The sequence below is a fragment of the Rathayibacter sp. AY1D1 genome (assembly GCF_002932635.1).
Taxonomy (GTDB): Bacteria; Actinomycetota; Actinomycetes; order Actinomycetales; family Microbacteriaceae; genus Rathayibacter.
On sequence record NZ_PSVY01000004.1, the window covers coordinates 1 to 56,549 of the forward strand.

Genomic DNA, 56,549 nt, shown 5'->3' on the forward strand with positions numbered 1-56,549 from the left:
GGCGTCGTCGACAGCGTTCAACGCCTACCTCGCCGCGACCCCGAGCCTCTCGGAGCAGATCGCCCGCGTCGACCGGCTCGCCGTCCGCGACTGGCCCGTCGGCTTCCTCTGGGGATCCGCGACCGCCGCCGCCCAGATCGAGGGCGCCGGCCACGAGGGCGGCAAGGAGGACAGCATCTGGGACGCGTTCTCCCGCGTCCCCGGAGCGGTCGCGAAGGGCGACACCCCCGAGGTCGCGGTGGACCACTACCACCGGATGCCCGCGGACGTGCGGCTGATGAAGGAGCTGGGGCTCGGCTCTTACCGCTTCTCGGTCAGCTGGGCGCGCGTGAAGCCGGGCGACCGCGCGGTGAACCCCGAGGGCCTCGACTTCTACTCCCGCCTGGTCGACGAGCTGCTCGGCGCCGGCGTGCTGCCGTGGCTCACCCTCTACCACTGGGACCTCCCGCAGGCCGTCGAGGAGACCGGCGGCTGGGCGAACCGCGACACCGCCGAGCGCTTCCGGGACTACGCCGAGGCCGTCTACGAGAGCCTCGGCGACCGGGTGCAGCACTGGACGACGTTCAACGAGCCGTTCTGCTCGACCCTGCTCTCCTACGGCGCGGGCGTGCACGCCCCCGGCGTGATCTCGCAGCAGAAGGCCCTCGCCGCCGTGCACCACACGCACCTCGCCCACGGGCTGGCCGTCTCGACGCTCCGGCAGCTCGGAGCGCAGAACCTGGGCATCACGCTCAACCTCTCGAACGCCGTCCCCGACGACCCCGAGGACGAGGCCGACCTCGACGCCGCACGCCGCTTCGACGCGCTCCAGAACCGGATCTTCCTCGACCCGCTGCTGCGCGGCGAGTACCCCGAGGACCTGCTCGAGGACGTCGAAGGGCTCGGGCTCGACGAGCTGCTCGTCGACGGCGACCTCGATCTCATCTCGCTCCCGCTCGACTTCCTCGGCGTGAACCACTACCACGACGACAACGTCTCGGCGCATCCGCTGCCGGCCGGAGCCGACGACTTCGCCCAGGCGACCGACCGCGAGGTCGGCTCCCCCTGGGTCGGCTCCGAGTTCATCACCTTCCCGTCGCGCGGTCTGCCGCGCACCGCGATGGACTGGGAGGTGAACCCCGACGGGCTGCGCTACCTGCTGACCCGCCTGGGCCTGGAGTACGAGAACCTCCCTCCGCTCTACGTGACCGAGAACGGCGCCGCCTACGACGACGTCGTCGAGGACGGCCGCGTGCACGACGCGGACCGCACGCAGTACGTGCTCGACCACGTCGAGAAGGTCGCCGACGCGATCGACCAGGGCGCCGACGTCCGCGGCTACTTCGTCTGGTCCCTCCTCGACAACTACGAGTGGGCCTGGGGCTACGAGAAGCGCTTCGGCATCGTGCGCGTCGACTACGACACGCAGGAGCGGATCGTGAAGGACTCGGGCCTGGTCTACTCCCGACTGCTCGGCGGCAGCGCCGCGGCGATCCTGGACTGACCCGTGAGCGAGCCGACGGGCGTCCGCGGCGGGGGCCGCTCCCCCACCCTCGAGATGGTCGCGGCGCGGGCCGGAGTCTCGCGCGCGACGGTCTCGCGGGTGGTCAACGGAGCCCCGCAGGTGGCGGCCGAGATCGTGGCCGCCGTCGAGAAGGCGATCGGCGAGCTCGACTACGTGCCCAATCACGCGGCGCGGATGCTCGCCTCGCGGCGCACGCAGTCGATCGCGCTGATCGTGCCGGAGTCGACCGCGCGCGTCTTCGCGGACCCGTTCTTCGCCTCGATCGTGCAGGGCGCCGCGATGCGCCTGGCCGACACGGACTACACGCTCTCGATGCTGATCGCGTCCGAGACGGACGGCGAGAAGACGCGGCGGTACCTGCTCGGCGGCAACGTCGACGGCGCGCTCGTGGTCTCGCACCACTCGGGCGACCACTCCTACGCGGCGCTCTCGGGCACGCTGCCGATCGTCTTCGGCGGCCGACCGCTCTCGCCCGACGAGCGCGGCTCCTACTTCGTCGACGTGGACAACACGGAAGGGGCGGCCGTCGCCACCGCGCACCTGATCGAGCGCGGCCGGCGCCGGATCGCCACCATCGCGGGCCCCGCCGACATGCCGCCGGGCGTCGACCGCCTGATCGGCTGGCGCGGCGCACTCACCGACGCCGGCCTCGCCGACGACCTCGTCGAGTGGGGAGACTTCTCGCCGGCGAGCGGCACCGAGGCGATGCGCCGCCTCCTCGCCCGCGACCCCGACCTGGACGGCGTCTTCGCCGCGAACGACCAGATGGCGGTCGGCGCCTACGCCGCCCTCCGCGAGGCCGGCCGCCGGATCCCCGAGGACGTGTCCGTCGTGGGCTTCGACGACGATCTCTTCGCGCGGAACGCCGTCCCCGCGCTGACCACCGTTCGCCAGCTCCCCGACGAGCTCGGCGCCCGCATGGTGGAGCTGCTGACCGCCCGCATCGAGGGGCTCCCCGTGGAGCACCGCACGCTGATGCCGACGTCGCTGGTCGTCCGCGCCAGCAGCTGACGCCGGCCCGCGACTGTCCAGGAGTCGTCGCAGTCGACGCCGAGTGCGACCACTCCTGCGTAGTCGGAGGGCTCCGCGTGCTCGATCGGATGCGGACCGGCGGGCGGATCCGGACGGTGGGGCGGACGCGGGCGGCGGGGCGGGGATGGACGAGCGGGTCGATCCGTCGACGGGGTGCGTCACGGTCGCCAGCCGTGGGCCACGAGAGCGGCACGGAGCTCGGCGATCGTGCGCGCCCTGCCCCGGGTCAGACCCTCCGCGCGGACGACCACGACGATCCAGCCCGCGAGGTGCAGGGCCAGGAGCCGTTCACGATCGCGTGAGAACTGCGCGTCGTCCGTCCGGTGCTGGCCGCCGTCGTACTCCGCCACCACCTTCCACCGTTCGAAGACCAGATCGCCGACCGCGAGCAGTCGGCCGCCGATCCTGATCTCGGCGTTCACGTCGGGCGCGGGCAGTCCCGCCTCCTCGACGAGAGCGCGGAGCCAGGTCTCCCTCCGCGAGGCGGCTCCGGTCGATGCCAGCCGCAGAGCCTCAGCCAGGCCGCGTCGGCCCCGGCCCCGATGGGAGGCCAGGCGGTCCTGCAGCTCGTGAAGCCGGACATGGGGACGCGGATCGTCCCGGCGCGGGTAGCGCGGCTCGAACAGGAGGTGGTCCGTCGCCGCGAGGAGATCGCGGGCGGACAGCAGTGGCGCGAGCGCGATCCACGTCGACACCGCTCCCGTCACCGGCAGGCCGTGCCGCTCGACCCTGTCCGTCTCCGTGAGGGTGTGGCCGATCACACCCCGGGTCCTGGGGGGCCGGTGCGGCGTCGTCGCCGCCACGTGGATCGGATCGTCCTCGCCGGGTCGCGCCGGGAGCGGCACTCCCCAGGCTTCGGCCGCGGTCAGGTGGGAGAAGAGCTGCCAGGGCCGCAGCCGCGGCAGGTAGGCGGCGGCTCGTTCCAGGTGCGTCACGGGCGCCACCCGGGTGCGCACTCCGTGGAAGGGGCTGGCCAGGGCGGGAGTGCGCAGTCGGGCGTCCGTCACCCCTGCGCGGAGTGCCGCTCGCCGGGTGAAGGCTCCGAGGTCGGTGCTGGACATGCCGCGATTCTGGCGGTCCGTGATCCTCGTCCGACTCCCGCGATCCGCATTCTGTGGACGAACCCCTGATCCCGCACCTGGGGAGGCGCGCCTCCCACCACGACTGTCCAGGAGTTGTCGCAGTCGGCGTCGAGTGCGACAACTCCTGGACAGTCGGAGCGATCGATGTCGAGTGCGACACCTTCTGGACAGTGGGAGCCGGCTGGTGCGCAGGAGTCGCGGGGGTGGCGAGCGAGGACGGCGACGTCTGAGGAGTCGAGAGGGCCCGCGTCAGAGGAAGAGCGGCGCCGGGTCGAGGGCGGCGAAGCGGCGGCGCATGACGGCGACCGCGTCGGCGTGCTCGTCGACAAGGACGAAGCGGCGGCCGAGAGCGTGCGCGACGGCGCCGGTCGTGCCGGAGCCGGCGAAGAAGTCGAGGACGGCGTCGCCCTCGCGGCTGGACGCCTGCACGATGCGGCGGAGGATCCCCTCCGGCTTCTGCGTCGGGTACCCAGTCTTCTCGCGGCCTGTCGGCGAGACGATCGTGTGCCACCACACGTCGGTCGGCCGCTTGCCGCGCTCGGCCTTCTCGGGGGTCACCAGGCCCGGGGCCATGTACGGCTCGCGGTCTACAGCGGCGGAGTCGAAATGGTAGCCGCGCGGGTCCTTCACGTAGACGAGGATCGTGTCGTGCTTGGTCGGCCAGCGGCGCGTGGCCTTCGCTCCGTAGTCGTAGGCCCAGATGATCTCGTTGAGGAAGCACTCGCGGCCGAAGAGCGCGTCGAGCAGCACCTTCGCGTAGTGCGCCTCGCGGTAGTCGAGGTGGAGGTAGAGGGTGCCGTCGTCGGCGAGCAGCCGCCACGCCTCGGCCAGACGCGGCTCGAGGAACGACCAGTAGTCGTCGAAGCGGTCGTCGTAGCGGAGCAGGTCGCCGCGGATCCGCTCGTAGCTGCGCCCCTTGAAGCCGGCGATCGTGCCGGTGGTGGAGCGCACCGATGTGGTCGAGGTGCGCACCTGCGCCCGGCCCGTGTTGAACGGCGGGTCGAGGTAGACGACGGTGAAGGCCCCGTCGGCCAGTTGCGGCAGGACCTCGAGGTTGTCGGCGTGGAACACCGCGCTCCGCGACTCCGGGACGCCGTCCGCGATCTGGATCGTCCTGGGCACCCGGCAATTGTGCCAGTGCGCGCGAGCCCGGCGACACGCTCCGCGCCTCGCGCCCGCGCTCGACGGGTGCCGGGGAGGCTCCGGCGTAGAGTGGCGCGATGATCTCCGAGGTGCGCCACGACGAGGACTCGTCCCGCTACACGCTCTGGCTCGACGGCGAGACCGTCGGAGTCGCGGACTACGCCGTCCGCGGCCGCGACGTGGTCTTCCTCCACACCGAGATCGCGCCCGAGCACCGCCACGAGGGCCTCGGCGAGACCCTCGTCGAGGCGGCCCTCGACGACGCGCACGAGCGCTTCGGCGGGCGCATCGTCCCGGCCTGCCCGTTCGTCGCCGAGTTCATCGCCGAGCACCCGGACTACCAGGAGCTCCTCGCGAGCTGAGGGGCGCCCGCCGGACCGGCCCGCCGCGTTCCGCTCCGGGTCCACGCGCCGGCGACCGCCGCCCCGGACCCGCCGGTCAGGGGACGCGCCGCAGCCACTCCGGAGTCGAGTACTTCGTCCGCACCAGCTCCTCCGCCGCCGCGTACTCCTCCTCGGTCAGCGTCCCCGCCTCGCCGCCGTGCAGCTGCACGAAGGTCGCCTTCATCCGCTCGATGATCTCGGCTCGGCTGAGCCCGGTCTGGCTGCGCAGCGGGTCGACGCGCTTCACGGCGGAGGCGATGCCCTTGTCCGAGAGCTTCTCGCGGCCGATCCGCAGCACCTGCACCATCTTCTCGGCGTCGATGTCGTAGCTCATGGTCACGTGATGGAGGACGGCGCCGGAGCCCAGGCGCTTCTGCGCGGCGCCGCCGATCTTGCCCGAGGGCGAGGTGATGTCGTTGAGCGGCTGGTAGACCGCGTCGATCCCGAGCGACTGCAGCGCGCTGACGGCCCACTCGTCGAGGAAGGCGTAGGAGTCGGCGAAGGTCAGCCCCTGGACGAGGTCGCCGGGGACGTAGAGCGAGTACGTGACGACGCTGCCCGCCTCCATGAACATCGCGCCGCCGCCCGAGATGCGGCGGACCACGTCGACGCCGTACTTCGCCGCGTTGTCGAGGTCGACCTCGTTGCGGAGCGACTGGAAGCTGCCGATGACGACGGCGGGCTGGTCCCACTCCCAGATCCGCAGCGTCGGCTCCCGGCGGCCCTCGCCGACCGCGGCGGTCAGCACCTCGTCGAGCGCCAGGTGGGTCGCGGGAGGGACGGCCCGGTCGTGCACGATGCGCCAGTCGTAGTCGCGCCAGCTGGTCGCCTTCTGCAGCGAGCGGCGGATCGCGACCGCGACGGCCTCGGGCGTGAAGCCGAGCAGGACCGCGTCGGCCGGGAGCGCCTGCCGGATGGCGGCGGCGATGGACTTCGCGTCCGTCTCGGCCGGGAGGCCCACGACCGCGCGATCGATGTCGTCGAGGGCCGTGTCGGGCTCGAGGAAGAAGTCGCCCGCCAGGCGGAACCCGGCGAACCTCCCGTCGACCACGTCGAGGTCGACGACCACGAGCTTTCCGCCGGGGACCTTGTACTCGCCATGCATGACGCCAGCCTAGGCGCGAGCCGGGGCGGGGAAGCGCTCGCCCAGCCACTCCACGAGATCGGCCGTGACCTCGGCCCGGTTGAGCTCCTGGAACAGCTCGTGCCGCGCCTCCGGGTACACCCGCACCGAGACGTCCGTGTACCCGGCCCGCCGCCGGTAGGCCTGGGCGAGCGCGCGCACCGACCGCTCGCCGCCGAGGGTGTCGTCGGCGCCCACGACCAGCAGCAGGGGCAGCGGATGCTCGGGCCCGCGCTTCGGGCGGCCGACCAGCCGCAGGGTCTCGACCAGCCCGATCCGCTTCGCGAGCGGCGTGGTGAAGGTGAGGGGGTCGTCGTGGAAACGCTGCCAGACCTCCGGGTCGCGGGAGAGCCACTCGAGGCCGAGACCGCCGGCGACGCGGTGCCGCTTCGCCAGGTCGCCCGCGTTCATGTGCCCCGGGAGGCGGTAGGCCGTGCCGCTCAGCACGAGCGCGGCGTAGGCGCCGGAGTGGTGGTCGACGATCCGCTGCGCCATGAGCGACCCCCAGGAGTGGCCGAGCAGCACGATCGGCACTCCTGGGCTCTCCTCCGCGAGCAGCTCCGTCAGCCGGAGGATCGCCGCCTCGGTCGCGCGCAGGCCGCCCGGCCCCAGCAGTCCGAGCCGGGAGGAGTCGCCGCCGTGCTGCTCGAGGCCGGTCCGGCCGTGCCCGCGGTGGTCGTCCGCCGCGACCGCGTACCCGGCGGCGACCAGCGCCTCCGCCAGCTCGACGTAGCGCCCCGAGTGCTCGCCGACCCCGTGGGCCAGCTGCACGATCGCGCGGGGCGAGGGGTGCGGCCACCAGCGGTAGTGGATGACGACGCCGGAGGCGTCCTGGAAGGTCCTGTCGACAGCGGCGCCGGTCATGGTGACCAGTGTGGCGCTCCGGCCGCTGGGCGCGAGGGACCCGCGGAGAACTGAGAAGATACTCACGATCCATCGGCGGGCACCCTGCTCGTCACGGTGCCTCGCTACCTTTTCCCTTGACGAGCGACCCCCGCGACCGTCCCCCGACCCCCCCTTCACGAGCGAGGCCAGCCCCTTCATGACCGTATCGCCCCTGATCTGGACCCTGACGATCGTCTTCATCGTCCTGCTCCTGCTCTTCGACTTCTTCTTCCACGTCCGGAAGGCCCACGAGCCCACGCTGAAGGAGTCGTCGATCTGGTCGGCGCTCTACGTCGGCATCGCCGTGCTCTTCGGGCTCGGCGTCCTCGTCTTCGGCGGAGCGACGCCCGGATCGGAGTACTTCGCGGGGTACATCACCGAGAAGGCCCTCTCGGTCGACAACCTGTTCGTCTTCCTCATCATCATGGCGAGCTTCAAGGTGCCCCGCGCCGACCAGCAGAAGGTGCTCCTCTTCGGCATCGTCTTCGCGCTGATCGCCCGCACCGGCTTCATCTTCCTCGGCGCCGCACTGATCAACTCGTTCGCCTGGGTCTTCTACATCTTCGGCCTGATCCTGCTGCTGACCGCGTTCAACCTGGTCAAGCCGGGCGACGACCACTCCAGCGACAACGTGATGGTGCGCCTGGCCAAGCGGATCTTCAAGACGAGCGACCAGTACGACGGCGACAAGTTCTACACGCACATCGACGGCAAGAAGGTCCTCACGCCGATGATCCTCGTCATGGCGGCGATCGGCGGAACCGACATCCTGTTCGCCCTCGACAGCGTGCCGGCGATCTTCGGCCTCACCAGCGACGTGTACCTCGTCTTCACGGCGACCGCGTTCTCGCTGCTGGGCCTGCGCCAGCTGTACTTCCTCATCGACGGCCTGCTCGACCGCCTCGTCTACCTCAGCATCGGCCTCGCCGCGATCCTCGCCTTCATCGGCGTGAAGCTGATCCTGCACGCGCTCCACGAGAACAACCTGCCGTTCATCAACAACGGCGAGCACGTGGAGGTCTTCGAGATCGGCACCGGACTGTCGCTCTCGGTCATCATCGGCGTCCTCGTGATCACGGTGATCGCCTCCCTCGTCAGCCCCAAGGGCCGCCGCATGGCCGCCGAGGCCGCCGAGCGCCGCCGCGTGGCCGAGGCCGCGGGCGCGGACGTCGACGCGACGCACTGAGTCGTCCTGTGCGCCGCGGAGCGGCGCACCGCGGTCGGCTCCCCTAGGCGGTCGGGTCCCGGAGAGCGGGTCCCGACCGCCTAGGACGATCCGCTGACACGCGGATCCCCCGTTCGGCTCGACCGACCGCCGCGAAGCGGCGCACCGCAGTCGGCTCTCCTAGGCGGTCGGTTTCCCGAGAGCGGGTCCCGACCGCCTAGAACGATCCGCTGACACGCGGATCGCTCGTTCGACGGGCCGTCTCGTGCGCCGCAGGGCGGCGCACCGCAGTCGGCTCCCACGGGCGGTCGGGTTCCCGAGAGCGGGTCCCGACCGCCTAGGAGGATCCGCTGACACGCGGATCCCCCGTTCGGCTCGACCGAGCACCGCACGCCGGTGCTCCGCAGTCAGCTCCCCTAGGCGCTCAGGTCCCCGAGAGCGGGTCCCGACCGCCGAGAACGTCCCGCCGGCTCGATCGCGGACTCCGCTCGCGGAGGGTCAGCGGGCGCGGTAGCGGTGCTCCGGGCGGCCGGTGGTGCCGTAGCTGAGGGTCATCTCGACGAGGCCGCGGCCCGCGAGACCCGAGAGGTAGCGCTGGGCGGTGGCACGCGAGATGCCGGCGCGCTCGGCCACCTCGAGGGCCGACAGCTCGGCGCCCGACTCGGCCAGACGCGCCAGGACGAGCTGCTCGGTCGCCGAGCGCGAGGGCTGCGCGGCGGTCGCGTCGCCCGAGTGCAGGATGCGCAGCGCCCGCTCCACCGCCTCCTGATCGGCCGCGCGGTCCTCCCGCAGCACGTTCCGGAACCGCACGTACGCGTCGAGGCGCTCGCCGAGCAGGCGCGCCTCGAACGGCTTGATGAGGTACCCGAGCGCCCCCGCGTGCAGGGCGCGCCGCACCGTCGCCCCGTCGGAGGCGGCGCTCACGATGAACGCGTCGGTGTCGAGCTCGCGGAGCAGCGCGATCCCGCTCTGATCCGGCAGGTGCACGTCGAGCAGCAGCAGATCGGGCGCGTGCTCGGCGACGGCCGCCCGCGCCGCGCGCGCCGTGTGCACCGGAGGAAGGGCCGTCAGCCCCTGCCGCGCCTCGACCAGGTCCGCGTGCAGCTGCGCGACCCGGAAGTCGTCGTCCACCACCAGCACCGTGCGCTCCCGCGCCGTGTCCGCGCTCATGACCCGTCCCCGTCCTGCTCCGGCGGCAGCACCGCTCCGGGGAGGCGCGCGCACAGCACGGCCCCCGACTCCGCTCCGCCGGCGTCCGCCAGCCAGACCTCGCCGCCGCGGCGGGCGGCCACCTCACGGCACAGCGGCAGGCCGAAGCCCCGACCGTGCACGCGTCCGTCGTCCTCGACGGGGTCGCCCGCGCCGGCCCGGTCGAACAGCGAGTCCGGATCGAGCACTCCGTCGCCGGAGTCGGCGACCGTCACGAAGAGCGCGTCGCCGTCGTCGAGCAGCTCGACCTCGACGAAGCGCACGTCGCGCCGCCCCTCGACCGCCGCGCGCACCGCGTTGTCGACCAGGTTCCCGACCACCGTGGCGACGTCCTCCGGCTCGACGACGGTGCCGCGCACCAGCGTCTCCTCACCGAGCGTCAGCAGCACGCCGCGCTCGGCCGCCTCGATCCCCTTCGCGCCGACGAGCGCCTGGAGGTACGGCTCCTGCAGCCGGTCGGCGTGCTGCACCGGGTACTTGAGCGGGCCGCGGGTCAGCACCTCGTCGAGGTAGTCGCGCGCCGACGCGGTCCGCCCCGCATCCAGCAGGCCCGCGACCACGTGCAGGCGGTTGGCGAACTCGTGCCGCTGCACCCGGAGCGCGTTGGTCATCGCGCCGACCGCGTCGAGGCGCCGGCTCAGCGCGGCGAGGTCGGTGCGGTCGCGCAGCACCACCACCACGCCCAGGTCGCGGTCGCCGCGGGTCACCCGGCGGATGTCGACGTAGACGATGCGGGAGCGGACGACGAAGCCCTCCTCGCCTCCGGGGCGGGGCGGCTCGACGGAGTGCAGCGCGGCGCCGATCGCGTCGGCCAGCGGAATGGGCAGGTCGAGCTCCGCGAGCGGCCGCCCGTGCAGCGCCCGGCCGGTCGGGTCGTCGGAGCCGAGGATCGCGGCGGCCCGCGCATTGCAGACGCCGACGCGCCCGTCGCGGTCGAGCGCGAGCACGCCCTCGTCGACCCCGTCGAGCACGGCGGCCTGGTCCTGCACGAGCGAGGTGAGCTCCTCCGGAGCGAGGCCGAGCGTCAGGCGCAGCAGGCGGCGGCGGATGAAGACGGAGGCGACGGCGGCGAGCACCAGCCCGGCGAGCGCCGCGGCGAGGACGCCGAGCAGCGCGGTCGGCAGGTCGGTGAAGACGCTGGAGCGCGCGAAGCCGATGCTGACCTCGCCGACGACCCGCTGCTCCCCCTCGGCGAAGACCGGGACCTTCGCCCGTGCCGACTCGCCGAGCGTGCCGGTGCCCCACGAGACGCTCTCGCGCCCGGCGAGCGCCTCGTCGGGGCTGGTCGAGACCCGCTCGCCGAGGCGGTCCTCGTCGGGGTGGGCGAGGCGGATGCCCTGATCGTCGGTGATCACGACGAAGAGCGCGCCGGTGCGCTGCTCGACGGCGGCGGCGAGGTCCTCGAGCGGTCCGCCGCGCAGCTCCGAGGCGGCGGGCGCGCCGGGCACCGCGGAGGACGCGGCGACCGCGTCGCGCACATCGGGGTCCTCGGCGACGGTGCGGGCGATGGCGAGCGCCGTCCCCTCCGCCTCGCCGCGCAGCTGCTGGACGCTGAGCGCGGTGACGAGCCCGGCGCAGACCAGCACGGCGGCCGACACCGTGGCGAGCTGCAGGACCAGGACGTGGGTCGCGAAGCGCATCGGGGCCTCCTCGCCGTCGTCGTGCGCAGAATGCGCAGAAGCCACACTATGCGCAGATGTCGCCGTAATGAGCGATACCCCGGCGCCGGACGCGGAGCTGCCTAGGGTTTCCACCATCTCCCGGCCGGCTCTCCCGCCGAGCGCGGGCGGAGGCACTGGACGAAGGAGTCAGCTGTGTTGGTAGTACTCGGTTTCACCATGATCCTGGCCTTCATGGCCCTGATCATGACCAAGCGGCTGACGCCGATGGTCGCCCTGATCGTCGTGCCGACGATCTTCGGCCTCTTCGCGGGCGCCGGCCTCGGCATCGGCGACATGGTCCTCGAGGCGATCGGCAGCCTCGCGCCCACGGCCGCGCTGCTGATGTTCGCGATCATGTACTTCGGGATCATGATCGACGTCGGGCTCTTCGACCCGCTGATCCGCTTCATCGTCCGCGCGCTCGGCGACGACCCGGCGAAGGTCGTGCTCGGCACGGCGCTGCTCGCGGGTGCGGTCTCGCTCGACGGCGACGGCTCGACCACCTTCATCGTCACCACCGCCGCGATGCTCCCGATCTACCTGCGCCTGGGGATGAACCCGGTCGTGCTGACCTGCGTCGCGGGCCTGGCCAACGGCACGCTCAACATCGTCCCCTGGGGTGGACCGACGGTGCGCGCCGCCGCGGCCCTCCAGGTCTCGCCGAGCGAGATCTTCGTGCCGATGCTCCCGTCGCTCGCGGTGGGCCTGGCCGTCACTCTCGTCTTCGCCTGGTTCCTCGGGCTCGGCGAGCGCCGCCGCCTCGGCTCGCTCGCGCTGGCCGAGCCGATGCTCGAGCAGGAGCTCGTCGGCGCCGGCCGCGGCTCCTCCTCCCGCTCGGGCGGCGCCCGCACCGGCGGCCTCGCGGCCCTGACCGGGGGCATCCGCACCGTCGCCCGGGAGCGCTTCTCCTTCCTCCGCGGTCCCCAGGCCCTGCGCGGAGCCCAGGTGGCGGTCGCCGCCCGCGTGCAGGCCGACGACGCCGACACCGCGATGGCCGACACGATGCTCGACCCCGAGCGCGAGACGCTGCGCCCGAAGCTGATCTGGGTGAACCTGGTCCTGACCCTCGCGGTGATGACGCTGCTGGTCGCCGACATCCTGCCGCTGCCCTACGTGTTCATGGTCGGCTCCGCGGTCGCCCTGCTGATCAACTTCCCGAAGATGAAGGACCAGGCGGCCGAGATCGTCAAGCACGCGCCGAGCATCGTGGGCGTCGTGTCGATGGTGCTGGCGGCCGGCGTGCTGATCGGCGTCCTCAACGGCACCGGCATGGTCGACGCCATGGCGGAGTGGGTCGTCGCGGTGATCCCGCCGGCGCTCGGCCCGTTCCTCGCCGTGATCACCGGCGTGCTCAGCATCCCGATGACCTTCTTCATGTCGAACGACGCGTTCTACTACGGCATCCTCCCCGTGCTCTCCGAGAGCGCGGCGAACTACGGCATCTCGCCGGTCGAGATGGCGCGCGCCTCCATCACCGGGCAGCCGGTGCACCTCCAGAGCCCGCTGGTCCCGGCGATCCTCCTGCTCGTCTCCCTCGCCGCGGTGAACCTCGGCGACCACCACCGCAAGGTGCTGTGGCGAGCGGTCGTCGTCTCGCTGGTCATGCTCGCCGTCGGCGTACTGGTCGGCTCGATCCCCTTCGGCTGAGGTCGGCGGAGCGGAGCGCCGAGCGATCGGAACGAGGACGGGACCTTCTGCTGCGGCGGGGGTCCCGTCCTCGTTCCGCGGCTCGGTCCCGCAGCCCGCGCTAGCGCAGCAGCGGCGCCAGGTTCTCGGTCCAGACGTCGGAGCCGACCTTGAGGATGAGGGCGCCGACCACGACGAGGAACGCGACCCGGATGAAGCGGCTGCCACGAGCGACGGCCATCCGCGAGCCGAGGTACGCGCCCGCCACGTTGGCGGCGCCCATCAGGAGGCCCAGCAGCCAGATCACGTGCCCGCCCGGCACGAAGTAGAGCAGGGCGCCGAGGTTGGTCGCGACGTTGACGATCTTCGCCTTGGCGCTGGCGAGCAGGAAGTCGTAGCCCAGCGCGGTGATCAGGGCGATGATCAGGAAGGTGCCGGTGCCCGGTCCGATCAGGCCGTCGTAGAAGCCGATCAGGAGTCCCAGCACGGCCGCCGTGACGAGGTGGCGCCGGCCCGCGTGCTTGAGCACCGTGACGCTGCCCAGTGCCGGGCGGGCGATCGTCACGACGGCGACCACGATCAGCGCGACGACGATGATCGGCTTGAACACCGCGGCCGGGAGGAGGCCGGCGAGCGTCGCGCCTCCGTAGCTGCCCGCGAGGGCGACCGCCGCCATCGGCAGCGCGGTTCGCAGATCGGGCTTCGCGCGCCGGTAGTAGGTGATCGCGCTGGTGGTCGTGCCGAAGATCGAGGCCAGCTTGTTCGTGGCGAGCGCCTGCACGGGCGAGATCCCCGGCACGAGGAGCAGGGCCGGGAGCTGGAGGAGGCCGCCGCCGCCCACGACCGCGTCGATCCAGCCGGCCGCGAAGGCGGCGAGGATCATCAGCGCGAGGACGGGGAGTCCGAGATCCTCTGTGAAGGTCAGCATCGGTCGGAAGCGTACGCGAGCACCGCGACCCCCTCGACCTCGGGGGCGGGCCGCCCTAGGGTCGGCGGCATGCGATTCGGACTCTTCATCCCCCAGGGCTGGCGCCACGACCTCGTCGGCGTCCCGGCCGCCGACCAGTGGCGCACCATGAGCGACCTCGCCCGGCACGCCGACGACGGCGCCTGGGAGTCGATCTGGGTCTACGACCACTTCCACACCGTCCCGCAGGTGACGGAGGAGGCGACGCACGAGGCGTGGTCGCTGATGAGCGCGTTCGGCGCCACCACGTCGCGCGTGCGGCTGGGCCAGATGTGCACCTGCATGGGCTACCGGAACCCCGCCTACCTCGCCAAGGTCGCGACGACCGTCGACATCGTCTCGGGCGGGCGGGTCGAGATGGGCATCGGCGGCGGCTGGTACGAGCACGAGTGGCGCGCGTACGGCTACGGCTTCCCGCCGATCGCCGAGCGGCTGGGCCGGCTCGACGAGGGCGTGCAGATCCTGCAGCAGGCCTGGACGACCGGGTCCGCGACCCTCGACGGCCGCTACTACCAGGTGGACGGCGCGCAGAACCGGCCGCTGCCCCTGCAGGAGGGCGGCATCCCGCTGTGGGTCGCCGGCGGCGGCGAGAAGGTCACGCTGCGGATCGCGGCCCAGTACGCGCAGTACACGAACTTCGCCGGGACCCCGGAGGCGTTCGACCACAAGAGCTCGGTCCTCCGCGGGCACTGCGAGCGCCTGGGCACCGACTTCTCGGCAATCACCCGGAGCTCGAACTACAACGTCGTGATCGGCGAGACGGAGGCGGAGGTCGAGGCGGCGCTGCAGCGTCTCGAGGAGCGCGTGGTCCCGTACCTCGGCGCGGAGGGAGCGGCGTCCTTCGTCGCCGAGTACCGCAGCCCCGACGCGCTCGCGGTCGGCACTCCCTCGCAGATCGTCGACCGGCTCGCCGGCATGCAGTCGCGCGGGATGGACTACGGCATCCTCTACTTCCCGGACGCCGCCTACGACCGGTCCGGCATCGAGCTGTTCGAGCGCGAGGTGCTGCCGGCGCTCTCCTGAGCGCGGAGCGGCGGGGCTCCTACGCCTCCCGCCCCCCGCCCGCAAGTCCTTGGGGCGCCCCGGCCCCGCGCCTACGGTCGGAGCATGGACGCACAGGACATCCGCTGGAACGACGAAGCCCGCGACAAGATCCTCGAGGACTCGGACAGGGTCCTCCGCGAGGCGGTGCTCGACCTCGCGACGAGCAAGAAGGGCGAGCCCTGGGAGGACGTGTTCGCGGAGCTGAACGCGCGCCTCAAGGACCGCTTCATCGACTTCGAGCCCGGCCCGGACCTCCGCAAGTACGCCGAGGCCGTCTCCGCCGGGGAGATCGAGACCGGCTCGTGAGCGAGCACGACCGCGACGCCGCGCTCGAGGACGAGATCACCTCGATCCACGCCCTCGGCGAGGGCCGCGTCGGCGAGACGGCCGGCCCGGAGGACGAGGACCACGAGCTCTCGCCCGAGCAGGACGCCCGCATCGAGTCCGAGCTGAAGAGCCGGGGCAGCGAGAGCTGATCCCCCCGGTACGCGGAAGGCCCGCTCCCCCTCGAGGGAGCGGGCCTTCAGCGTGCGTCGCGACTACGCCGAGAGGGGCTCGTAGTCGGTGTAGCCCTCGGCTCCTCCGCCGTAGACCGTCTCCTGGACGACCTCGTTCTCGGGGTGCCCGCCCTGCCAGCGCTCGACCAGGTCGGGGTTGGCGATCGCCGGGCGGCCGACGGCCACGGCGTCGGCGTGGCCCTCGCTGATCAGCTCGGTCGCCTCCTCGCGGCTGGTCGGCGAGCCGAAGCCGCTGTTGGCGATGAAGACGCCGTCGAAGCGCGAGCGGAGGTCCTGGACCAGCTCGCCGGCGGGCTCGGCGTGCAGGACGCTGAGGTAGGCCAGGCCGAGCGGGGCGAGCCCGTCGACGACGGCCTCGTAGGTGGCACACACGTCGTCGGCGTCGGTCTCGACGACGTCCTGGATGTTGTGGGCCGGCGAGAGGCGGATGCCGACGCGGCCCGCTCCGACCTCGTCGACGATCGCGCGGGTGACCTCGAGCGGGAACGCGGCGCGCTCGGCCGGGGTCCCGCCGTACTGGTCGGTGCGCACGTTGGAGACGGGCGAGAGGAACTCGTGCAGCAGGTAGCCGTTGGCGCCGTGCACCTCGACTCCGTCGAAGCCGGCGTCGATCGCGCGGCGGGCGGCGGCGACGAACTCGTCGCGGACGGTCGCCAGCTCCTCGGTGGTCAGCGCGTGCGGCACCGGGAAGGGCTTCTTGCCGGAGGGGGTGTGCACCTCTCCGTCGATGGCGACGGCGCTCGGGGCGACGATGCGGTCGGTGCCGGTGATCTCGGTGTGTGAGACGCGGCCCGCGTTCATCAGCTGCATGACGATGCGCCCGCCCGCGGCGTGCACGGCGTCGGCGACGGCGCGCCAGCCCGCGGCCTGCGCGTCGGTCTCGATGCCGGGCTGCCCGGCGTAGCCCTTGGACTCGGCGCTGGGGAAGACGCCCTCGCTGATCAGCAGGCCCATGCTCGCGCGCTGGGCGTAGTACTCGGCGACGATCGCGCCGGGCACGCCCTGCTCGTCGGAGCGCAGTCGCGTCATCGGTGCCAGGACGATGCGGTTGGGGAGGTCGAGGTCGCCGGCGGTGAGGGGGGAGAACGGATCCACGGGATCGCCTTTCTACGGAGCTGTCTCAGGGGGCTGCCCTGAGGGGGGGAGGCACGTGCACCTGCGGCGCACTCCGGGCGGCAACCGCGAGCGGAGCACGGTCATTCCTCCTCCCGGCGTTCTCCCATCCCCCGCGCCCCGGGCACGCGGTCGACGGCCTGCCGCCTCCCGACTCCTGCTCGGACACCCGGGCTGTCTACACTCGGGAGGCGACGACGAAGGAGTGTGCGCGATGCCGGCGAGACCCCACCACCCCGTGAGCTCCCGGCGGCTGCCGGCGCTCGCGGCCCTCCTGATCGCCGCGGTCCTCGCGCTGGTCCCCGCGACCGCGGCGCTGGCCGAATCGCCCGTCTCCTTCTCCTCCTCCACCGTCCTCGACTCGGTCGGAGTGCTGAGCTCCGGAGAGACCACCGAGATCGAGCAGGCCTCGCGGGCCCTCTACGACCAGCACCGCGTGCAGCTGTTCGTCGCCTTCGTCGACTCCTTCACCGATCCGTCCGACCGCGTAGCGTGGGCGGACGAGACCGCGACCCGCAACGGACTGGGCACCGACGACGTCCTCCTGGCCGTCGCGGTCGACGCCCGTCAGTACCAGGTGTCGGTCGCGCAGGGCTTCGCCCTCGACGACGCGCAGGTCTCCTCGCTCCAGTCCGACGACATCGAGCCGAGGCTCGCCGACGGCGACTGGGCCGGAGCCGCGGTGGCCGCCGCCGACGGGATCGGGCAGCGCCTCGACGCGCCCAGCGCCGGCGAGTCCCTCGGCTCGGGGCTGCTGATCGCGCTCGGCGTGCTCGCGGCCCTCGTCGTGGTCGGCCTCGTGGTGCTGCTGCTCGTCCGCCGCGCGCGGAAGCGCCGCGCCCAGGAGGCGGTGGAGGCCTCGATCGACGAGCTCGCCACCCGTGCCGGATCGGCCCTCGTCCACGCCGACGACGCCGTCCGCACCAGCGAGCAGGAGGTCGGCTTCGCGGAGGCGCAGTTCGGCGCCGACGCGACCGGCGCGTTCCGCGAGGCGCTCGTCACCGCGAAGCGCCTGCTCGGCGAGGCCTTCACCCTGCAGCAGCGCCTCGACGACGCCGAGCCGGAGACCGATCAGGAGCGCCGCGACGGCTACCAGCGCATCCTCCAGCTCTGCGCCGACGCCGAGCAGACGCTCGACGAGCGCGCGAGTGCGTTCGAGGAGCTGCGCGACCTCGAGAAGAACGCGCCGCAGGTCGCCGCCGCGCTCTCGGCTCGCGCCGCCGAGGTCGGCGACCGCCTCCCGTCGGCCCGCGCCCGCCTCGCCGAGCTCGCCTCCCGCTACGCGCCGACCGCGATCGACGACGTGGGCGACGACGCCGACCAGGCCGAGGACCGACTCCGCTTCACCCGCGACCAGCTCGCCGGCGCCCAGCAGGCGCTGCAGGCCGGCGACTCCGGCCGCGCCGCCGTGCTGCTGCGCGCCGGGCAGCAGGCCGCCGAGCAGGCCTCCGGGCTCGTCGACGCGGTGGCGACGCGCGGCGACGAGCTGCAGAAGGCGGAGGCGTCGCTCGCCGGCCGCATCGCCGAGATCCGCGCCGACGTGGCGCAGGGGCGAGCGCTCGCCGCCTCCCAGGACGCGGAGTCCGCCGCTCAGGCGCAGAACGTCGCCGCAGCGGTCGCCTCGACCGAGGCCGCCCTCGACGACGTCGAGCGCGCCGCCTCCGTGCGGCCGAACGACCCGCTCGCCCTGCTCGAGGCGCTCACCGCCGCCGACGCCACGATCGACGCCGCCGTCGGCGGGTTCCGCGACGCGCAGGCCCAGCGCGAGCGCGAGCGGGCCGCCCTCGGCGCCGAGCTCACCTCCGCCCGCAGCCGCGTCTCGGCCGCCGAGGACTTCATCGCGGCCCGCCGCGGCGCGGTCGGCTCGGAGGCGCGCACCCGCGTCGCCGAGGCCGCCCGCTCGGCCGAGTACGCCGAGCGCATCGCCGCCACCGACCCCCGCGAGGCTCTCGCCTCCGCCCAGCGCGCTTCGCAGCTCGCCCAGCAGGCGCTCGAGCGGGCGCGGGCCGACGCCGGCGCCTACTCCGCCCCGAACGCCGTCGGCAGCCCCTACGGAGGCGACACGACCGGCGCGTTCCTCGGCGGGATCCTGGTCGAGTCGCTCCTGGGAGGCGGACGCCGCAGCGGCTACCGCTCGGGCGGCTTCGGCGGAGGCGGGTTCAGCGGCGGCTTCGGCGGCGGCGGCTCGTCCCGGCGCTCCGGCGGCGGCGGCTTCGGCGGCGGGCGCAGCAGCGGCGGAGGCGGACGCCGCGGCGGCGGCGGGCGCTTCTGAGCGCCCCCGGGCATCCGCGCAGGACCGACGACCACCACCTCCCCCACGACTCCGGCACCACCTCCGACATCCGGCACCACCCACGACGCAAGGAGAGACACCCATGGCTCAGAGACAGTCGATCTTCGGCCGCATCGCGCAGCTCGCGAAGGCCAACATCAACGCGCTCCTCGACCAGGCCGAGGACCCGCAGAAGATGCTCGACCAGATGGTCCGCGACTACACCGACAGCATCCGCGACGCCGAGGCGGCGATCGCCACCACGATCGGCAACCTGCGCCTGCTCGAGGACGACTACCGCGAGGACGTGCAGAACGCCCAGGAGTGGGGCGGCAAGGCCCTCGCCGCGAGCCGCAAGGCCGACGAGCTGCGCACCGGCGGGAGCGCCGGCGACGCCGACAAGTTCGACGCGCTGGCCAAGGTCGCTCTGCAGCGCCAGATCCAGTCCGAGAAGGAGGCGAAGGACGCCGAGCCGACCATCGCCTCGCAGACCGAGGTCGTCGACAAGCTCAAGTCGGGCCTGAACCAGATGCGCGAGAAGCTGCAGCAGCTCTCGAGCAAGCGCGACGAGCTGATCGCGCGCTCGAAGACCGTCGAGGCGCAGAGCCAGGTCCAGGACGCCGTGAAGAGCATCGACCTGATGGACCCGACGAGCGAGGTGAGCCGCTTCGAGCAGAAGATCCGCCGCGAGGAGGCGCGCGTCCGCGGCGCGGAGGAGCTCGCCTCCTCGAGCCTGGACGCGCAGTTCGAGTCGCTCGAGGACCTCGGCGAGATGACCGAGGTGGAGGCGCGCCTCGCCGCGCTCAAGTCCGGCCGCCCGCAGGACTCGATCGGCTCCTGAGCCCGTGCGCCTCCGGCGGTCCCGCCGGAGGCGCACTCCCCTTCCCGACACGCGCGGAGCGAAGGCTGGCAATCGCCATGGTGCGGTGCCGCCGCCGTCCCCGTAGTGTTCACACCAGGTTGCCCTTGACCCCGGTCGCCCTGATGCCGCGTCCGGCCCCTACCGACGCGGTGAACCATGAGCGGACCGCCCCCGTCGGGATCGCTCACCGAGAGACCGTCGACGCCGACGGTCACCACGAAGAGCGAGGCGCCGATGAGCACCCCCACCACCACGTCCGTCACCGGAGGCGCCCCCCGCGTCGTCCGCACCCGCCCCCGCGCCGACGGCCGCGTCAACCCGACGACCGAGTACTCCGGTCTCCTCAGCACGGTCCGCGACGCGGGGCTCCTCCGCCGCCGCACCGGCTTCTACTACACGATGTTCGGCGCGCTGGTCCTCGCGCTCGGCGGCATCGTCACCGGCTTCGTCCTGCTGGGCGACTCCTGGTTCCAGCTCCTGCTCGCCGCCGCCCTCGGCATCGTGCTGACCCAGTTCGCCTTCCTCGCCCACGAGGCCTCGCACCGCCAGGTGTTCGAGTCCGGCAGGGCCAACGACGTCGCCGGCCGCACCCTCGCGAACCTCTTCGTCGGCATCAGCTACTCCTGGTGGATGACCAAGCACAGCCGCCACCACGCGAACCCGAACGTGCTGGGCAAGGACCCGGACATCGAGCGCGACGTCGTCTCCTTCACCGCCGAGGACGCGGCCCGCTCGCGCGGCCTCTACGCCTGGCTCACCCGCCGCCAGGGCTACGCGTTCTTCCCGCTCCTGCTGCTCGAGGGCCTCAACCTGCACCTGCACGGCTTCCGCACCGTGTTCGGCAAGGGCAAGGTCGACAAGCGCTGGGTCGAGATCACCATGCTCGTCACCCGCGTCGGCCTCTACCTCGCCGTCGTCTTCTGGGCCCTCCCCCTCGGCATGGCGTTCGCCTTCGTCGGCGTGCAGCTGGGCGTCTTCGGCCTCTACATGGGCGCCTCGTTCGCGCCGAACCACAAGGGCATGCCGCTGCTGCCGAAGGAGGCGCGCGTCGACTTCCTCCGCCGCCAGGTCCTCACCTCGCGCAGCATCCGCAGCACCTGGTTCACCGACCTCTACATGGGCGGCCTCAACTACCAGGTGGAGCACCACCTCTTCCCGAACATGCCCCGCCCGGCGCTGCGCCGTGCGCAGGTCATCGCCAAGGAGTACTGCACCACCCACCAGATCCCCTACACCGAGACCTCGTTGATGGAGTCGTACGCGATCGTCGTCCGCTACCTCAACAAGGTCGGCCTGTCGGCCGGCGGCGACCCGTTCGACTGCCCCGCCGCCTCCGCCTACGGACGCTGAGCACTCCCCCTTCGGAGGCCCCTCGCACCTTCCCGGTGCGGGGGGCCTCCGTCGTTCGCGGGAGCGCAAGGGGGTGCCCCCGCGGGCGGCGGAGTCGTAGCTTCTGTACATGAGCAGCTCCGACTACGACATCGAGCCCACCCCCACCGACACGACCGACGGCGCCCGCACGACCGACGGCGCGCGCACGCCCGACCCCGCCACCGAGACCGGCACCTCCGCGGGCCTCGACGAGGTCGGCGGCGCGGCCTCACCCCTGGCCGACGGCGTCGGCGCCGACGGCGAGGAGCAGAACCCCCCGCTGCCCGACTGGGGCCCCACCGACGGCGTCCACGGCACCGACGCCGAGACCGACGCCTCGGGCACCGAGCAGCACTGACACGGCTCCGCGAGGGACCTCCCCGGCCGGTCGGCGAACGTTCCGACCGCGTTCCGAGGAGGTCCCTCCGTGTTCGCCGGAGGGTCGGCCGGCGCTCGGGCGGCGCGCCCTACACTGGCGAAATGCAGCCGACCGAACGCGCCCTCCGCGTGATCTCCTACAACCTCCGGGAGCACCGAGCGCACGCCGAGATCGCCCCCCTCGCCGCCCGCCACGACATCGACGTGCTGTGCCTGCAGGAGTGCGACACCACGAAGCTGCCGCAGGAGGTGGGCTCGCTCCGGCTCGCGTCCGTCACGGCCCGCAACCGCCTGGGCCTGGCCGTCTACTACTCGCAGGACCGCTTCGAGCTCTCCGGAAGCGCCGCGTTCGAGCTCAGCAAGTCCATGCACGACCGCGTGATGTCCCCCGCCCACGAGCGCCTGCTGGCCGTCCGCCTCGATGACCGCGACGGCGGATCGATCGCCGTCTCGTCCTTCCACGCCGCTCCGCTCTCGGCCGGCAACGCCCTGCGCCGCAAGCAGATCGACGAGGCGCTCAACCGGCTGCGCGAGTACGCGCCGGACACCCCCTCCCTGATGGTCGGCGACTACAACTACCCGTGGTTCTTCCGCGGACTCGACCGCCGGATGACCCGGAACGGCTACCTGGTCTCGCGGAGCGACTCCCCCACCTACGCGCGCTACCGCTACTTCAGCGGCCACTTCGACTTCGCGATCAGCGACTCCGTGCGGATCGAGCGGGTCTCCACGCTGCCCCAGGGCGTCTCGGACCACCTCCCGGTGATGGTCGACGCGCACTACGGCGTCCCCGCCGCCTGAGCGCGGGGCCCGCGGGCCCGCGCGGTCGGTAGGCTCAGGGGGTGACGACCCTGATCCTCGCCCGACACGGAGAGACTGTCTGGCACTCCGAGAACCGCTTCGCGGGCTCCTCCGACATCGCGCTGACCCCCCGGGGCCAGGACCAGGCGGCGACTCTGGCCGCCTGGGCCGTCGACGCCGACCTCGAGGCGGTGTACTCCTCCACCCTGGTCCGGGCCGTGCGCACCGCCGTGCCCGCCGCGCGGGCGGCCCACCTCGAGCTGCAGCCCGACCCGGCCCTGGTCGAGGTCGACTTCGGCCGCGGCGAGGGGCTGACCACCGACGAGATGGAGAAGCGCTTCCCGGACGAGTACCACGCGTGGGTCGCGGCGCCGGCCATCCAGCCGATGCCCGGCGGCGAGTCCGGCCTCGACGCCGTCGCCCGCGCGAACACCTCGCTCGCCCGCATCCACCGCGAGCACCCGGACGGCCGCGTGCTCGTCGTCGCGCACGGCACGCTCATCCGCCTCCTGCTGTGCGCCTACCTCGGCATCAACCCGGAGACGTACCGGCACACCTTCCCGGTGGTCGACAACGTCTCGCTGACCACGCTGCGCTGGGACGCGACCGGCGTCGGCCTGCTCGGCTACAACGTCCCGCCTGTCCAGACGCAGCGGCGCTCCAGCTGAGCGCAGCGGCCGCTCCGGAGCGGCGCCCGGCGAGCGCGGGCTCGATCGGCCTGGTGCTCGGGTCGGTCGCGAGCGTGCAGCTGGGCGCCTCCTTCGCCGTGCTGCTCTTCCCCGCCGCGGGGCCGATCGGCACCGTCACGCTCCGGCTGGTGTTCTCGGCCGTCGTTCTGCTCCTGGTCTGCCGTCCGCGGCTGCGCGGCCACAGCCGGAGCGACTGGGCCACCGTCGCCGCCTACGGTCTCGCCCTCGGCGGGATGAACGCCTGCTACTACGAGGCCATCGCCCGGATCCCGCAGGGCGCCGCCGTCACCCTCGAGGTGCTCGGGCCGCTGACGCTCTCGGTGATCGCCGGGAGGAGCGTGCTGAGCCTGGTCTGGGCGGTGCTCGCGCTGGCCGGAGTGGTGACCCTGTCGCAGGGCGGGTTCTCGGCGCTGGACCCGGTCGGCGTCGGCTTCGCGCTGGGGGCCGCTGTGCTCTGGGCCGCGTACATCGTCTTCGCCGGCCGCACCGGCGGGCGGTTCCAGGGGATCGACGGGCTCGCGCTGGCGCTGGCGGCCGGCGCGATCGTGTCGCTGCCGTTCGGCATCGCCTCCGCCGGACCCGCCCTGGTGGTGCCGCCGGTGCTGCTCCTCGGGCTCGCCGTCGCGGTGCTCTCCTCCGCGGTGCCCTATGCGCTGGAGCTGCTGGCGCTGCGGCGCCTGCGCTCCTCCACATTCTCGATCCTGATGTCGCTCTCCCCCGGGGCGGCCGCGCTCTCGGGCTTCCTCGTGCTCGGTCAGCGCCTCAGCGCCGTCGAGGCCGTCGGGATCGCGCTCGTGGTCGCCGCGAGCATCGGAGCGGTGCGGACCGCGCGGACCTCCGCCTGAGCGGCAGTTCTTTTGTTAGGCTAACTATGTGCCATCGACCGAGACCCTGCAGACCGATCTCCCGCTGACCTCCCTCGCGGGCGAGGTGCGGGCAGCGGTCGGCCGGCTCGGACGGCGGCTCCGGCAGGAGAAGGCCCAGCACGAGCTCAGCGATCCGCAGTTCAGCGTGCTCGCACTCCTGCACCGCGAGGGCGCCAAGACCCTCGGCGAGCTGGCCGAGGCGGAGCGGGTCCGCCCGCCCTCGATGACCCGCACGGTCGGCTGCCTGGTCGACGAAGGACTCGCGGAGCGCCTCGCCGACCCCGCCGACGGCCGCGTCACCCGCATCCGCCCCACCGGGGCCGGCACCGCACTGGTGCTCGACGTGCGCCGCAGCCGCGACGCGTGGCTCGTGGCGCGCCTCGAGGAGCTCCCTCCCGAGGACCTGCGCCTGCTCCACGACGCGGCGGCGGTCCTGCGCGCGGTGGCCGACCGATGAGCGCGATGTTCCGCTCCCTCGCCGTGCCGAACTACCGCATCTGGTTCGCGGGCGCGATGGTCTCGAACGTCGGCACCTGGATGCAGCGGACGGCCCAGGACTGGATCGTGATCAACGACCTGACCGACCACGACGCGACGGCGCTCGGCGTGACCATGGCACTGCAGTTCGGACCGCAGCTCGTGATGGTCCCCTTCTCCGGCTTCATCGCCGACCGCTTCGACCGGCGGAAGCTCCTGATGGCCACCCAGGGCGCGATGGGCGCGCTCGGGCTCGGCCTGGGACTCATCGTCGTGACCGGGGTCGTCCAGCTCTGGATGGTCTACCTCTTCGCTCTGCTGCTCGGCTTCGCCGCGGCGATCGACGCGCCCGTGCGCCAGACGTTCGTCTCGGCGCTGGTCGAGGAGCGCGACCTCACCAACGCCGTCTCGCTGAACTCGGCCTCCTTCAACTCGGCGCGGATGATCGGACCGGCCCTCGCGGGCGTGCTCATCGCCGCGGTCGGCTCCGGCTGGGTCTTCCTCCTCAACGCCGCGAGCTTCCTCGCCGTCCTGCTCTCGCTGCGCGCACTCCACCGCGACCAGCTCCGCAGCGCCCCGCGCGCCACGCGCGGCCCGGGTGCGCTGCTGGAGGGGTTCCGCTACGTGTCGAAGCGGCCGGACATCCTCGTGGTGCTCGCGATCGTGTTCCTGATCGGCACCTTCGGCCTGAACTTCCCGATCTTCGCCTCGACGATGGCGACCGTCGAGTTCGACATGGGGGCGAGCGAGTTCGGCCTCCTCTCCTCCGCGATCGCCGTCGGCTCGGTGCTGGGGGCGCTCCTCTCGGCACGCCGCGACCGCCCGAGGCTCCGGCTCATCGTCGGCGCCTCCGCCGCGTTCGGCGTCGCGCTCGCGCTGGCCGGCGTCATGCCGACGGTCTGGGCGTTCGCGATCCTGCTCCCCTTCGTCGGCATCGCGGCGCAGACGCTGATGACCTCGGCCAACGGCTACGTGCAGCTCTCGACCGCCCCCGAGATGCGGGGCCGGGTCATGGCGCTGTACATGGCCATCTTCGTCGGCGGCACCCCGATCGGCGCACCGCTGATCGGCTGGGTCGCGAACGCCTACGGCCCGCGCCAGGCGATGCTGGTCGGCGCCGCCTCCGGAATCGCGGCGGCCGCCATCGGACTCGCCTTCCACCTCCGCCTGCGCCGCGCCGCCCGGCTCGCGGCCCCCGAGCCGGAGGCCCTTCCCGCCACCGGCGGTGTCCCCCTGCTGCGCCCCCGCGCCTAGGCTCCGTCAGCCGGTCCGCGCGCCGGAGCGGATCCGTGGACAGCCCGCTCGACGGGGCGGCTCCGCGGACAGCCCGCTCGACGGGCCGCCCCCGACGCCGGGCGCGACCGCCGCCCGCCCTCAGGCCTCGCGGGTGATCTCGACGCGGACGAAGAGCTTCGACGAGCGGGGCCCGGCGAACACCCCGCGCAGCGGCGCGATGTCGTTGTAGTCGCGGCCGCGGCCGACGATGACGTGGCGGTCGCCGATGTCGATCAGGTTCGTCGGGTCGTAGCCGCGCCAGGCTCCTCCGCAGAACCACTCGACCCACGCGTGGGACTCCCCCACCACGGTCTCGCCGATCTCGGCGTGCGGCTTGGGGTGCAGGTAGCCCGAGACGTAGCGCGCCGGGATGCCCACCGAGCGCAGCGCCCCGAGGACGATGTGCGTGATGTCCTGGCAGACGCCCTCGCGCGCGGTCCACGACTCCGTCGCGGTGGAGTGCACGCCGGTGACGCCCTGCCGGTAGGTCATCGCCCGGCCGATCGTCTCGGCGATCGTGAGCGCGGCCTCGCACGGGCCGGCCGCCTCGTCCGCGAGCGAGCGCGCCATCGCCGCGAGGTCCTCCGGCGGCGCGGTGCGGTGGGTCTGCTTCGATTGCTCCACGTACTCGGTGCGCGTCTCGACCTGCTCGGACAGCTGATCCCACCCGGTCGGGTGGTCGGGGTGCTGCTTCGGCCGGATCTCGACGAGCGAGGTCGCCGTTAGCGAGAGCTCGCGGTGGGCGTCGAGCACGTCGAACGATGAGACGCGGGTGCCCCAGTAGTCGGTGTAGGCGTGCACCGAGGTCACCGGCCTGATGTCGAGGTTCGAGAACAGCACCAGCTGCCCGTCCGAGGAGGCGGGGAGCATCCGCGCCTCGTTGTAGGACGCGACCACGTCCCCCGCGTAGGTGAAGCCCGTGGTGTGCCTGATGCGCAGCCTGCTCACAGCGCCTCCCCGATCCAGCTCGGCATGACGTTGGTGGGGAAGTACCGCTGGCGGATCGCCTCGGACGCGGCCGAGGTCGCCTCCTGCACGCTGTCCATGTGCCGCGGCAGGTCCTCGAGGATGTCGGTGATCGGCCGGAACTCCAGCTCGCTGCGGATCCGCCCGAGGACGCGCTGCGCGTCGCCGGAGTGGCCGATGCGGCCGGTGCGCGGCTCGATGTCGCGCATGCACGCCTCCGCCCGCGAGACCGAGAAGAGGATCGAGCGCGGGAACAGCCGGTCCAGGAGGAGGAACTCGGCAGCGTTCCGCGCGCTCGGCACGCCCCGGTAGGTGCGCAGGTACGCCTCGTAGGCGCCGCAGGAGCGGAGGATCGTGGTCCAGGAGGGGCCGCTCGCCTCGGTCAGCGAGCGGGTGGCGAGCAGGCGGGCGGTCATGTCGGCGCGCTCGATCGAGCGGCCGAGGGTGAAGAACTGCCAGGCCTCGTCGCGCGAGGTCGCCGACTCGATGATGCCGACGGCGAGGGCGGAGCGCTCCCTCACCCAGCTGAAGAACTCCGACACCCGCTCGCCCGAGACGCGGCGCGGCATCCGGGTGCGCGTGGTGTTGAGGCACTCCCAGAGCTCGGTCGAGACGATCTCGCGCGCCCGGCGGGCGTTCTCGCGGGCCGCGCCGAGCGAGTAGGCGATCGAGGCGGGGTTCGTGCGGTCGATCGCGAGGATCGCCAGCACGTCGGCGCGGGTGATCTCGCGCATGTCGTCCGGCGGGGTCGAGCCCATCACCGACAGGAGCGAGCGGCAGGCCGTGTCCTCGTCGATCCACGGGTCCTCGAGCAGGAGCTGGAGGTGGACGTCGAGGATGCGGGCGGTGCCGTCGGACCGCTCGATGTAGCGGCCGATCCAGAACAGCGACTCGGCGATCCGGGAGAGCATCAGTCGTCCTCCCCCGCCGCGAGCGTCTGCTGCTGCTGCTGGTCCTGGTCGGTGTTCGGCGCGTCCTGCGGCGAGTGGTCGGGCGTGTGGTTGAGCGGGTAGACGATCGGGATGGAGCTGGTGACAGCGGCCTGCTCGGCGACGAGCGCCTGGATGTCGCGCGCCTCGGGCTCGGCGCTGCGCGCCTCCTCGAGGCCGACCACCCAGGTGTCCTTCGATCCGCCGCCCTGCGACGAGTTGACGACGAGCTGCCCCTCCGGGAGCGCGACGCGGGTCAGGCCGCCGGGCAGCACCCAGACGTCGGTGCCGTCGTTCACGGCGAAGGGCCGCAGGTCGGCGTGCCGGGGGCGCATCCCGTCGTCGACGAGGGTGGGGATGGTGGAGAGCTGCACGACCGGCTGCGCGATCCAGCCGCGCGGGTCGGCCTGGAGGCGGGAGCGCAGCTCCGCGAGCTCCTTCGCCGAGGCGGCCGGCCCGACGACCAGGCCCTTGCCGCCGGAGCCGTCGACCGGCTTCACGACGAGCTCGTCGAGGCGGTCGAGCACCTCCTCGAGCGCTCCCGGATCCTCGAGCCGCCACGTGTCGACGTTCTTGATCACCGGCTCCTCCGAGAGGTAGTAGCGGATGAGGTCGGGCAGGTAGGTGTAGACGAGCTTGTCGTCGGCGACGCCGTTGCCGACCGCGTTGGCGATCGTGACGTTCCCGAGCCGGGCCGCGAGCATCAGCCCGGGCGAGCCGAGCATCGAGTCGGCGCGGAACTGCAGCGGATCGAGGAACTCGTCGTCCACGCGGCGGTAGATCACGTCGACCCGGGTCGGGCCGGAGGTGGTGCGCATGAACACCTTGCCGCCCGTGCAGAACAGGTCGCGGCCCTCGACCAGCTCGACGCCCATGAGGCGGGCGAGGAGGGTGTGCTCGAAGTAGGCGGAGTTGTAGACGCCCGGGGTGAGCACGACCACGGTCGGGTCGTCGACGCCCTCGGGGGCGGAGGCGCGGAGGGCCTGCAGCAGCTTGTTCGGGTAGTCGCCGACCGGGCGCACCCGCATCGAGACGAACAGCTCGGGCAGCGTCTGCGCCATCACCCGGCGGTTCGAGATGACGTAGGAGACGCCGGAGGGCACGCGGACGTTGTCCTCGAGTACCCGCCAGCCGCCCTTCTCATCGCGGATCAGGTCGATCCCGGACACCTGGATCCGCACGCCGTTCGCGGGGACGATGCCCGCGGCCTGCCGGTGGAAGTGGCTCGAGCTCGAGATCAGCCCGGCGGGGATGACGCCGTCGGCCACGGCGTTCTGCGGGCCGTAGACGTCGGCGAGGAACGCCTCGAGAGCACGGACCCGCTGCTTGATGCCGGTCTGCACCTCGTTCCACTCGGCGCGCTCGATCACCCGGGGGACGGCGTCGAGGGGGAACGGCCGCTCCTCCCCCGCGAAGTCGAAGGTGACGCCCTGCGCGAGGTAGGAGGAGGCGAGCGCGTCGGTGCGGCCGCGCAGCTCCTCCTGGGTCATCCGCGCGAGCGAGGAGTAGATGTCGCGGTAGGCGCCGCGGACCCCGTCGGGGCCTCCGGTCGACGCCACGTCGGCGAACATCTCGTCCCAGGGGGTGGCGCCCGTGTCGGGCCGCTCGACCTTCTGGGACCCGTATCCGTCGAAGAGGTCACCCATGGCACGACTCTAGTGCGGGGCGTATTGCGGGGATGTTTCGGGCGGCCGCGGGGCGAGCGGGGCGGGTCGGCGACGTCCGGGCACGGCGCCTCCGCCGTCCTGCGATAGCCCGGCGGAGGCCCGGGGATCCTCGGGAATAGATCCGGCCGCACGTGGTTGAATGGGGATGTACATGCAAACGCATGGACCAGGCCCCACCGGGCCGGAGGACAGAAGGAGCGCCTGATGCAGTTCGGCATCTTCACGGTCAGCGACATCACGACCGACCCCACGACCGGACGGACCCCGTCCGAGTCCGAGAAGATCCAGGCGACCCTCGCGATCGCGCTGAAGGCGGAGGAGATCGGCCTCGACGTCTTCGCCCTGGGCGAGCACCACAACCCGCCGTTCTGGTCCTCCTCCCCCACCACCACGCTCGGCTACCTCGCGGCGAAGACCGAGAGGATCACGCTCTCCACCGCGATGGCCCTCATCACCACGAACGACCCCGTGAAGCTCGCCGAGGACTACGCGATGCTCCAGCACCTCGCCGGCGGCCGCGTCGACCTGATGCTCGGCCGCGGCAACACCGGCCCCGTCTACCCGTGGTTCGGCAAGGACATCCGCCGCGGCATCGAGCTGACGATCGAGAACTACGACCTGCTGCACCGCCTGTGGACCGAGGACTTCGTCGACTGGGAGGGCCAGTTCCGCACTCCCCTCCAGGGCTTCCAGTCGACCCCGCGCCCCCTCGACGGTGTCGCGCCGTTCGTGTGGCACGGATCGATCCGCTCCCCGCAGATCGCCGAGCAGGCCGCCTACTACGGCGACGGCTTCTTCGCGAACCACATCTTCTGGCCCGCCTCGCACACCCAGAAGATGGTGCAGCTCTACCGCCAGCGCTTCGAGCACTACGGCCACGGGACCGCCGACCAGGCGATAGTCGGCCTCGGCGGGCAGATCTTCCTGGCGAAGAACTCGCAGGACGCGGTCTCGCAGTTCCGCCCCTACTTCGACAACGCCCCCGTCTACGGCCACGGTCCCTCGCTCGAGGACTTCACGGAGCAGACCCCGCTCACCGTCGGCTCCCCGCAGCAGATCATCGACCGCACCCTCGGCTTCCGCGAGTACGTCGGCGACTACCAGCGCCAGCTCTTCCTGATGGACCACGCGGGACTCCCGCTGAAGACCGTCCTGGAGCAGATGGACATGCTCGGCGAGATCCTCCCCGCCCTCCGCGCGGGCTTCGCCGAGGGCCGCCCCTCGCACGTGCCCGACGCCCCCACCCACGCCTCCCTCGTGGCCGCGCGCGACGCGCAGCCCGCGGCCGAGCCCGTCACCGTCTAGTCAGGAGCTCTCCATGGACACCCGCAGGATCACCGTCCTCTCGGCCGGCCTCAGCCAGCCGTCCTCGACCCGGCTGCTCGCCGACCGCCTGGCCGACGCCGCCGAGTCCTCCCTCACCGAGCAGGGCTTCGCCGTCGAGCGGAGCGTCGTGGAGCTGCGCGACCTCGCGCACGACGTCACGAACAACCTCCTCACCGGCTTCGCGAGCCCCGCTCTGCAGACCGCGCTCGACGCGGTCGCCGGCGCCGACGGCCTGATCGCCGTGACGCCGATCTTCACCACCAGCTACAGCGGGCTCTTCAAGTCGTTCGTCGACGTGCTCGACACGGAGGCGCTGCGCGGTCTGCCCGTGCTGCTGGCGGCCACGGGCGGGTCCCCACGCCACTCCCTGGCCGTCGACTACGCGATGCGCCCGCTCTTCACCTACCTGCACGCGGCGCCCCTCGCGACCACCGTGTTCGCGGCGACGGACGACTGGGGCGGCGCGACCGAGGACGGACGGGCGCTGCCCTCGCGCATCGAGCGCGCCGGACGCGAGCTGGCCGATCAAGCCGCCCGCTCCTCCCGCTCGGGCTCCGCGCCCGACCCGTGGGCGCTCGACGGCTCGTTCGAGGGGATGCTCGGCCGCCGCGGCTGAACGCCCGCCGCGCGGATCGGCCGCTCCTCTCATGGATCGGCCGATCCGTCCAGCCGCGATACCCGCGGCCCTGCCGGAATAGCCTGCCCCCGGGAGCCTGCCGCTGGCCCCCGGAAGGAGGCCGTCATGGGCCTGACCAGCAAGGGGCTCCCCGCGGGGGCTCTCGACCTCTCGCAGCTCGGACGCGCGGTCCTCGACCGCCGCCGCTTCCTCGGAGCGCTCGGCGTCGCCGCCTCCGTCCCGGTCCTCTCCGGCTGCGGCTTCGCCCCCGCGGGCCCCGCGGCGAGCGCCGGCAGCGACACCCTCACCTTCACCACCTGGGGCACCGACGCCGAGCTGGCCGGCTTCCAGCGCGCGATCGACGCGTTCCAGACGGCGAACGCCGGCGCCACCGTGACCCTCAACGCGGTCCCGTACGAGCAGATGTTCACCAACATCGACGCGCAGCTGCAGGCGGGGAACCCGCCGGACGTCTTCCGGGTCCCGTACTACACGTTCGGCAGCTACGCCGGCCGCGACCAGCTCCTGGACCTGTCGGGCTTCCTCGACTCCGACGTCGCCGAGCGGTTCACCGATCCGGCCTGGGCCGCGGTGCAGAGCGGCGGGAGCCCCTTCGGCGTCCCCCACCACACCGACACCTCGCTGATCCTCTACAACACGCAGGTGCTGGCCGACGCGGGCGTCACCTCCTTCCCCTCCTCGCCCGAGGAGGCGTGGACCTGGGAGGAGTTCACCGAGGTCGGGCGGAAGCTGCGCGCCTCGCTCCCCGCCGAGCGCTACCCCTTCGCCTACAACTGGCAGGGCAACGGCGTCACCCGCTGGCTGAGCCTGCTCTTCCAGGCCGACGGCCGCTTCCTCACCGAGGACCTGTCCGGGCCCGCGATCGACTCCGCCGCCGGCCGCGCCGCGATCGACTTCAGCCGCAGCTTCTTCACCGACGGCCTCGTGCCGCCGAGCAGCTCCGTGCAAGCGACCACCTACGCCAGCGACCTCTGGTACTCGCAGACCACCGCGATGACCTTCGCCGGCGCGTTCCTCATCCCCGACGCCGACTCCACCCTCGACTTCGAGTGGGGCGCCACCTACTCCCCGCGCAACGTGCGCGGAGGCGGCGACTTCGGCGGCAACGCCCTCGTCGCGACCAAGGCCGCGAAGAACCCGGAGCTGGCCGCCTCCTTCCTCGCGTTCGTGACGGAGGAGGAGGCGATGCGCGACTTCTGCGCCGGCGCCTCCCTCCTCCCCACCCGTCGCGACCTCACGGAGTCGGGCATCGAGTTCGCCGTGCGCCCCGAGCTCGCCGAGGTGTTCCTCGGCCAGGCGGGCACCGTCCAGGCGTCCGACTCGGCGCAGGTCGCCTCGCCCGACATGGCCGCGATCATCACGGTGCTCAAGGAGCAGCTGGAGCAGGCCTTCGTCGGCGGGCGCAGCACCGAGGACACCATCGCCGGCCTCACCTCCGGCATCGCGGCCGCGACGCAGTGAGCCGGTCGGTCCTCGCGCCGGAGGCGGTGACCGCCCGCCCCCGGCGCACCTCCCGCGCCCCCGCCCGCGAGACGGCGGCCGCCTACGCGTTCCTCGCGCCGAACCTGCTGATGCTCGGCCTGTTCGTGTTCGTCCCCCTGGGCGGCGCGTTCCTGATCGGCTTCCAGCGCACGAACGGCTTCGGCGACGGCGTCTTCGTCGGACTCGACAACTACGCGCGGCTGCTCGGCGACGGCCTCTTCTGGCGCTCGACGTTGAACACGGCGCTGTTCACCCTGATCGTGACCCCGCTCTCGATGGCGCTGGGCCTCGGCGCGGCGGTGCTGATGAACTCGGTGCTGCCCGCGCGGCCGGTGTTCCGCAGCATCCTCATCCTGCCGATGGCGGTCTCCGGAGTGGCGACGGCGCTGATGGGCGTGCTGATCTTCGACGAGAACAGCGGCGTGCTCGACGGCATGCTCCAGACGATCGGCCTCCCCCGCATCGCCTGGCAGTCCGGCGGAGCGGCGGCCTTCGCCTCCGTGGTGCTCGTCACCCTGTGGTGGCGCACCGGCTTCAACATGCTGATCTACCTGGCGGGGCTGCAGGGGGTGAACCCGGCGCTCTACGAGGCGGCCCGGCTCGACGGAGCGAACGCGTGGCAGCAGTTCCGCCACGTGACGCTGCCGCTGGTCGGCCCGTCGTCGTTCTTCCTGCTCATCCTCAACGTCATCTACTCGTTCCAAGTGTTCGACATCGTCTTCGTGCTCACCGGCGGCGGACCGCAGAACGCGACCTCGGTGCTCGTGACCTACGCCTACGACACCGGGTTCGTCACCCGCGACCAGGGCTACGCCGCGGCCATCGGCATCGTGCTGCTGATCCTGACCATGATCTTCACCGCGGTGCAGTGGCGCACCAACCGCTCGAGGGACCTCGTCGAATGATCCGCACGTCGCGCACCTCGCGCCTGCTCCGCCTCGCCCTCGCCCTCGGTGTCTCGGTGGTCATCGTCTTCCCGCTGTACTGGATGGTCGTCGTCGCGTTCTCCTCGCGGTCCGAGCTGCTCGGCGGCACCCTCCGCCTCTGGCCGCGCGAGCTGACGCTGGTGAACTTCGAGCGGGTGTTCTCGTCGTTCCCCGTGGCGACCTGGTTCGGCAACTCCCTCGCGATCAGCCTGGTCACCGCCCTGATCACCGTGACGATCAACCTGCTCGGCGGCTACGCCTTCGCGCAGCTGCGGTTCCGCGGATCCGGCGTGCTCTTCCTCCTGGCCCTGTCGACGCTCACCCTGCCCGTGCAGGTGATCATGGTGGCGCTGTTCCGGCTCGTCACCGACCTCGGCCTCTACGGGAGCTACTGGGCGGTGATCCTGCCGACGGCGGCGTCGGCGTTCGGGCTGTTCCTGGCGCGGCAGTTCATCCTCGCGATCCCGCGGGACCTGATCGAGGCGGCCCGGATCGACGGCGCCGGGCACTTCCGCGTGTTCACGGCCATCGTCCTCCCCCTCTCGAAGCCGCTCATCGCCGTGCTCTTCTTCATGTCGCTGCTCGGCTCCTGGAACGACTTCGCCTGGCCGCTCATCGCCCTGAAGGAGAACGCGCTGTTCACGCTCCCGATTGGGCTGCTCTTCCTCCAGGGGCAGTTCGGCAGCGACTACGGAGCGACCATGGCGTTCGCCCTGGTGAACGTCGTGCCGATGGTGGTGCTGTTCCTGGTGTTCCAGCGCTACTTCGTGCAGGGCTTCGCGCGCAGCGGCCTCCGCTGACCCCGCGGCGGGGGATGCCGATCGGTGCACTGAGCGGCCATTCGTCCCCCCGTCCGGGGCCGGGAGTGTCAATCCCCCCGTTCCGCCGACCCGGCCGGCGCCGCCCCGCGGTACCGTCGTCGCAGGCGCCCACCTCGTGCGCTCCGGAGCGCACCGTTCGAGCGGAAGGCGGGATCGCCATGAGTACCGTCGCCGCGAACGCCGCCCAGCAGAAGGTGGCCGGCCGCTACTACCTGATCGAGCGCATCGGCTCCGGCGGGATGGGCTCGGTCTACCGGGCCCGCGACGAGACCGTGCAGCGCGAGGTCGCCGTGAAGGTGTTCCGCGCGGAGGCCTCGAACCCCGAGGACGTGGCCCGCCAGGAGCGCGAGGTGCGGATGCTGAGCTCCTTCGCCCACCCCGGCATCGTCAACCTCTTCGACGCGGGGCTGCACAACTTCGGCGGCGAGGTCCGCCGCTACGTCGTGATGGAGCTCGTCGCCGACCCCACGATGGAGGCGCGGCTCGAGTCCGGCCCCCTCCCGGCGGCGGAGGTCGCGGCGATCGGCACACAGCTCGCGGAGGCCCTGGCCTACCTGCACGAGCGCGGCGTCGTGCACCGCGACGTGAAGCCCGCGAACATCCTGGTCAGCGAGGTCGCCTCCAGCGGCTACACCCGCACCGCCAAGCTCACCGACTTCGGCGTGGCCCACTTCATGGACGGCTCCCGCCTCACCAGCGACGGCGTCGTGATCGGCACCGCGAGCTTCGTCAGCCCGGAGCAGGTCGCGGGCGAGCCGATCAGCGGAGCGAGCGACGTCTTCTCCCTCGGCCTGGTCCTCCTCGAGGCGATCACCGGTCACCGGGAGTACTCGGGCACCGTCCTCGAGGCGGCGATCGCCCGCCTCCACCGCAGCCCCTCCGTGCCCGACGCCCTGCCGGCGGAGTGGCGGGCGCTGCTGACCTCGATGACACAGAGGGACCCGGAGAAGCGGCCGACCGCCGACGAGGTCGCGCACCGGCTCCGCGGCGGGATGACGACGGGCTCGGCTTCGGGCGCGCCGACCGCCTCGGACTCGCGCGCGGCACGGATCCGGCGCTCCGTGATCATCGGCTCGAGCGTGGTCGGCGTCGGCGCGATCGCGGCGCTGTCGTGGATGCTCGGAGCGCTCGCCGGTCGCTGACCGACCGGGCGCGGGGCCCTAGGCCTCGCCGGGGAACGCGGGACGGAGCACGATCCGCGTCCAGGCGCCCACGTAGATCCGATCGCCCTCCTCGACCTCGCGGCGCTGACCGGCGGCGATCGGCGACTGCGGGAGCGGAGCCCCGGCCGGGGCGAGGTACGTGCCGTTCGCCGACTGCAGATCCTCGACCCACCAGCGGTAGCCGTCGGTGCTCAGCTGGCAGTGGCGCCGCGAAACACCGGAGTCGGAGCCGCAGTCCACCTGCGGCGAGATGCCGCGGGAGACGGACGGGCGGCCGACGAGCAGGGTGCGCTCGCGGAGGACGACGGTCGCGGGCGGGCCGGGCGAGGGCATCGGGTCGTCAGCGCGCTGCTCGGCGTACCACTCCGGGTCGACCCAGAGCTCGGCGATCCACGGGCGGTCCGGGTCCGCGGAGGCGGAGGCGGGGCGGGCGGAGCCGGTGGCAGGCGCGGACGCGGCCTCCTCCTCCGACGCTGAGGCCCCGGGTGCCGCGTCGGGGGCTGCGGCCTCGGGTGCAGGGGCCTCCGGGATCACCTCGGTCGGCGGAGCTGCGGGCGGCGCGGTCGCGACGGGGGTGTCGAAGCCGGCCTCCTGCTCCGGGACCAGCTCGGTCGGAGCCGCGGGATCGGCCTGCGGCGCGGGCGCCTCGCCCAGGTGCTGGGCCGGGTCCCCCGACGGCGTCGCGGAGCCGCCGACCTCGCCCGGAGCGCGGACGGCGCCGGAGGAGGTGAACGGATCGGCCTCGGGGAGGGAGCCGGTCGTGAAGTCGTAGCCGCAGTTCTCGCAGAACAGGGCGCCGGGCTCGTTGGGGAACGAGCAGTGCGGGCAGACCGAGGGACCGGTCGGGATCGCGGTGGTCGGCGCGGCGGGAGCGGGCGACGGGGCCGCAGCGGCACCGATGGGCGCCCCGCAGACGTCGCAGTAGTCGCCGGACTGCGAGGTGTGCCCCTCGGGGCAGCGGAAGCTCACTTGCGCACCCGCGTGGTCTTGGTCGACGCGGTGTCCAGCGCCATCTCGTCGAGGCGGTCCACGCCGCGCTTGAGCCGCACGGTGCCCTCGTTCGGGTTGTCGATCTCGACGACCTTCCGCAGCTTCGCGGTCGCCTCGTCGTTCCCGGTGACGGAGGCGAGCTGCACCGCCCGCCCGAGCTTGACCGTGGCGGTCGCCTCGTCGCCCCGCGCCTTGGCCGCGAGCCCGTCCTGGATCGCGGAGGCGAGCTCGGTCTGGCCGGTGTAGTGGGCGACGGCGGGGTCGATGCGGGCGGTCAGGGCGGAGTCGTCCGTCCAGCGCGCCTTCACCAGGGCGGAGGCGACCACCTCGTCGCGCACGCTGAGCTGCACCCGCGCGGCGAGCTGCTCCGAGCCGACCGGCTTCGACGCGACCCGGACCGCCACGTGGTACTCCCGCGACTCGTCGCCCCAGGCGCCGGTCGGGTAGGCGCCGGTGAGCGGGTTCACGGCGTTCCGCCGGGAGCTGAGGTCCTCGAGGTTCGGCGCGACCTGGCGGACGAAGAGCAGCTGCGCGCCCTGCGGAGTCCAGACGCGGAGCTCACCGTTGGCGACTCCCCGGCCCATCGACGCCCGCATCAGCGACTCGAAGTCGGCCGCCATGTCGGCCGGGTTCGCGATCAGGCCCACGGTGCCCAGCAGGGCGCTCGCGATGGTGCGCGCCTCCTCGACGATCCAGCGGGAGCCGACGCCGCGCACGTCGCACTGGAAGTCGCCCGACGCCGCGCGGATCGCCGCGTCCAGCTGCATCCGCGACTCGTGCTCGTTCTTGCCGTCGGTGAGGAGGATCGCGTGCCTCTGCGTCGCCTCCGGCACGGTCGCGAACAGCTGGCGGGCGAGGGTCAGCCAGGTACCCATCGCGGTGCCGCCGTCGGCCTGGAGGTAGCCGATCGCCTCCTTCGCCGCGGCTCGCGCCCCCGGCTCCATCCGCACCATCGAGACGGTGGCGTTGGGGTACGGGAAGGCGCGGTCGGCGCGCTCGGACCCGGCCACGACGGCGAAGAAGGTGCCGTCCAGGATCTGGTCGACGGCCACGGCGGCGGCGCGCTTCGCGGCCGTCATGTTCTCGCCGGTCATCGATCCGGAGCAGTCCACGATGATGATCTCGGCCGCGGCCCCGTCGGACCCGGCGACCCCCGTGCCGGACGCGGTCACCGTGACGATGGCGTGCACGTCGGTGGCGCCGTCCGAGAGGAACTCGTTCTGGAAAACACTCGCGCTGAACTCCGCCATTCCGGCAGTTTACGGGGACGCCCGGCCCGAGCGGCCCTCCATCGCCGAGGATCGGCCGGGCATCGCGGCTCGACGCCTGCACGACAGCTGTCGGGGCGGGCGGAGGCGGGTCGAGCGCCGCCGGAGCGCCCCCGTCAAGCCCGCCGCGACCGGACGCCGCCGGTGCCAGGGTGGAGCCGTGCCTCCCTGGACCCTCGCCCTCGCCAGCGGCGCCATCGGCGGCGCCACCCTCCTGATCGGCGCCGCGCTCGCCTGGTTCGTGCGCGTGCCCCCGAAGCTCACCGCCGCGATCTCGGCGTTCGGAGCAGGGGTGCTGATCTCGGCGCTCGCCTACGAGCTCGTGCAGGAAGCGGCGGACGACGGAGGACTGCTCCCGACGATCCTCGGCACGCTCGCGGGAGCCGTCGTCTTCGTCGGCGCGGACGCGCTGCTCACCCGCGCCGGCGCGGGGAACCGCAAGAGCGCGAAGGGGTCGGGCGGAGGAGGAGGCGCGGCCATCGCGGCCGGCGCCCTGATCGACGGGGTCCCCGAATCGATCGTGCTCGGCCTCTCGGTCGCCCAGGGCGGAGCGGGAGCGGCGATCAGCGTGCCCATCGTCGCCGCGGTCGCGATCTCGAACCTCCCCGAGGGCCTGTCCTCGACGGTCGGCATGAAAGCCGACGGCCGCTCCGCCCGCTACGTCGTCACCGTCTGGGGCGGGATCGCCGCGATCTCGGCCGCCGCGGCGCTGGTCGGCTTCCTGGTCTTCGCCACCGCACCGGGCGCGGTCGTGGCCTTCGTGACGACCGTCGCCGCCGGCGCGATCCTCGCCATGATCTCGAACACGATGATCCCCGAGGCGTTCGACCGCGACGACGTGCTCACCGGGCTGTACGCGGTGCTCGGGTTCGTGACGGCGTTCGCCTTGCACAGTGCTGGTTAGGACGCCGCTCCCCGCGCGGCGTCCCGCAGTCGGCTCCAGCGCGGGGCCGGGTCCCGAGGAACGGGACGCGCACGGCGACGCGGATCCGCTGGAACGCGGATCCCCGGATACGCCTCGCGAGGACGCCGCCCCCCGCGCGGCGTCCCGCAGTCGGCTCCAGCGCGCGGCCGGGTCCCGAGGAGCGGGACGCGCACGGCGACGCGGATCCGCTGGAACGCGGATCCCCGGACACGCCTCGCGACGGCGCCGCTGCATTCGCGGCGTCCCGCAGTCGGCCCGGGCGCGGGGCCGGGTCTCGATGAGCGGGATGCGCACGGCGACGGGGATCCGCTGGAACGCGGATCCCCGGACACGCCTCGCGAGGACGCCGCCGCCTGCGGAACGGAGTGCGGTCAGCCGCTGAAGGCGGTGAGGGCGTCGTCGAGGATGCCGAGGCCGCGGGCGACCTCAGCGGGGGTGATGACGGCCGGCGGGACCACGTGGATCCGGTTGTCGGCGGTGAAGGGCAGGAGACCGTGAGACAGCAGGTCGGTCTTGAGGCGGGCGACGGAGGCCGCCGGCAGCGGGGTGCGCGCGGCCCGGTCGGTGACCAGCTCCAGGGCCCAGAACACTCCGGAGCCCCGGACCTCGCCGATCAGGTCGTGCTTCGCCTCGAGCGCCGCCAGGCCGGGGGCCAGGTGCTCCGAGCCGATGGTGCGCGCGTTGTCGACGATCCCCTCCTCCTCCATCGCCTCGAGCGTCGCGACGACGCTGGCCGCGGCGAGCGGGTGGCCCGAGTAGGTGAGACCGCCGGGGAAGACGCGCTCGTCGAAGTGGTGGGCGATCGGATCCGAGATGACGACGCCGCCGATCGGGACGTAGCCGGAGTTGACGCCCTTCGCGAAGGTGATCAGATCGGGGCGCACGTCGAAGGCGTCGAAGGCGAACCACTCCCCCGTGCGGCCGAAGCCCGCCATGACCTCGTCGAGGATCAGCTGGATGCCGTACCGGTCGGCGATCTCGCGGACACCCGCGAGGTAGCCGGGCGGCGGGGTGAGCACGCCGGCGGTGCCGGGGATGGTCTCGAGGAGGAACGCGGCGATCGACTCCGGCCCCTCCGCCTGCACGACGCGCTCGAGGTGGTGGAGGGCGCGCTCGCACTCCTGCTCGAGGCTCTCGGCCCAGAACTCGCTGCGGTACAGGTAGGGCCCGAAGGCGTGCACGTGCCCGCGGGAGTACTCGTTCGGGATGCGGCGCCAGTCGCCGGTCGAGACGATCGCCGCTCCCGTGTTGCCGTGGTACGAGCGGTACAGCGAGACGACCTTGTCGCGGCCGGTGAACAGCCGCGCCATGCGGATCGCGTTCTCGTTCGCGTCCGCGCCGCCGTTGGTGAAGAAGACCTTCTCCATGCCCTCGGGCGCCCGCTCGGTGATCAGGCGGGCCGCCTCGGCGCGGGTCTCGTTCGCGTAGGCGGGGCCGACGGTGGTGAGGACGCCCGCCTGCTCCTGGATGGCGGCGACGACCTTCGGGTGCTGGTAGCCGATGGTGACGTTCACGAGCTGGCTCGAGAAGTCGAGGTAGCGGGTGCCGTCGACGTCCCAGACCTCGGCGCCGAGACCGCCTGCGATCGGCAGCGGGTTCAGCGCGCCCTGCGCCGACCAGGAGTGGAACACGCGGGACCGGTCGGCGGCGGTGACCGAGGCGTTGTCGCGGACGGTGGGGGCGGTCGAGGACGTCATGCTCCCCATCGTGCCGCGCGCACCTCGGAAGTGGGCGTGCGGATCCGTCGATCCGCGGACCCTACAATGGACGGAACGTCGAAGGGAGCCGCGCATGCCCGCGACCGTCCGCGATCTGCTGGCCGAACCGGCCTTCCGCCTCCGCGTGCTCGCCGGCGTCCACGACGAGGCCGACCTCGACGCCCCTCTGGTGTGGGCGCACTCCTCGGACCTCGTCGATCCGACGCCCTGGCTCGAGTCGGGCCAGCTGCTGCTGACCGACGGCGTCCATTTCACCGGGCACGACAGCGCCGAGTTCTCGGAGGAGTACGTCGCCCGGCTGCGCGGCCGCGGCATCCGCGCGCTCGGCTTCGCCACCCGCATCGTGCACGACGAGGTGCCCGCCGCTCTCGTCACGGCGTGCGAGCGCCAGGGCCTGCCGCTGCTGGAGGTGGCGGACCTGACTCCGTTCATGGGGATCATCCGGTTCGTCGCCGACGTGATCTCGCGGGAGCAGCGCGAGCGGCTGGAATGGTCGCTCGAGGCGCAGCGGCGGGTCGCCCGCGCGGCGCTGCGGCCGGACGGGCTCGCGGCGATCCTCACCGAGCTGGAGCGGCAGCTGGACTGCTGGGTCGCCCTCTACGACGCGGCCGGGCAGAGGGTGCACCTGCCCACCCGGCTCGACGTGCCGGCGGAGGAGGCGGTCGCCGCGGCCGCGAGGCACGCCCTGACCCGCGGCAGCCGAGCGGGACTCCGGCTCGACGACGGCGGCGGTGTGACGCTGCAGACGATCGGGCGCCGCGACCACCTGCGCGGGGTGCTCGCCGTGGGCACGGGCACGCCGCTGGACCCGGCGGGCAGCGACCTCGTCGCGAGCGTCATCGCCCTGGCGAGCATCGCGCTGGAGCAGCGGCGCGCGCTGGACTCCTCCCGCCGGCAGCTGCGCTCCGGACTGCTCGAGCTGCTGGCCGCGGGAGCCTTCGACGTCGCCGAGAGCACCGCACGGCGCCTGGGGAGCCCGCTGCCCGCCGAGCCGGTGCGGGTGGTCGTGCTGAGCGCGCCCGTGCACGGCGACTCGCTCCTCGACGAGCTGGAGGTCGTGGCGGAGGAGGACGGCGCGCGCATGTTCTTCGCCGAGAGGGACGGCTCGCTCGTCGCCGTGGCCGCCGCCGACGGACTCGGGCCGCTGACCGCCGTGCTGGAGCGGCACGGCGCGAGCGCCGGCGCCTCCGCCCCGATCGGATGGTCGGACCTGGACCGGGGCCTCGAGGAGGCGCGGCGCGCCGCCGAGCGGACGGGAGACGGGACGGTGGTCCGCTTCGAGGACGTCGCCGCAGAGGGGATGATCGGGCTCCTCGCCGCCGCCGGAGCCGCACCGCTCGCCCGCCGGATGCTCGCACCGCTGCTGACCCCGGAGGGAGCCGTGCTGCTCGAGAGCGCCCGCGTCTGGCTCCGCCGCAACGGCGCCTGGGAGCCCGCCGCCCGCGACCTCGGCGTGCACCGTCACACCCTCCGCAACCGCATCACCGCCGTCGAGCGCGCCCTCGGCCTCGACCTCGACGACGTCTCCGCCCGCACCGAGCTCTGGACGGCGCTGCGGCTGCACTCATAGCCGATCTCCTCCTCCGTCGTCGATCGGCCGCGGTCGGCCGGGGAGGGTGGTCGCGCTGGGAAGAGCGGGTCGCGTACCGCGCACGACGATCCGCTCCCACGCGGATCGACGTGCGCGGAACGCACGACGCCCTCGAGAACGGAACCACCCTCCCCAGCCGACTGCGGGCGATCGACGACGAAGGAGGAGAGACGCTCACCAGCGCCGCGACTGCGGGCGATCGACGACGCCAGGAGGAGAGAGCCTCACGAGCGCCGCGGAGCGCAACCGGCGATCCGCGTCCCAGCGGATCGACGTGCGCGGAACGCACGACGCTCTGCAATACCCGACCACCCTCCCGAGCCGACTGCGGGCGATCGACGACGAAGGAGGAGAGAGCCTAGGAATGCTGCGGGAACCCGAGGTTGATGCCGCCGTGGGAGGGGTCGAGCCAGCGGCTGGTGATGGCCTTCTGCTGGGTGAAGAAGCGGACGCCTTCTGCTCCGTGGGCCTTGGTGTCGCCGAAGAGGGACGCCTTCCAGCCGCCGAAGGAGAACGTGGCGACGGGGACGGGGATGGGGACGTTGATGCCGATCATGCCGACCTCGACCTCGTTCTGGAAGCGGCGGGCCGCTCCTCCGTCGTTGGTGAAGATGGCCGTGCCGTTGCCGAAGGCGCCGTTGTTGATGAGTGCGACGCCCTCCTCGTAGGAGGCGACGCGGACGATGGAGAGCACCGGGCCGAATATCTCCTCCGTGTAGGCGCGGGAGGTGGTGGGGACCTTGTCGAGCAGGGTCGGGCCGAGCCAGAAGCCGTTCGCGTCGCCGTCCACCTCGATCCCGCGCCCGTCGATGACGACCTCCGCGCCGTCCTCCTCCGCGATCGCGATGTAGGAGGCGACCTTGTCGCGGTGCGCCTCGGTGATCAGCGGGCCCATGTCGCAGCCGCGGCGTCCGTCGCCGATGCGCAGGGTCGCGGCCCGCTCCTGGATCCTGGTGATGAGCTCGTCGGCGACGGGCTCCACCGCGACGACGACCGAGATCGCCATGCACCGCTCGCCCGCCGAGCCGAAGCCGGCGTTGATGGCGGAGTCGGCGACGAGGTCGAGGTCCGCGTCGGGGAGCGCCAGCATGTGGTTCTTCGCCCCACCGAGGGCCTGGACGCGCTTGCCGTGGCGGGTGCCCGTCTCGTAGACGTACTGCGCGATCGGGGTCGAGCCGACGAACGAGATCGAGCGGACGTCGGGGTGCTCGAGCAGCCCGTCGACGGCCTGCTTGTCGCCGTTGAGCACCGTGTAGACGCCGTCGGGGAGGCCGGCCTCCTTCCAGAGGGCGCCGAGCCAGATCGCCGGGGACGGGTCCTTCTCGGAGGGCTTCACCACGACGGTGTTGCCGGCGGCGATGGCGATGGGGAAGAACCACATCGGCACCATCGCAGGGAAGTTGAAGGGGGAGATGATCCCGACCACGCCGAGCGGCTGCTTGGTCGAGTAGACGTCGACGCCGGTGGAGACCTGCTCCGAGTATTCGCCCTTGAGGTGGTGCGCGAGCCCCGTCGCGAACTCCACGACCTCCTGCCCGCGGGTGATCTCGCCCAGCGCGTCCGAGACGACCTTGCCGTGCTCCGACGTGATCAGCTCGGCGAGCTCCTGCTTCTTCGCCTCGAGGAGCTCGCGGAAGCGGAAGACGATCTGCTGCCGCTTCGCGAGCGACGTGTCGCGCCAGGCGGGGAAGGCGGCCTTCGCGGAGGCGACGGCGGCGTCCACCTCGGCGGAGTCGGCGAGCGCGACCTCCTTGGTCGCGACTCCCAGCGCCGGGTCGTAGACGGGAGCGGTGCGGCCGGACGAGGAGGCCGAGGGAGCCCCGTCGATCCAGTGGCCGACGACGGACAGGGCGGTGGCGGGCTCGGCGATGCTCATGGCGACGACTGTAGGGGCGTGACCACGGCCGCGGGGGTGCCGATCCGTCCAGCGGTGGAGGGGTGGTCTGGACGGATCGGCGCGCTCAGTCGGTGGGACGGGAGGCGTCGGCGTCGGGCGAAGGGGTGGCCGCGTCGGGGCTCGAGGCGGCGGGGTCGGCCGCGCTCGGGCCCGCAGCGCCGAGGTCGGCGGCGCCGGCGCCGGCAGCGTCCGGCTCCGCGGTGTCCGGCTCCGCACCATCGGGATCGGCACCGGAGTCGGCAGCATCCTGCTCGGCTGTGCCGATCTCCTCACCGTGCACCTCGGCAGCGGACGCTTCAGCCGCTGCCTCCGCCGCACCCGCCGGGTCGAACCGCGCCAGCGCCGCCGTGATGTTGTCGTGCCCGCCGCGCTCGTTCGCCCAGGCGACCAGCGCCTCCGCGAGCGTGACCGGATCCGCGCCCACCCGCTCCTGCGACTCGCGCAGCACGCGCGCCAGGTCCTCGGCGGCGGACGCGTAGTTCCACAGCCCGTCGGAGCAGACCAGAACCCAGCCCGGCTCGGTCAGCTCCTCGGAGGCGACCCGCGGCTCCTCGTCGTGCGCGTCGGCGCCGAGCCAGCGGGTGATGGCGTGAGCGTCGGGCGCCGTCTCGGCCTGCTCCCGCGGCACTCCCGAGGCGATCTGCTCCTGCGCCCACGAATCGTCGACCGTGAGCTGCCGCGGCTCGCCCGCGTCCGGCATCCAGTAGCTGCGGCTGTCGCCCACGTTGCCCGTGACGAGCAGCGCGCCGTCCAGCACCGCCGCGGTGAAGGTGCACGAGGGCGGATTCGACCGCTTCTCGGGAACGGCCGCGTCGATCGCTCCGGAGGCGCGCGCGGTGGCCATCTGCAGCAGAGCGCGCCAGCGGTCCGCTCCCGCGCTCTCGCCGCCGACCTCGGCCTGCAGCGCGCTGAGTGCCGCGCGGGCCGCGGCGAGCGACGCCTTGTCGGAGTCGGGCGTCGAGGAGACCCCGTCGCAGACCACGAGCAGCGCCGTCCTCAGAGAGCCGTCGGCGCCGGTGGTCGCCCCGAGCGCCATCGCGTCCTCGTTGGCCGGGTGCCGGAGCCCGCGGTCGCAGACGCCGCCGACCAGCGGGTGCGGCGCTTCGGCCCAGTGCTCGCGCTCGGTCGGAGCGGGGCGTCCGCACTGCTCGCAGTAGCCGTCCTCGGCGACCGCTCCCCCGCAGTAGACGCAGGCGGCGGATCCTCCGACGGCGACGGGCGGAGCGGAGGGGGCGGCCGCGACGATCAGCGGCGTCCCGCAGGCCTCGCAGAACGCGTCGCCGGTCGTGACCGGCTCGCCGCAGTTCGGACAGGGAGTCGACAGCGCGCCGCTCATGTCAGCGTCCAGCGTCGGACCTCGTTGGCCCGGTCGACGAGGCGCAGGCGCTCGTCGCGCTCGCGAGTGGAGGCGGCGAGCGCGCGGTAGGAGGCCTCGAGGCCGTCGCGGATGGCGGCCTCGTTCGCCTCGACTCCACCGAGGGTCGCTCCCTCGGCCGGGCCGTCGCGCCGCACCAGCTCGAGGGCGGAGGCGAGGACCTGGGTCGTGAGCTCGAGGCGGGTCCGCTGGTCGATCGACACGGAGTCGACGCTCGCGAGGGCGGCCGAGAGCGCGGGCAGCCCGCGGCCCGACTCCGCCAGCAGCTCCGCCCGGCGGCGGCGCGCGTCGGAGTAGGAGGAGCGCGTGGGCGCGACGATGTCGAGCGCGTCGAGCGCCCCGTCGAGGTCGGAGCGCAGCTGCCGCACCCGCGCGAGACCGAAGGCGGCGGGTGCCGTGTAGTTCGCGTCGGCGCGGGCGCAGATCACGTAGAGGGACTCGGCGACCTCGGGCTCACCGCTCGCCTCGCACGCCGCGGCGAGCGCGAGCTTCGGGGCGAGCTCGCCGGGGACCTGCCCGTAGACGGTGTTGAAGGAGGCGCGGGCCCCGATGTCGTCGCCGCGCGCGAGCTGCGCGAGACCGCTCATCCAGACCGCCCGCCACTCCCACGGGTCCTCCGTGAGGATCTCGCCCGTCGCGCGGGCCGCCTCCTCCCAGCGCTGCGCCTCGATCGCCGCCCGGGCGCGGGCGAGCCGCACCTCGACCGTCACGGTGGGCGCGAGCGCGAGAGCGCGCAGGCGCACGATCGGGTCGGCGACGTTCACGCCCGCGAGCCACGACCGGGCGGGATCGGACTCGTCGCGGCGGAGCGCCGGCAGCGCGTCCCACGGCGGGACGCGGTCGACCACGTCGGCCACGGGCGCCTCGAACAGGGCCGACTCCGTCGAGTGCAGCGCGGGGTGTCCGGGACCGCGGTCGGTCGCGACGACCTCGCGCAGCACTCCGAGCAGCTGGCCGCGCATCTCGTCCACCGTGGCGAAGCGGTCCTGCGGGTCGGGAGCGCATGCCTTCGCGATCAGGCGGTAGAAGGAGTCGTAGCGCTGGAACAGCGGCGTCTCCGACACGGGCGGCAGCGAGGCGACGAAGGTCGTCTGGTTGCCGCGGAAGTCGAGCACCAGCGAGGCCAGCGTTCGGCCGATCGTGTAGACGTCGGAGGCGACCGAGGGACCGAGGTCGGCGACCTCCGGAGCCTGGTAGCCGACGGTGCCGTAGATGGCGGAGTCCTCGTCGTCGATCCGGCGCACTCCGCCGAGGTCGATCAGCTTGACCTGGTCGCCCACCTGGATCATGTTGTCCGGCTTGAAGTCGCAGTAGAGCAGGCCGTGGTCGTGCAGGTAGGCGAAGGCGGGCATGACCTCGAGCACGAAGGCGAGCGCCTGGTCCACCGGCAGCGGATCCGCGGCGCCGCCGTTGGCGTCCAGCCGCTCCTTCAGGATCTGCTTGAGGCTCGGCCCGCCGACGTACTCCATCACGATGTAGCCGGCGCCGTCGTGCAGGACGAAGTTGTAGATCTCGACGATCAGCGGGTGCTCGACCTCGGCCAGGAATCGGCGCTCGGTGACGGCCGCCGCGTACGCATCGGGGTCGCCGGAGTTGAGCAGGCCCTTGAGCACCACCCAGCGCCCCGAGACGTTCCGGTCGCGCGCGAGGTAGATCCAGCCGAGGCCGCCGTAGGCCAGGCAGCCGACGACCTCGTACTGGCCGCCGACCACGTCGCCCTTCACCAGCTGCGGTGTGAACGAGAACGGCGTGCGGCAGTTGGGGCAGAACCCCTCGGTGCGGCCGGGCCGACCGTCGCGCCCGCGGCCGACGGCGGTGCCGCAGTGCGAGCAGAAGCGCTTGCGCTCGGGGAGGACCGCCTCGGTCATCAGAGCGGCCATCGGGTCGGCGGCCGGGCGGGACGGGACGGTGGTGAGCCCGGCGCCGAGCCTCGGGCCGCGCAGTCGGGTCGAGGTGGTGCCGACGCGGCGGGTGACCTTCGAGCCGGTCTGCGCCGTGCGGGCGGAGCCGAGGGCGGCGGTGGCGAGGCGGGCGGAGGAGGTGCGCGTGCTGCGCGCGGTGGCCGACTCCTCCGCGGGCCCGGGTGCCGTGGCGCCGGGGGTGCCCTCGACGAAGCCGGTGCCGAAGGCGGCGGAGGCGGTGGCCGGCGGGGAGGCCGGAGCGGCGCGGCGCGCGGTCGGCGTGGAGGCGGCGGCGCCCTCCTCGGGCGGGAGGCCGCAGACGTTGCAGTAGCCGTCCTCGATCGTCCCGGTGCAGCCGGGAGTCGCGGTGCAGGGGGCGCCGTTCATGGGGTGGCCTTCCGGTGGTGCGCGGGGTCGGGGTGCGGGAGGTCGCGGGTGACGACGTCGTACTGCTCGACCAGGTGGCGGGCGAGCGGGACGGAGCACGGCACCGTGTCGAGGGCTGCGCGCACCTCCTCCTCGGCCGCGACGCCGACGGCGGTGGCAGCGCGGCCGTTGCCCTCGGCACGCTCCCGAAGCGCCCGGAGGCGGAAGCCGAGGGCGGCCCGTTCGCGCAGCGGCGAGGTGTAGGCGGCCTCGACCGCGTCGAACGCGCGGCCGACGGCGGTGAGCCGGGCGAGGTGCGCGTCGAGCGCCTCGCGGTCGGACGGAGGATCGCCCAGCCGGGAGACGTCGGGCACGGCCAGCCGCGGCGGGTCGGCGATCTCGCGGCGGCAGCGGGCCACGAGCTCGCGCAGCGGCGCCTCGCGGCGCTCGGCCGCCTCCGCCAGCTCGCGCGCCCGACGGCGGTCGCGCTCGAGTCCGCGCCGCTCGGACGCGGCGATGATCAGGTCGCGCTCGAGCCGGGCGGAGTCGCTCTCGAGCTGGCCGAGCGGCCCCGACACGTCGGCTCCCCGACCCGCCCGCTCGGCGAGCGCGTCGAGGCGGGAGCGCAGCACGGCGACCCGCTCCGCCCGCTCGCGGTCGACCGTGCCGCCGCCGTCACGGGTGAGGTCGCGGCAGCGCTCGATCTCGGCGCGCACCCCCACGATCCGCCCGGCGACGTCGGTGCCGCTGGGGTCGAGCTCGAGCCGGGAGCGCAGCTGGCCGACGACCGCGTCGCAGAGGCGCACCGCCTCCACCAGCGAGACCGCGCCGCTCCCGGAGGCGTCGAGACGGCCCCAGATCAGCTGCGACATCCGCTCGCGCGCCACGACGTCGACGCGGCCGGAGTCCCAGACCGCCTCGAGCTCGGCGAGGCGCCGGGTGACGGACTCGCGGAGCGACTGGGCGAGCACCACGTCGGCCGTGTAGTTCTCGGCCTGCGGCGACGCCAGCGCGGCGGCGTCCAGCCGCGAGAGCTCGCGCGTGGTCCGCTGGAGCCAGCGGGTGAGAGCGGCGAGGTACTCGAAGAGCTCGCGCTGCGGCGCGGCCTCCCCCAGCCGGCCCGGAGCGACGGGGGTCCCCTCCGCGAGACCGGTGCTCATCGGCCGTACACCGGGGCCGGCGGCGAGGCCTCGCCGAGGACCCCGAGCCAGCGCTCGTAGATGCTCTGCCAGCGGCCGTCGCTGCGGATGCTCTCGAGCGAGGCGTTGACGAAGCGCACGAAGTCGGGGTCGTCGGCGGGCAGGCCGAGGCCGTAGGGCTCCGAGCTCAGGGCGTCGCCGACGACCTTCGCGTAAGGGTCCTGCGCCACGAAGCCCGCGAGGATCGTGTCGTCGCCCGCGATGGCGTCGACCTCTCCTGCCTGGAAGAGGGCGAGGCACTGCGAGTGCGTGGCGGCCTCGACGGCCTCGACCTCCGGGTAGTCGTTCTGCAGGCGGCTGAGCGTCGTGGTGCCGCTGGGCGCGCAGACCCTCTCGCCGTCGAGGTCGCCGATGCCCGTGATCGGGACGCCGTCGGGGTCGTCGGAGACGAGCACCTTGAGGCCGGCGTCGTAGTACTCGGACGAGAAGGCGATCGAGCTCCAGCGATCGCAGGTCATCGTGAGGGTGCGAGCCACCATGTCGACCTGCGGGGCGCCGTCGCCGCCGGTGAGCGCGGGGAGGCGCTGAGCGGAGGTGATCACGACGTAGTCGATGGAGTCGCTGCCGAGGATCGCCCGGGCGACCTCGCGGGCGATGTCGACGTCGAAGCCCTCGATCGCCCCCGTGATCGGGTTGCGGGCGCTCATCAGGAGGGTGTCGGCCGAGACGCCGACGCGCAGGGTCCCGCGCCCGCGGATCTCCGCGAGCCTGGTGCTGTCGGTCACGCCGGTCGGCGCGTAGGAGGTGACCGCCGAGGGCGAGCAGTCCGCCGCGGCAGGAGCGGCGGGAGCGGACGCGCTCGCCGTCGGAGTCGGGGTCGCCGCGGCGAGGGGCGTGCCGAGGTCGTCCGCCCCCGTCGTGCAGCCGGTGAGGGCGAGAGCCGCGGCGGTGGCCAGGGCGAGGGCGGCGGCGCGCAGGCGGTTCATCGGTACTCCTCCAGTCGCTGGGCGATGCCGCGCCAGGCGAACACGGCTCCGGCGAGACCGGCCGCCAGCAGGATCCACGAGACGAGGGTCGCGAACTCCGCGCCTCGATCGAGCGTGGTGGCGGCGGCCAGTGCCTTCTCCTGCACCACGTCGCGGGCGTCGTCGGAGAAGGTGGTGAAGAGCTCGTTCGGCGTGCCGTTCCCGGTGATCGTGGCGACGCGGACGGCCTGGTCCCAGTTCCCGGCGTCGTCCGCCTCCCGGATCTCCTCGTGGAACGACTGCCACTGCCCGAACTCGTCGACGAGCCGCGTCCTCGCCAGCTCGTCCTGCAGGTCGCCCGAGAGCTTCTCCCGGGCGGAGTCGACGGCCTGGGTGTAGCGCTCCTCGAGGGCGGCGCCGGAGCCGCGCTTGATCAGCGTGAAGCTCTCGAGCGACTTGGCGTCGCTCGCGGCGATGAGCGCGTTCGACACGGTGAGCGCCTCGCGGTAGGACTCGACCCGCGCCGTCCCCGCGTCCGCCGCGACCGATCCGTAGGCGAGCGCCCCGCCGACGCCGACGACCAGCAGGAGGGCGGTCCCCGTGGCGAGCGGGCGGTTGAGGTAGCGGTGCGTACGGCGGGCGAGCCAGAGCTGCGCCGCCAGGAGGAGGACCAGCATCACGAGCGAGCCGATCATGAGCAGGACGCTCCAGCGGACGGCGTCGTAGGCGGCCGCGACCCGGTCGGCGCCGGAGTCGACGAGCCCGTCGAGGTCCTCGAGGATGCCGCCGTCTCCCGAGAGGGCCGTCGACGCCTGGTCGAGATACGCCGAGGCGACGGGGAAGCCCTGCCGGTTGTTGGCCCGCGCCTGCTCGATCAGCCCGCTGTAGGTCGTGATGCTGCTGGCGACCCGGGCGAGGGCCCGGGTGTCCGCCGAGTCGGCGGCCGAGAGCCCGGCGATCGCGGAGGCGGCGCCGGTGAGGCTCGAGACGTACGACGCCCGCAGCTCGGTCGGCTCCAGTCCGCCGACGAGGAAGGTGTTGGCCGCGATCGCGTTGGCGTCCACCAGCAGCGTGCGGACGTTCTGCACGCCGAGGAGCTGCGCCGACTGCTCCCGGGCCGTCGTCGCGGCGCGCGCCTGCATCGCTCCGGCCTGCTGCGCGAACACGCCGAACAGCACGGCGGCCAGCGCCGTCAGGGCGAGCAGGAGGCGCAGGGTGGCCGGAGTGGTCGCGGTCGCGCGGGCCAGCAGCGACGGCTTCCGCTGCGCCGGCCGGTTGGCGACCTGGACGAGGGGCGGCTCGGGGATCCTCTGCGCGGGCGGCGCGGCGGGTGCGGTGCTCAACGGCTCTCCTCCTCGGGGTCGTCGGTGACGGGGACGGCCGTGCCGCTCGGGGCGGCGTCCGCCTGCCCAAAGGCCTCCTCAGAGCCGTCGACCGCGCCCTCGTCGTCGTCGCCGGCTCCGTCCGGGCTGCTCGAGGCTTCGGGGCTCTCCACCACGTCCTCGGGGAGCAGGATGCGCAGCTCGTCGAGCGTCGGCTCCTCCACGTCGCGGAGGCGCCAGGCGTGCCGGGCGATCGCCGCGTCGAGGACGTTGCGGACCCAGCGCCCGTTGCCGAACGCCTCCGTCCGCTGCTGCGCCGAGGCGAGGCCCGCGAACGCGGCGAGCGCCTCCTCCGTCGGCTCGAAGTCCGCGGAGGCGGCGAGGCGGCCGAAGATCGCCGAGAGCTCGTCGTCGGAGTAGTCGGCGAAGTCGATCGTGGTCGAGAAGCGGCTGGCGAGACCCGGGTTCGTGTCGAGGAAGCCCTGCATCGGCCCGGAGTAGCCGGCGACGATCACGACGAGGTCGCCGCGGTGGTCCTCCATGTCCTTCACGAGGGTGGTGACCGCCTCCGCGCCGTACTGGTCGAGCGCGAGCGCGTAGGCCTCGTCGATGAAGAGGACGCCGCCGCGCGCGGAGGCGATCACCTCCGCGGTCTTCGTCGCGGTCTGCCCGAGGTAGCCGGCCACCAGCTCCGATCGGTCGACCTCGACGAGCACGCCCTTCGAGAGGATGCCGAGCGAGCGGTAGATCCGCGAGACCAGCCGCGCCACCGTCGTCTTGCCCGTGCCGGGGTTCCCCGTGAAGACGAGGTGGCGGGTGAGCGTGGGCGTGCTGAGTCCGGCGGCCTGGCGCAGGGTGTCGATCCGGAGCAGCTGCGTCTGCCGCTTGATCTCGCTCTTCACCCGGTCGAGGCCGATCAGCGCGTCGAGCTCGGCGAGCAGGTCGTCGATGGACTCCGGCGGGTCGAGCGGCTCCGGCTCGGAGGCGGGCTCCGCGGCGGGAGCGGCGGCGGGCGCCGGCTCGTCCTGCGGACCGTCGTGCTCGGTCCGGCGGAGGCGCTCGAGGATCTCGTCGACCCCGGGCACGCCGGCGGGCAGACCGGTCGGCAGGTCGGCGCTCGCGGCACCGTCCGGCGTCCGGCCGGTCGTGTGCGGCGCTCCCCCGCTCGTCGTCGGAGCGGCGCCCCGAGCACCCGGGACGGCGGAGAGCTGGGCCGCGGCGGTCGCGGAGGCGGAGGCGATGCCGCCGATGCCCGGGTCGCCGAGAGCGCTGGCCGCCGAGACGACCTCGGTCAGGGCGCGGGCGTAGGCCGAGGCGTGGTGCGAGCCCGCGCCGACCAGGGCGGCCAGCTGATCGGTCGGCCCCGACCGCCAGCGCCGGCCGCTCGAGGCGGCGGTGAAGAACGCCTCCAGACCGCCCGTCGCGCCGGTCGCGGCGAGCCAGTCCTGCCCGGCGCCGCGGATCGACTCGGCGACGGCGGCGGCCAGCCGCGCACCCTCGTCGCGGACGGCCGCGGCGTCGAGGCCGGCGGCCGTCCCCGCGAGCACGAGGGCGTCCAGCGCCGGGGCGAGCGCGGTCACGAGGCGCTCGGCGGGGTCAGCGAGCCGGATCCGGACGGCGCTCCCGGCTGCGGAGGCGCGTCGAGACCGCTCGGGGAGAGCGAGGACTCCGTGAACTTCTCGGCCAGGAACTGCCCGTGCGCGATCAGCGCCGAGGCGTCCTGTCGCGAGACGGCGTCCGAGATGCGGTCGAGCGTGCCTCCGAGGAGGTCGAGCTGGTCGCAGAGGATCATCAGCGAGGTCTTCCCCCTGTGCACGGCGCGGCGGTCGGCGAAGTCCCTCGGCAGGCGGAGGTAGCCCTCCACCGCCTCGGGGAGGTAGCTGGTCGCGGTCGCGACGACGGTGTGGCCCTGACGGCTCATCCCGCCGAGGCGGTCGAGACGGGGCACCATCTCGCGGACCGTCTCGTCGATCCGCTGGATGCGCGCCGCGACGATGCCGGGCACCCGGCCCTCCGTCCGCGTGCCGACCCTGTCGAGCGCCGCGAGGATGTCCTCGCTCGTCGGGACGCTCGGCAGAGCGGGCGCGGTCTCCTCCGGCGCCGCGGGGGCACCCGTGAACAGTCGGGAGAACCAGCCCATCGGCTAGCGGCCGAGATCGAGCGAGGACGTCGCGTCGATGTCCGAGTTGCTGCGGCGGGCCCGCTCGACGTACTCGCCGGCCTTCGCCGTCTCGGTCTGGAGGACTCCGACGGTCTGGGCCATGCTGTCGAGCGCCTTGATCTTGAAGTCCGAGATCGAGTCCATCGTCTGGTAGATGTTCGCGAACGCGGCCTGCAGCTGCGGCAGCCCGACCGTGGCCGAGGCGGCCTGCGACTGGATCGAGGCCGACTGGTCGGCGAGCATGCGCGAGGTGGCCTCGATCATGTTGGACGTCGTGGTGTTCAGCGCCGTGATCTGATCGAGCACGAGGCGCTGGTTGGCGAGCGCCTGCGCCACGATGACCGCCGTGCGCAGCGCCGAGACGGTCGTGGTCGTCGCGCGGTCGACGCCCTTGATCAGCTCGACGTTGTTCTTGATGACGACGTCGATCGCGAGGTAGCCCTGGATCGACACGGCCAGCTGGGTCAGCAGGTCCTGGTGCTTCTGGCGCGCGTAGAAGAGGACGTCCTCGCGCAGCGCCTTCGCCCGCTCCGGATCGGTCGCGTCGAGCTCGGCGATCTTCGCCGAGAGCTTCACGTCGAGCCGCTCGGCGACGTAGATGTACTCGTTGAGACGGGTCATCGTCTCCCAGAGGTTCTGCTTCTCGAGGTTCAGGGCCGCGTTGTCCTTCCGCAGCTCGTCCTGCCCGTCGTACAGGGCCTGGATGATCGCGTTCAGGTGCGACTGGGCGCTCTCGTAGCGGCGGAAGTAGTCGGTGATCTTGTTGCCGAACGGGATGAAGCCCAGGATCTTCTTCTGCAGGTTGTCCTCGGACGGGTCCAGATCCTCCACCGTGCGGCGCAGCTCGAGCAGCGTCTTCCCGATGGTCGACCCCTCGGAGAGCCCGCCCTCCTGGAGGGCGCGCACCGGCGTGCTCAGCAGCCGGTTCGACGAGTCGGCGGCCGAGCGGATGTCGGCGTCGCCCATCGTGCGGATGTCGTTGGCCCGCGTCGCGAACTCGGGGCTGCGGGACTCCGTCGCCAGGAGCGTGTCGAGGTAGCCGTCGACCTTCGCCTCGAGGCCGGGCAGGGCGGCTTCGGGCACCTTCGGCGCGATCGACGGCGCCGAGGTGGTCGGCACCGCCGCCACCGGCTCCGGAGGCGTGAGCGAGAGGGCGTTCTGGACGGGCGGCTGCAGGGCCTCGGTCATCGGGATCCTCACCGTTCCTGGCGCTCGGCGCCGACTGGGATGAACGTCCGCCCAGCATATCCCGGGCCCTCCCGCGGGATCCCCGCGAGCCGCCTCGCCCGAGGACTCGACGCGATCGGGCGGCTGTGGAGGAGCGTCCGCCGCCGGTCAGACCGCCTTCGGGCGCCTCCGCAGCGTCGCCACCGCGACTCCGGCCAGGGCGAGCGCGCCTCCGAGCAGCGCGGCGAGCGGCGGGGTCTCGCCCAGGACGAGCCAGGACAGCAGCACCACCACCGCGGGCACCGCGTAGGTGGACGCCGCGGTGCGACCCGCGCTGGAGCGCGCGAGGACGTACCCCCACGTCGTGAAGGCGACGGCCGTCGGGAAGATCCCGAGGTAGACCACGGCCAGGATCGAGGAGAGCGGAGCGGCGGCGAGCGCCTCGACGAGCTCCGGGGCGAAGGGCAGGCACGCGACCGTGCCGGCGAGGCAGCCGAGCCAGGTCATCGTCGGTGCGTCGATCCGTCCCAGCAGGCGCTTCTGCAGGGTCGCCGCGCTGCCGTAGACGACGGCGGCGACCAGGCCGAGGGCGACGCCGATCACGTCGAACTGCCCGGTGGAGGTGGAGAACGCGATCACCGCGACGCCGGTCAGCGCCACGAGCATCCCGGCGAGGAGACGGCGGGGGAACCCCTCCCCCAGCAGCAGCCCGGCGAGCACGGCGGTGATCATCGGCGCGATGTTCACCAGCAGCGCCGCCGTCCCCGCGTCGACGTGCCGCTCCGCAGCGTTCAACGCCAGGTTGTAGACCCCGAACCAGGCGACCCCCCAGCCCAGCACGAGCAGGAGGAGGCGCCCGCGCGGGACCGCCGTGCGCGGATCCGGAGCCGCCTCCGAGCGGCGCCTCCGGGCGGTGAGGACGACGCGGACGACCGTGAGCGCGAGCGACCCGACCACGATGCGGCCGAGGGTCAGCGCGCCCGGGCCGAAGTCCTCCGTCGTGGCGCCGATGCCGACGAAGGCCGACGCCCAGAGAAGGACAGTGACCGCGATCGCGCCCCACAGCAGGAGGGCGTCCCTCGTGGAGGGCGGGGCGGAGGAGGAGACGTCGGTCATGAGGCCATCGTGGCGCTGCCGGGGATTCAGCACCAGTTCCGTTCACTGTCGGATCGTTCAGCCGGACTGTACGGTCGTCTCATGCTCGACGTGCACCGGCTCCGCATCCTCCGCTCCGTCGTCGCCTCCGGCTCGATCGCGGGAGCTGCCTCCGGCCTCGGCTACACGTCCTCCGCCGTCAGCCAGCACCTCTCCGCTCTGCAGCGCGAGACCGGACTGACCCTGCTGGAGCGGGTGGGCCGCGGCGTCCGCCCGACCCCAGCCGGACGCGCCCTCGCCGCCCAGGCGGACCGCGTCCTCGAGCGCCTCGCCGAAGCGGAGGCCGTGGTGGAGGAGCTGCGCGAGGGCCGCTCCGGCCGCCTCTCGGTGACGTACTTCGCCTCCGTCGGCAGCGCCTGGATGCCGGAGGTCGCCCGCCGGCTGACCGCCGCGTTCCCCGGCCTCGCCCTCGATCTGCGCCTGGGAGAGGAGCTCGACGACGACCTCGGAGCGCGCCCCGACGTGCAGCTCCTCGTCGCCTCCTCCGAGCCGACCGCCCCCGGATTCACGGCGCACCACCTCCTCGACGACCCCTACCTCGTCGTCCTGCCCGACGGTCATCCGCTCGCCTCACGGAGCGAGATAGACCTCGCCGAGCTCGCGAACGAGCGCTGGGTCGACAACGACCTGCCCACCGGCTGGTGCCGCCGGAACGTCGTGGAGGCCTGCGCCGCCGCCGGGTTCGCGCCGCCCTTCCACGTCCAGGCCAACGACCACATCACCGCCGCCGCGTTCGTCGCCGCGGGCATGGGCGTGACGGTCCTGCCGGAGCTCGCGGCCCACCGCCTGCCGGACGGCGTCCGCGCCGTGCCCGTCGTCCGTCCCCGGCCTGTCCGCTCCCTCGAGGCCGTCGTGCGGAACTCCGCCGCCTCCTCCGCACCGGTGGCCCTGGTGCTGGAGACACTGAAGGCCCTCGCCGCGCGCCGCTGAGCGCGCCTGCATGGGCGAGCTCGCAGCACACCGGAGCACGATGGGCGCGTGAGCTCCGTCGAACCCGTCACCCGTTCCGCGCCCGCGCTCGGCGGACCGCGCATCCTGAAGCAGCGCTGGACCGAGGCGACGTTCCTGCACTGGCGGGTCGACCCCGCCCTGGTGGCGCCCCACCTCCCGGCCGGGACGAGGCCCGACGAGCACGACGGCTCCTCCTGGGTGGGCCTGATCCCGTTCCGGCTCTCGCGGACGGCCTTCCTCGGCGGCCCGCGGGTGCCCTGGCTCGGCACCTTCCCCGAGGTGAACGTCCGGCTCT

Annotated in this window: 51 protein-coding genes (1 of these 51 running past the window's edge); 27 read left to right on the forward strand and 24 right to left on the reverse strand. The window is 73.1% G+C overall.

Going from position 1 to position 56,549, the window contains the following annotated elements:
• The first annotated feature begins 58 nt into the window (after window positions 1-58).
• Window positions 59-1,483: a GH1 family beta-glucosidase gene (locus tag C5C56_RS04005; RefSeq protein ID WP_104288694.1), complete on the forward strand. Its 1,425-nt coding sequence runs from the start codon at window positions 59-61 to the stop codon at window positions 1,481-1,483.
• A gap of 54 nt (window positions 1,484-1,537) precedes the next feature.
• Entirely contained in the window at window positions 1,538-2,515 is a 978-nt protein-coding gene (locus C5C56_RS04010) for a LacI family DNA-binding transcriptional regulator (protein WP_104225165.1), read from the forward strand.
• 179 nt (window positions 2,516-2,694) lie between these two features.
• On the opposite strand, the gene C5C56_RS04015 is transcribed toward C5C56_RS04010, so the two are convergent.
• Complete coding sequence (locus C5C56_RS04015; protein ID WP_104233161.1) at window positions 2,695-3,597, reverse strand: hypothetical protein; 903 nt, start codon at window positions 3,595-3,597, stop codon at window positions 2,695-2,697.
• 270 nt (window positions 3,598-3,867) lie between these two features.
• Complete coding sequence (locus tag C5C56_RS04020; RefSeq protein WP_104225160.1) at window positions 3,868-4,740, reverse strand: site-specific DNA-methyltransferase; 873 nt, start codon at window positions 4,738-4,740, stop codon at window positions 3,868-3,870.
• A 98-nt stretch (window positions 4,741-4,838) separates the two neighbouring features.
• Between C5C56_RS04020 and C5C56_RS04025 the strand changes: the two genes are divergently transcribed.
• Entirely contained in the window at window positions 4,839-5,123 is a 285-nt protein-coding gene (locus tag C5C56_RS04025; protein WP_104233160.1) for a GNAT family N-acetyltransferase, read from the forward strand.
• 76 nt (window positions 5,124-5,199) lie between these two features.
• Here C5C56_RS04025 and C5C56_RS04030 read toward each other — a convergent pair whose 3' ends face one another.
• Entirely contained in the window at window positions 5,200-6,249 is a 1,050-nt protein-coding gene (locus C5C56_RS04030; RefSeq protein ID WP_104225162.1) for a biotin/lipoate A/B protein ligase family protein, read from the reverse strand.
• Window positions 6,250-6,258: 9 nt separating this feature from the next.
• Entirely contained in the window at window positions 6,259-7,131 is an 873-nt protein-coding gene (locus C5C56_RS04035; RefSeq protein WP_104233159.1) for an alpha/beta fold hydrolase, read from the reverse strand.
• 178 nt (window positions 7,132-7,309) lie between these two features.
• Here C5C56_RS04035 and C5C56_RS04040 point away from each other — a divergent pair, with 178 nt between their 5' ends.
• Entirely contained in the window at window positions 7,310-8,338 is a 1,029-nt protein-coding gene (locus tag C5C56_RS04040; protein WP_104223866.1) for a TerC family protein, read from the forward strand.
• 477 nt (window positions 8,339-8,815) lie between these two features.
• Here the strand turns inward: C5C56_RS04040 and C5C56_RS04045 are convergent, their stop codons facing one another.
• Window positions 8,816-9,487 (reverse strand): response regulator, encoded by a 672-nt coding sequence (locus tag C5C56_RS04045; RefSeq protein WP_104262727.1) that lies wholly within the window; start codon window positions 9,485-9,487, stop codon window positions 8,816-8,818.
• On the reverse strand, window positions 9,484-11,166 hold the full coding sequence (locus C5C56_RS04050; protein ID WP_104288684.1) for a sensor histidine kinase: 1,683 nt from the start codon (window positions 11,164-11,166) through the stop codon (window positions 9,484-9,486). Before C5C56_RS04050 ends, C5C56_RS04045 begins: the two co-directional genes overlap by 4 nt.
• A 198-nt stretch (window positions 11,167-11,364) precedes the next feature.
• Between C5C56_RS04050 and C5C56_RS04055 the strand changes: the two genes are divergently transcribed.
• The gene (locus C5C56_RS04055) at window positions 11,365-12,834 is read left to right on the forward strand and encodes a CitMHS family transporter (protein ID WP_104233156.1); all 1,470 of its coding nucleotides are present in this window, start codon (window positions 11,365-11,367) and stop codon (window positions 12,832-12,834) included.
• 100 nt (window positions 12,835-12,934) lie between these two features.
• Here the strand turns inward: C5C56_RS04055 and C5C56_RS04060 are convergent, their stop codons facing one another.
• The gene (locus C5C56_RS04060; protein WP_104223862.1) at window positions 12,935-13,741 is read right to left on the reverse strand and encodes a TSUP family transporter; all 807 of its coding nucleotides are present in this window, start codon (window positions 13,739-13,741) and stop codon (window positions 12,935-12,937) included.
• Between the two features lie 69 nt (window positions 13,742-13,810).
• Between C5C56_RS04060 and C5C56_RS04065 the strand changes: the two genes are divergently transcribed.
• The 3 genes from C5C56_RS04065 (at window position 13,811) to C5C56_RS17725 (ending at window position 15,300) form a co-directional block, all read left to right on the forward strand.
• Window positions 13,811-14,803, forward strand: coding sequence for an LLM class F420-dependent oxidoreductase (locus C5C56_RS04065; RefSeq protein ID WP_104223861.1), 993 nt, complete (start codon window positions 13,811-13,813; stop codon window positions 14,801-14,803).
• Between the two features lie 84 nt (window positions 14,804-14,887).
• Window positions 14,888-15,130 (forward strand): hypothetical protein, encoded by a 243-nt coding sequence (locus C5C56_RS04070; RefSeq protein ID WP_068251275.1) that lies wholly within the window; start codon window positions 14,888-14,890, stop codon window positions 15,128-15,130.
• Window positions 15,127-15,300 (forward strand): hypothetical protein, encoded by a 174-nt coding sequence (locus tag C5C56_RS17725; protein WP_160035225.1) that lies wholly within the window; start codon window positions 15,127-15,129, stop codon window positions 15,298-15,300. The genes C5C56_RS04070 and C5C56_RS17725 overlap by 4 nt, the downstream gene beginning before the upstream one ends.
• 63 nt (window positions 15,301-15,363) lie before the next feature.
• On the opposite strand, the gene C5C56_RS04075 is transcribed toward C5C56_RS17725, so the two are convergent.
• On the reverse strand, window positions 15,364-16,437 hold the full coding sequence (locus tag C5C56_RS04075) for an alkene reductase (protein WP_104288685.1): 1,074 nt from the start codon (window positions 16,435-16,437) through the stop codon (window positions 15,364-15,366).
• A 232-nt stretch (window positions 16,438-16,669) separates the two neighbouring features.
• On the opposite strand from C5C56_RS04075, the gene C5C56_RS04080 reads away from it, so the two are divergent.
• From C5C56_RS04080 to C5C56_RS04120, 9 genes are all read left to right on the forward strand, one after another.
• Window positions 16,670-18,727 carry a TPM domain-containing protein gene (locus C5C56_RS04080; RefSeq protein ID WP_104288686.1) on the forward strand — a complete coding sequence of 686 codons (2,058 nt, stop codon included), beginning with the start codon at window positions 16,670-16,672 and terminating at the stop codon, window positions 18,725-18,727.
• A 103-nt stretch (window positions 18,728-18,830) separates the two neighbouring features.
• Window positions 18,831-19,568 (forward strand): PspA/IM30 family protein, encoded by a 738-nt coding sequence (locus C5C56_RS04085; RefSeq protein ID WP_104223858.1) that lies wholly within the window; start codon window positions 18,831-18,833, stop codon window positions 19,566-19,568.
• A gap of 255 nt (window positions 19,569-19,823) precedes the next feature.
• Entirely contained in the window at window positions 19,824-20,939 is a 1,116-nt protein-coding gene (locus C5C56_RS04090; protein WP_104261457.1) for an acyl-CoA desaturase, read from the forward strand.
• A gap of 109 nt (window positions 20,940-21,048) precedes the next feature.
• Window positions 21,049-21,318: a hypothetical protein gene (locus tag C5C56_RS04095; RefSeq protein ID WP_104288687.1), complete on the forward strand. Its 270-nt coding sequence runs from the start codon at window positions 21,049-21,051 to the stop codon at window positions 21,316-21,318.
• Window positions 21,319-21,440: 122 nt separating this feature from the next.
• Entirely contained in the window at window positions 21,441-22,139 is a 699-nt protein-coding gene (locus C5C56_RS04100; protein ID WP_104223855.1) for an endonuclease/exonuclease/phosphatase family protein, read from the forward strand.
• Between the two features lie 41 nt (window positions 22,140-22,180).
• Window positions 22,181-22,807 (forward strand): histidine phosphatase family protein, encoded by a 627-nt coding sequence (locus C5C56_RS04105; protein WP_104223854.1) that lies wholly within the window; start codon window positions 22,181-22,183, stop codon window positions 22,805-22,807.
• A 53-nt stretch (window positions 22,808-22,860) separates the two neighbouring features.
• Entirely contained in the window at window positions 22,861-23,673 is an 813-nt protein-coding gene (locus C5C56_RS04110; protein WP_244230592.1) for a DMT family transporter, read from the forward strand.
• Window positions 23,674-23,701: 28 nt separating this feature from the next.
• Window positions 23,702-24,151, forward strand: coding sequence for a MarR family winged helix-turn-helix transcriptional regulator (locus C5C56_RS04115; protein ID WP_258063346.1), 450 nt, complete (start codon window positions 23,702-23,704; stop codon window positions 24,149-24,151).
• Entirely contained in the window at window positions 24,148-25,425 is a 1,278-nt protein-coding gene (locus tag C5C56_RS04120; RefSeq protein ID WP_104246866.1) for an MFS transporter, read from the forward strand. The genes C5C56_RS04115 and C5C56_RS04120 overlap by 4 nt, the downstream gene beginning before the upstream one ends.
• Before the next feature lie 120 nt (window positions 25,426-25,545).
• On the opposite strand, the gene C5C56_RS04125 is transcribed toward C5C56_RS04120, so the two are convergent.
• From C5C56_RS04125 to C5C56_RS04135, 3 genes are read right to left on the reverse strand one after another with little or no spacing between them, the layout of a single operon-like run.
• Window positions 25,546-26,394 carry a transglutaminase family protein gene (locus tag C5C56_RS04125; protein WP_104223852.1) on the reverse strand — a complete coding sequence of 283 codons (849 nt, stop codon included), beginning with the start codon at window positions 26,392-26,394 and terminating at the stop codon, window positions 25,546-25,548.
• Window positions 26,391-27,323, reverse strand: coding sequence for an alpha-E domain-containing protein (locus C5C56_RS04130; RefSeq protein WP_104223851.1), 933 nt, complete (start codon window positions 27,321-27,323; stop codon window positions 26,391-26,393). Before C5C56_RS04130 ends, C5C56_RS04125 begins: the two co-directional genes overlap by 4 nt.
• Window positions 27,323-28,987 carry a circularly permuted type 2 ATP-grasp protein gene (locus C5C56_RS04135; protein WP_104226201.1) on the reverse strand — a complete coding sequence of 555 codons (1,665 nt, stop codon included), beginning with the start codon at window positions 28,985-28,987 and terminating at the stop codon, window positions 27,323-27,325. Before C5C56_RS04135 ends, C5C56_RS04130 begins: the two co-directional genes overlap by 1 nt.
• A 225-nt stretch (window positions 28,988-29,212) precedes the next feature.
• On the opposite strand from C5C56_RS04135, the gene C5C56_RS04140 reads away from it, so the two are divergent.
• From C5C56_RS04140 to C5C56_RS04165, 6 genes are all read left to right on the forward strand, one after another.
• A complete protein-coding gene (locus tag C5C56_RS04140; RefSeq protein ID WP_104223849.1) occupies window positions 29,213-30,313 on the forward strand; it encodes an LLM class flavin-dependent oxidoreductase in 1,101 nt (366 codons plus the stop codon).
• A gap of 13 nt (window positions 30,314-30,326) precedes the next feature.
• Complete coding sequence (locus C5C56_RS04145) at window positions 30,327-30,950, forward strand: FMN reductase (protein WP_104226199.1); 624 nt, start codon at window positions 30,327-30,329, stop codon at window positions 30,948-30,950.
• Between the two features lie 126 nt (window positions 30,951-31,076).
• Entirely contained in the window at window positions 31,077-32,432 is a 1,356-nt protein-coding gene (locus tag C5C56_RS04150; RefSeq protein ID WP_104246873.1) for a sugar ABC transporter substrate-binding protein, read from the forward strand.
• Entirely contained in the window at window positions 32,429-33,358 is a 930-nt protein-coding gene (locus tag C5C56_RS04155) for a carbohydrate ABC transporter permease (RefSeq protein ID WP_258063347.1), read from the forward strand. The genes C5C56_RS04150 and C5C56_RS04155 overlap by 4 nt, the downstream gene beginning before the upstream one ends.
• Window positions 33,355-34,179 carry a carbohydrate ABC transporter permease gene (locus C5C56_RS04160; protein ID WP_104223846.1) on the forward strand — a complete coding sequence of 275 codons (825 nt, stop codon included), beginning with the start codon at window positions 33,355-33,357 and terminating at the stop codon, window positions 34,177-34,179. The genes C5C56_RS04155 and C5C56_RS04160 overlap by 4 nt, the downstream gene beginning before the upstream one ends.
• Window positions 34,180-34,358: 179 nt before the next feature.
• On the forward strand, window positions 34,359-35,342 hold the full coding sequence (locus tag C5C56_RS04165) for a serine/threonine-protein kinase (protein ID WP_181027112.1): 984 nt from the start codon (window positions 34,359-34,361) through the stop codon (window positions 35,340-35,342).
• An 18-nt stretch (window positions 35,343-35,360) separates the two neighbouring features.
• Here C5C56_RS04165 and C5C56_RS04170 read toward each other — a convergent pair whose 3' ends face one another.
• Window positions 35,361-36,332, reverse strand: coding sequence for an FHA domain-containing protein (locus tag C5C56_RS04170; protein WP_104246875.1), 972 nt, complete (start codon window positions 36,330-36,332; stop codon window positions 35,361-35,363).
• Window positions 36,329-37,603: a VWA domain-containing protein gene (locus tag C5C56_RS04175; RefSeq protein WP_104238603.1), complete on the reverse strand. Its 1,275-nt coding sequence runs from the start codon at window positions 37,601-37,603 to the stop codon at window positions 36,329-36,331. Before C5C56_RS04175 ends, C5C56_RS04170 begins: the two co-directional genes overlap by 4 nt.
• Before the next feature lie 178 nt (window positions 37,604-37,781).
• Here C5C56_RS04175 and C5C56_RS04180 point away from each other — a divergent pair, with 178 nt between their 5' ends.
• The gene (locus C5C56_RS04180) at window positions 37,782-38,525 is read left to right on the forward strand and encodes a ZIP family metal transporter (protein WP_104319146.1); all 744 of its coding nucleotides are present in this window, start codon (window positions 37,782-37,784) and stop codon (window positions 38,523-38,525) included.
• 392 nt (window positions 38,526-38,917) lie between these two features.
• On the opposite strand, the gene C5C56_RS04185 is transcribed toward C5C56_RS04180, so the two are convergent.
• Entirely contained in the window at window positions 38,918-40,243 is a 1,326-nt protein-coding gene (locus C5C56_RS04185) for an aspartate aminotransferase family protein (protein ID WP_104319147.1), read from the reverse strand.
• A gap of 94 nt (window positions 40,244-40,337) precedes the next feature.
• Between C5C56_RS04185 and C5C56_RS04190 the strand changes: the two genes are divergently transcribed.
• Complete coding sequence (locus C5C56_RS04190) at window positions 40,338-41,834, forward strand: PucR family transcriptional regulator (protein ID WP_181137554.1); 1,497 nt, start codon at window positions 40,338-40,340, stop codon at window positions 41,832-41,834.
• A 379-nt stretch (window positions 41,835-42,213) separates the two neighbouring features.
• Here C5C56_RS04190 and C5C56_RS04195 read toward each other — a convergent pair whose 3' ends face one another.
• The 10 genes from C5C56_RS04195 to C5C56_RS04240 form a co-directional block, all read right to left on the reverse strand.
• The gene (locus C5C56_RS04195; protein ID WP_104319149.1) at window positions 42,214-43,731 is read right to left on the reverse strand and encodes a CoA-acylating methylmalonate-semialdehyde dehydrogenase; all 1,518 of its coding nucleotides are present in this window, start codon (window positions 43,729-43,731) and stop codon (window positions 42,214-42,216) included.
• A gap of 85 nt (window positions 43,732-43,816) precedes the next feature.
• Window positions 43,817-45,088, reverse strand: a complete 1,272-nt coding sequence (locus C5C56_RS04200) for a PP2C family serine/threonine-protein phosphatase (RefSeq protein ID WP_104288692.1) — start codon at window positions 45,086-45,088, stop codon at window positions 43,817-43,819.
• Window positions 45,085-47,415: a serine/threonine-protein kinase gene (locus C5C56_RS04205; protein WP_104223838.1), complete on the reverse strand. Its 2,331-nt coding sequence runs from the start codon at window positions 47,413-47,415 to the stop codon at window positions 45,085-45,087. The genes C5C56_RS04200 and C5C56_RS04205 overlap by 4 nt, the downstream gene beginning before the upstream one ends.
• The gene (locus tag C5C56_RS04210; protein ID WP_104226189.1) at window positions 47,412-48,554 is read right to left on the reverse strand and encodes a hypothetical protein; all 1,143 of its coding nucleotides are present in this window, start codon (window positions 48,552-48,554) and stop codon (window positions 47,412-47,414) included. The genes C5C56_RS04205 and C5C56_RS04210 overlap by 4 nt, the downstream gene beginning before the upstream one ends.
• Window positions 48,551-49,519: a glutamate ABC transporter substrate-binding protein gene (locus C5C56_RS04215; RefSeq protein ID WP_104233136.1), complete on the reverse strand. Its 969-nt coding sequence runs from the start codon at window positions 49,517-49,519 to the stop codon at window positions 48,551-48,553. Before C5C56_RS04215 ends, C5C56_RS04210 begins: the two co-directional genes overlap by 4 nt.
• On the reverse strand, window positions 49,516-50,841 hold the full coding sequence (locus tag C5C56_RS04220) for a hypothetical protein (protein ID WP_104273647.1): 1,326 nt from the start codon (window positions 50,839-50,841) through the stop codon (window positions 49,516-49,518). The genes C5C56_RS04215 and C5C56_RS04220 overlap by 4 nt, the downstream gene beginning before the upstream one ends.
• Window positions 50,838-52,400, reverse strand: coding sequence for an AAA family ATPase (locus C5C56_RS04225; protein WP_258065570.1), 1,563 nt, complete (start codon window positions 52,398-52,400; stop codon window positions 50,838-50,840). Before C5C56_RS04225 ends, C5C56_RS04220 begins: the two co-directional genes overlap by 4 nt.
• Window positions 52,397-52,960: a hypothetical protein gene (locus C5C56_RS04230; protein WP_104223834.1), complete on the reverse strand. Its 564-nt coding sequence runs from the start codon at window positions 52,958-52,960 to the stop codon at window positions 52,397-52,399. The genes C5C56_RS04225 and C5C56_RS04230 overlap by 4 nt, the downstream gene beginning before the upstream one ends.
• Window positions 52,961-52,963: 3 nt before the next feature.
• Window positions 52,964-54,169 carry a toxic anion resistance protein gene (locus tag C5C56_RS04235; protein WP_104223833.1) on the reverse strand — a complete coding sequence of 402 codons (1,206 nt, stop codon included), beginning with the start codon at window positions 54,167-54,169 and terminating at the stop codon, window positions 52,964-52,966.
• 147 nt (window positions 54,170-54,316) lie between these two features.
• Complete coding sequence (locus C5C56_RS04240) at window positions 54,317-55,264, reverse strand: DMT family transporter (protein WP_104319150.1); 948 nt, start codon at window positions 55,262-55,264, stop codon at window positions 54,317-54,319.
• Between the two features lie 81 nt (window positions 55,265-55,345).
• Between C5C56_RS04240 and C5C56_RS04245 the strand changes: the two genes are divergently transcribed.
• Together C5C56_RS04245 and C5C56_RS04250 are read left to right on the forward strand one after the other, a co-directional pair.
• Window positions 55,346-56,233, forward strand: a complete 888-nt coding sequence (locus C5C56_RS04245) for a LysR family transcriptional regulator (RefSeq protein WP_104269369.1) — start codon at window positions 55,346-55,348, stop codon at window positions 56,231-56,233.
• A 48-nt stretch (window positions 56,234-56,281) separates the two neighbouring features.
• Window positions 56,282-56,549: the 5' end (the start) of a YqjF family protein gene (locus C5C56_RS04250; protein WP_104237664.1), read on the forward strand. The gene runs 461 nt beyond the window's last position; only the first 268 of its 729 coding nucleotides appear in the window; the start codon lies at window positions 56,282-56,284; the stop codon falls past the right edge of the window.

Coding starts and splice junctions, on each gene's coding strand:
- C5C56_RS04165 (WP_181027112.1), top strand. CDS start 34,359: ATGAGTACCGTCGCCGCGAACGCCGCCCAGCAGAAGGTGGCCGGCCGC.
- C5C56_RS04210 (WP_104226189.1), bottom strand. CDS start 48,554: ATGAGCACCGGTCTCGCGGAGGGGACCCCCGTCGCTCCGGGCCGGCTG.
- C5C56_RS04015 (WP_104233161.1), bottom strand. CDS start 3,597: ATGTCCAGCACCGACCTCGGAGCCTTCACCCGGCGAGCGGCACTCCGC.
- C5C56_RS04080 (WP_104288686.1), top strand. CDS start 16,670: ATGCCGGCGAGACCCCACCACCCCGTGAGCTCCCGGCGGCTGCCGGCG.
- C5C56_RS04185 (WP_104319147.1), bottom strand. CDS start 40,243: ATGACGTCCTCGACCGCCCCCACCGTCCGCGACAACGCCTCGGTCACC.
- C5C56_RS04095 (WP_104288687.1), top strand. CDS start 21,049: ATGAGCAGCTCCGACTACGACATCGAGCCCACCCCCACCGACACGACC.
- C5C56_RS04090 (WP_104261457.1), top strand. CDS start 19,824: ATGAGCACCCCCACCACCACGTCCGTCACCGGAGGCGCCCCCCGCGTC.
- C5C56_RS04140 (WP_104223849.1), top strand. CDS start 29,213: ATGCAGTTCGGCATCTTCACGGTCAGCGACATCACGACCGACCCCACG.
- C5C56_RS04025 (WP_104233160.1), top strand. CDS start 4,839: ATGATCTCCGAGGTGCGCCACGACGAGGACTCGTCCCGCTACACGCTC.
- C5C56_RS04010 (WP_104225165.1), top strand. CDS start 1,538: ATGGTCGCGGCGCGGGCCGGAGTCTCGCGCGCGACGGTCTCGCGGGTG.
- C5C56_RS04055 (WP_104233156.1), top strand. CDS start 11,365: ATGATCCTGGCCTTCATGGCCCTGATCATGACCAAGCGGCTGACGCCG.
- C5C56_RS04145 (WP_104226199.1), top strand. CDS start 30,327: ATGGACACCCGCAGGATCACCGTCCTCTCGGCCGGCCTCAGCCAGCCG.
- C5C56_RS04245 (WP_104269369.1), top strand. CDS start 55,346: ATGCTCGACGTGCACCGGCTCCGCATCCTCCGCTCCGTCGTCGCCTCC.
- C5C56_RS04215 (WP_104233136.1), bottom strand. CDS start 49,519: ATGAACCGCCTGCGCGCCGCCGCCCTCGCCCTGGCCACCGCCGCGGCT.
- C5C56_RS04045 (WP_104262727.1), bottom strand. CDS start 9,487: ATGAGCGCGGACACGGCGCGGGAGCGCACGGTGCTGGTGGTGGACGAC.
- C5C56_RS04100 (WP_104223855.1), top strand. CDS start 21,441: ATGCAGCCGACCGAACGCGCCCTCCGCGTGATCTCCTACAACCTCCGG.
- C5C56_RS04035 (WP_104233159.1), bottom strand. CDS start 7,131: ATGACCGGCGCCGCTGTCGACAGGACCTTCCAGGACGCCTCCGGCGTC.
- C5C56_RS04230 (WP_104223834.1), bottom strand. CDS start 52,960: ATGGGCTGGTTCTCCCGACTGTTCACGGGTGCCCCCGCGGCGCCGGAG.
- C5C56_RS04070 (WP_068251275.1), top strand. CDS start 14,888: ATGGACGCACAGGACATCCGCTGGAACGACGAAGCCCGCGACAAGATC.
- C5C56_RS04120 (WP_104246866.1), top strand. CDS start 24,148: ATGAGCGCGATGTTCCGCTCCCTCGCCGTGCCGAACTACCGCATCTGG.
- C5C56_RS04240 (WP_104319150.1), bottom strand. CDS start 55,264: ATGACCGACGTCTCCTCCTCCGCCCCGCCCTCCACGAGGGACGCCCTC.
- C5C56_RS04160 (WP_104223846.1), top strand. CDS start 33,355: ATGATCCGCACGTCGCGCACCTCGCGCCTGCTCCGCCTCGCCCTCGCC.
- C5C56_RS04130 (WP_104223851.1), bottom strand. CDS start 27,323: ATGCTCTCCCGGATCGCCGAGTCGCTGTTCTGGATCGGCCGCTACATC.
- C5C56_RS04235 (WP_104223833.1), bottom strand. CDS start 54,169: ATGACCGAGGCCCTGCAGCCGCCCGTCCAGAACGCCCTCTCGCTCACG.
- C5C56_RS04135 (WP_104226201.1), bottom strand. CDS start 28,987: ATGGGTGACCTCTTCGACGGATACGGGTCCCAGAAGGTCGAGCGGCCC.
- C5C56_RS04065 (WP_104223861.1), top strand. CDS start 13,811: ATGCGATTCGGACTCTTCATCCCCCAGGGCTGGCGCCACGACCTCGTC.
- C5C56_RS04175 (WP_104238603.1), bottom strand. CDS start 37,603: ATGGCGGAGTTCAGCGCGAGTGTTTTCCAGAACGAGTTCCTCTCGGAC.
- C5C56_RS04190 (WP_181137554.1), top strand. CDS start 40,338: ATGCCCGCGACCGTCCGCGATCTGCTGGCCGAACCGGCCTTCCGCCTC.
- C5C56_RS04195 (WP_104319149.1), bottom strand. CDS start 43,731: ATGAGCATCGCCGAGCCCGCCACCGCCCTGTCCGTCGTCGGCCACTGG.
- C5C56_RS04040 (WP_104223866.1), top strand. CDS start 7,310: ATGACCGTATCGCCCCTGATCTGGACCCTGACGATCGTCTTCATCGTC.
- C5C56_RS04060 (WP_104223862.1), bottom strand. CDS start 13,741: ATGCTGACCTTCACAGAGGATCTCGGACTCCCCGTCCTCGCGCTGATG.
- C5C56_RS04150 (WP_104246873.1), top strand. CDS start 31,077: ATGGGCCTGACCAGCAAGGGGCTCCCCGCGGGGGCTCTCGACCTCTCG.
- C5C56_RS04030 (WP_104225162.1), bottom strand. CDS start 6,249: ATGCATGGCGAGTACAAGGTCCCCGGCGGAAAGCTCGTGGTCGTCGAC.
- C5C56_RS04085 (WP_104223858.1), top strand. CDS start 18,831: ATGGCTCAGAGACAGTCGATCTTCGGCCGCATCGCGCAGCTCGCGAAG.
- C5C56_RS04205 (WP_104223838.1), bottom strand. CDS start 47,415: ATGAACGGCGCCCCCTGCACCGCGACTCCCGGCTGCACCGGGACGATC.
- C5C56_RS04200 (WP_104288692.1), bottom strand. CDS start 45,088: ATGAGCGGCGCGCTGTCGACTCCCTGTCCGAACTGCGGCGAGCCGGTC.
- C5C56_RS04050 (WP_104288684.1), bottom strand. CDS start 11,166: ATGCGCTTCGCGACCCACGTCCTGGTCCTGCAGCTCGCCACGGTGTCG.